Source organism: Lysinibacillus phoenicis, assembly GCF_047238325.1.
Taxonomy (GTDB): domain Bacteria; phylum Bacillota; class Bacilli; order Bacillales_A; family Planococcaceae; genus Lysinibacillus; species Lysinibacillus irui.
In genome coordinates this window covers 4413085-4470755 of record NZ_JBDFMP010000002.1, presented here as the reverse complement: position 1 = coordinate 4470755, position 57671 = coordinate 4413085, and the positions used below count along the sequence as shown (strand labels likewise).

Genomic DNA, 57671 nt, shown 5'->3' with positions numbered 1-57671 from the left:
TTTGTCCAAATAAAAAGAAGAGCTTTATTAGCAGCTCTTCCCCCTTAATTATTTAATTCATAATGTTTGCCTTTGACTAAGTAAAATAGATGTTCGGCAATATTTGTGGCATGGTCAGCCGAACGTTCTAAATAGCGGCAGATAAATGTGAGATGTGTAATTTGAGAAATATGTGCCGGATTTTCTACACCAGCGCGAAGTAAAAGTGTAACCGTTGCACCATATAAATCATCCACATAGTCATCTAATTCAGCAATTTCTTTAGCACGCACTGTATCTTCTTCTGTAAAGGCCTTCATGATACTCTCTAACATTTCTACTGTTTTATTACACATTGTTTGCAAATTAGTCATCGGAAATACTATAGGTTCTTTGCCAATTCGAATGGCTTCTTTAGCGATGTTGACTGCATAATCGCCCACTCTTTCCATATCGGATGCGGCTTTTACAAGGACCATTAAACGGCGTAAATCTGTTGCCACTGGTTGTTGCCTAGCAATCATTAAAATAACATGATCATTTATCGCTTCTTCAAGACGATTAATCACTAAATCATCTTCTAAAATTTTTAAGGCTTTTTCTAAATCCTGCTCTACTAAAGCTTCAAACGCTGTTTTTAATGCTAGAATACTACTGTTGGCAAGGGCCACAAATTGTCCCTGCACTTCTTTCAGCTCTTGTTCAAAACGCTCACGTACTACCATCTATTGCTCCTCCTTAGCCGAAACGTCCTGAAATATAGTCTTCCGTACGTTGATCTGCTGGTGTTTGGAAGATGATATCCGTTTTATCGTATTCTACTACTTCTCCGCTAAGGAAGAATGCTGTACGATCGGAAATACGTGCAGCTTGTTGCATGTTATGTGTCACGATAACAATTGAATAATCCTGCTTCAGCTCTTGCACAAGCTCTTCTACTTTTAATGTAGAGATTGGGTCTAATGCGGATGTTGGTTCATCCATTAAGATGACATCTGGTTCAATCGCTAAGCAACGAGCAATACAAATACGTTGTTGCTGACCACCTGATAAGCCATAAGCATTTTGATTTAAACGATCTTTTACTTCATCCCAAATTGCTGCGCCACGTAGCGACTTCTCAACAATTTCATCCAGAATTTTTTTATTCTTAATACCGTGGATTCTTGGTCCATACGCAATGTTATCATAAATAGATTTTGGAAACGGATTAGGTTTTTGGAACACCATTCCTACACGTGTTCTTAATTCCTCAACCGTATAATTTTTATCTAAAATATTACGTTCACGATATAAAATTTCACCAGATGTACGAACACTTGGTACAAGCTCGACCATTCTGTTTAACGTTTTCAGATACGTCGATTTACCACAGCCAGAAGGCCCAATAATCGCCGTTACTTCATTTTCATAGATGCTTAAATTAATATCCTTCAAGCCATGATGATCGCCATACCATAAATTTAAATCACGTGTATCATAGACAATATTTTTGGCCACTTCCGCAGCAGGCTTAGTTGTCGCTCGAATCGGTTTAACAATAGTTTTTTCATCTTTTAAATCTAGAACCATAAGGTCACCTCATTAATAACGTTTTTGGAATTTATTTCGAATAAAGATGGCAATTGAATTCATCAATAGCAGGACAGTCATGAGCACTAAAATACCTGCGGCTGCCACATACTGAAAGGCTTCTTGTGGTCTTTTTGCCCAATCATAGATTTGCATTGGTAAGGCTGTAAATTGACTCAATAAACCGTTCGGTAAAAACTGAAGGATAACTGGAATCCCGATAACAACAAGTGGTGCTGTTTCTCCAATGGCACGAGACATTGCTAAAATACTGCCTGTCAGAATACCTGGAATTGCAGCAGGTAGCACAACACGTAAAATCGTTTGCCATTTTGTTGCACCCATACCATATGAAGCTTCTCGTTGCTCATTCGGTACAGCACGAATGGCTTCCTGTGCAGCCACAATGATAACAGGTAAGATTAATAAACTCATTGTTAACCCAGCAGCTAAAATACTTTTACCTAGACCCATCATACGTACAAAAATTGTTAACCCTAGTAAACCAAAAACAATGGAAGGTACACCTGCTAAATTCGATATATTCATTCGAATAAAGTCGTTGATTCTATTTTTCTTTGCATACTCTTCTAAATAAATTGCAGTACCTACACCTAAAATAATCGATACAGGTGCAACAACTGCCATTAACCAAAGCGAACCTATTAAAGCTGCCTTGATCCCTGCCTTATCTGCAAACCTCGATGCAAAATTCGTTAAGAAATCAATATTTAAGTAATCAATTCCTTGTGTCACGATACGATATAACAAAATGGCTAATGTCACAAGCGCAAACGTAGTAGCTAAGAAAAATAATGCTTTCCAAACTTTATTGAATGTAATACGCTTTGACATTCGTTTCATGACGACTGTATCATCCATATAACGCATGCTAGTAAACCTCCCTGAAGCGTTTAGAAATATAGTGAGCAAGTAAATTCATTACTAGCGTAAAGATAAATAATGTAAATCCTACTGAATAAATAGAGTAGTAAATAGTTGTACCATAGCCTGCATCACCAGTTGAAACTTGTACAATATATGCAGTCATCGTTTGAATGGAATCCGTTACATTGAGATCAAATTTCGGTGTAGAACCACCCGCAAGAGATACGATCATCGTTTCTCCAATTGCCCGGGAAATAGCTAATACAACTGAAGCTACAATTCCAGATAGTGCTGCTGGTAATACGACTTTGATTGCTACCTCAAATTTTGTTGCTCCTAGGGCTAAAGCTCCCTCACGCATACTATTTGGTACAGAAGACATCGCATCCTCTGAAAGAGATGTAATCATTGGTAAAATCATGATCCCTACAACAATTCCTGGGCTTAAAGCATTAAATAATTTTAGTCCAGGTACAATTTCCTGTAATAGAGGTGTGACAAACGTTAAAGCAAAGAAACCATATACAATCGTTGGTACACCTGCTAATACTTCTAAAATAGGTTTCACAATTCTTCTCGTTTTCTCACTTGCATATTCACTTAAATAAATAGCTGAAGCAATTCCAAATGGTACGGCTACTACAACTGCAATAAGTGTCACTTTTAATGTTCCTGCGATTAACGGCAAAATCCCAAACAACGGTTCATTCCCTGAAAACGGTAACCATTTTGTACCAAAAAGGAAGTCCGTAATCGACACACGTTTAAAGAATTCAAACGTTTCAAAAATAAGGGTGAAAACAATGCCAAATGTCGTCAAAATAGAGATAATAGCTGCAGAAAATAATAGAGTTGGCATTGCTTTTTCCACTATTTTCTTTGTTTTTTGATTGCGCGAATTTGCAATTAATTGCTGAACAGATGATGTCTTATTTTCCTTTTGAGAAACCATTGGGAACTCCTTTCAAATAAGCGAGGGAAAGAGCATACATCTCTTCCCCTCTATGCATGTCTACTTATTTTAAGCCTTCTAAAGTTTTTAGGCCTTCAGTATATTTTTCTTCTGGTAAACGCACATAGCCTACTGCTTCAGCCATATCACCTGCGTTTTCAAGTGTAAATTTAATGAAGTCATATGCTGCTTCATTGTCTTTCATCGCACTATTTTTCACATATGTGAATAATGGGCGTGAAAGTGGTGTATATTCTCCACCTTCAATTGTTTCATTAGTTGGCTCTACGCCATTTACTTTGACAATGTTTAATTTATCTTTGTTTTCTAGATAGTAGGCATAGCCGAAGAAGCCAATTGCGTTTTTGTCACCAGCCACACCTTGCACTAGCATATTATCATCCTCTGATAATGTTGCTGAGCTTACTAGATCTGCTCCATCTAAAATGACTTCATCAAAGTAGTCGTATGTGCCTGAATCAGTTCCTGGTGAATAGTAAACGATTTTTTCATCTGGCCAAGATGGATCAATATCAGACCATTTTTTCTCTTTACCATCTTCAATCCAAATTTTTTGTAGTTGTTCTACCGTTAAATCCTTCGCCCAATCATTCTCTGGATTCACAACTACTGATAAACCGTCATATGCTAAAGCTAGCTCAGTAAAATCAATGCCCGCTTCTTCTAACTTAGCTTTCTCTTCATCTTTTATATTACGAGATGCATTTGAAAAGTCTGTTTCACCCGCGATGAATTTTTCAAAACCACCACCAGTACCAGAAACCCCCACTGATACTTTGACATCTGGTTGTGTACCTGCATACTCTTCAACAACTGCTTCAATAATTGGCGCAACTGTTGATGAGCCATCTCCAGCTACAGAGCCTTGTAGCTTTTCATCAGCAGCTTCTTGTCCTGAACTTGCTGGTGCGTTTGTTTCTGCATTGTTTCCATTTTGTGCAGAATCGCTACCACATGCACCTAGCATTAATGCAGAACCCATTACTGCTGTCATCGTTAAGTACTTCCACTTTTTCATCTCATTTGCCTCCGTCATGAACTGTTTTATAGTTATTTGTCTTACAATCTTTACTATAATGACTGATTGTTGAAGTCGTATAAACTGTTCGTAAAAGAGATGTAAAGGAATGTAATGCTTTGTAAACGATTGTAAAGATACATTTACAATTGAGGAAACTTGCTTCCTATAGGAAAGGTGTTATAATAGAAAATTGTGTCAAGAAGTATAATATATAGATTGAGGAAGACTCCTCTATAAGGGAGACTTTAGTGCAAGCATCTGAGGAATATCACAGAAAAATGATAATCATTATACAGAGCAGTATTGGATAAGGAGAGTTTGACCTTTGTCATGAAACATGCAAAAGTACAAAATGCCGATTATTTTAAAACATATTTGTCATTAATAATGGAACATCGGGAATTTACACTTCAAGAAGCCATTGAATTTATGATAGCTTCTTATTTCTATCACAATATAGAGCTTTATGGGAAAAAGCCTAAAGAGCAGTTTGAATTAGCTATTCAGCAATTATCTGCCTAACTTTTTCTTTCTATAATAGAAAAACCGCCAGGCACTTAAATGCCTAGCGGTTTATTTATTGTTGCTCATCTTCACCAATCTTTTCCTCTGTAATGGCAGGTAAAATTGGCTGTTTTACATTACTATCTGTCACTTTTTCTGCTTGATATTTGGCTTTTAATTCAAAGTATTTATCTAATGAACGTCTAGCAATTACGTTATTTTGATAGTAGTGTGGGGCTAAATTTGTATTAACCCATGGGATAACAACTGCATAGGCAATTTCAGGGTTTTCATATGGTGCAAAACCAACATGTGTTAAGTTGATCGTGTTTGTACCAAAGTATTCACGTAGTGGACCATAGTATACTACCTCTGCAGTACCAGTTTTCCCAGCAGCTGTATATGGAGTATCCGCAAATTGAGCTCTTGCTGTACCTTGATTACCAGTATACACACGACGTAACCCTTGTTTTACATAATCGATTTCCTCTTTTGGATTATCAATTTGATTCAAAATGGTTGGTCCTATTTCTGTTACTAACTGTCCAAATTGTTTACCATCTTGTGATGGATCACGAACCTCTTTCACAACATGTGGCTGAATACGATAGCCACCATTGGCAACTGTTGAAATATATTGTGCTAATTGCAGAGTTGTATAAGTGTCATACTGTCCGATGGCCAAGTCAAGTGTTTTACCCCCCATCGTTGGACCTGATGGACCACGAACCCCACTAAATTCATTTGGTAAGTCAATACCTGTTTTTACACCTAATCCAAATTGCGCATAGTTATTACGCATTTTTGGGAATGTATCATCCTTTAAACGTAAAGGCATGCCATAACTGTACGGTGTTCCATTAATTAACAGCGCAATCTTAAACATAAAAGAGTTGGAAGAACGTTCTAATGCTAACAAGTCATTCATCGGGATATATCCACCCCTGTTAAAAATAGAAGTTTTCGGGTCCGTGCCAGCTAATATAATCGGCTCATCTCCCATAGAAGTACCCATCGAAATAACGCCCTGATTATAGCCAGTAAGAACGGTCGCTGCTTTAACAGCTGAACCTGCCTCATAAGCTGTTGTAAATGATCCATATGCATAGTCAACAACTTCATTTTCCCCTGTCTCGGGATTCTTTTCTATTTTCTTACCAACCATAGATAAGATGTCCCCTGTATTCGGGTCCATCATAATTAAAAAGGCTCGATCTAATAAGTACGATCCAGGAAGTGCCTTTAAATTAAGCAGCTCTTCTTCTACAATCTTATCCGTGGCAGCTTGCAACTCACTATCTAATGATAGGATTAAATCTTTACCAGGCTCCCCTTCATAAGTGGTAACTGTATCGACTACCTGTCCTTTTTTATTGGTAATATTTTTGACGACTGTTTTTTGACCTTGTAGTAATTCTTCATATTGTGCTTCAATATAACTTTCTCCCACACGGTCATTACGTGAATAGTCACGTGCTAAATAATAATTGAGCTTCTCTTTCGGTATCCCTTTTGTTGGAACCGTTGTACGTCCAAGAATAGATAAAGATGATAACTTTACACGTTTCCAGTCTGTTGTTGTGTTAACACCTGGCAGTTCAGTTAAACGCTCAGATACACGTGCAAATTCTTCTGCTGATACATTTTCACTTTTAATAATTTGAGGAGATAAATTATAGCCAGACACCATTTCTCGATAAATAGCTAATACTTCTAAATCTTCCTCTGTTAATTGTAAAAGCTCTTCATTCGTAATACGTTCTCGTACCAGTTTATCAATCTCTGCATTGATTTGACTTGTTGTAATATTTTCTTTTGTTCGGATCTTTGTTTCTTCTGCCTTTGTGACCTTTTCATAGGCAGCATCGTGATTTTTGAGTATCCAGAAATCTTGTTTATCACGCAGTGTGACACGATTTGTTGGTTGTTCAATTAATTGTGCTAACTTTTTCGCGATATCGAGCATTTCCTCTGATGTTGTCGTTTGCATTTTCGTATACGTAATCGCATTTTCTGGGTGATTATCTACTAAAATACGTCCGTAACGATCATACATGCGACCTCTAGGCACACTTGTATTGACAGGAACTTCTTCTGTACGTTCTAAAATACGTACATAATCTTCCCCTTTGACGATTTGCATATAGCCAAGTCTAAATATTAACATTGAAAATACGATAAATATTGCAAAGAAAAGGATATTCATACGAAATGTTAAATTAGAGTGATGTTTTGCTTTAACACTCGCCGCGCGGTTTTTTCCTGGTGCTTTGCGCATATGTATTCCCCTCCTCATCTTCTAATCATTTCAATACACGATACTAAGTATACCATTCGAAGGTATGACAGAAAAGCACGCACTTACGAATTCTTGTGGAAAACATCATTTATTTGACGGTCTTTCTAAAGAAAGGTTGCCTTACTTTCTGCTACCTAACATTTCGATATCCTTTATTCGTCAGATTAACAATTCCAAGCTGCAAACTTGAACATTTTTTTCCAACAAAAAAGGCTATGCCTCAGTGATTGCTCACCGTTGGCATAGCCATTTACTTAACATTATTATTTTGCAGCTTGGAATTTAGCTTCTACTACATCCCAGTTTACTACGTTCCAGAATGCACCGATGTAATCTGGACGACGGTTTTGGTAGTTTAAGTAGTATGCGTGTTCCCAAACATCTAAGCCTAGAACTGGTGTTTTACCTTCCATTACTGGAGAGTCTTGGTTTGGAGTAGACGTAACAGCAACTGAGTCACCATCAACGATTAACCAAGCCCAACCTGAACCAAAGCGAGTTGTAGCAGCTTTAGCAAATTCTTCTTTGAAAGCATCGAAAGAACCGAATTTAGCATCGATTGCTTTTGCTACTTCGCCAACTGGTGTATTTGAGCCGCCTGGTGCGATTACTTCCCAGAATAATGTATGGTTAGCATGTCCGCCACCGTTGTTGCGTACAGCAGTTTGTTTGTCAGCTGGAAGAGCATCAAGATTTGCGATTAAGTCGTTAATATCCTTTTCAGCAAATTCAGTACCTTCTACTGCTGCGTTTAAGTTTGTTACATAAGTATTGTGGTGTTTAGAATGGTGAATTTCCATTGTTTTTGCATCGATATGTGGTTCTAATGCATCATAAGCGTAAGTTAATTGTGGTAATTCGTAAGCCATTGTTAAGTTCCTCCCTAAAATAAGAAATAATTAGTACATCCTTAGATTATCAAAATTGGTCAAACCATTCAACGAAAAATACTTCAATTTGAAGATTTCAGCCTTTTGACCGAAATACCGATACGTTTACTATCTTACCCTTACGTCACAATCATTAAACATCAAAAGTGAAGGCTAAATCGCGATAAAAAATACAATGATCATCACAATTTGAATGACAGCTTTGGCAACTGTAGATGTTAAAAAGCCAATTAAGGAGCCTACACCACTTTTCACTGCCTCACTAAATGTACGTTTTTCAACAATTAATTCTGCGATCACTGCACCTAAAAATGGGCCAATTAAAATCCCTGCCACTGGAATAACAAATGGACCAATTAATAAACCAATGGTACTCCCCCACATGCCAGCATTGGAGCCCCCAAACTTTTTTATACCAAACGCATTTGCCACAGTATCGGCTCCAAATAATAACACTACAAATAGTATTTCTATCACCCAGAACCACCAGTTTAAGTCTGCGAATGAGAAAAATACGCCATATAGCAAAAATCCACCAACCAAAAACAGAACACCCGGGATGATGGGATACACTAAACCAACAAATGAAATAATAAAGCAGGCAATCACTAAGATCCAGCCAACAACTTCCATACAGTTTCTCTCCTTTTATCGTGCGTTGCCTTTCATACGGATTAACAAAGCGAAAAGTTTCATGTCGCTAATGACGAATACCTAAAATAGAATCTGCAATGTTTACCGCATGGTCCCCAATGCGTTCCAAATTGCTGACAATATCCATATAGACAATCCCTGCAGCCCCACTACATTCATTAGTGTTCAATCGTGCAATATGTTTTTGACGGAGTTTATCCTCCATGTCATCAATCAAGCTTTCTAACTCTGTCACTTCTTGGGCTAAACTTAAGCTCGCCGTATCCAGTGCTTCTATGCTTTTCCTTACAGCCTCTATTGCTAAACTAAACATACCAATCAAATCTTGTCTTGCTGATTTACTTAAGCTCACTTCATGGTGATCCTTGTATTGTAAAAGTTCTATTATATTTTCAAAATGATCGCCAATCCGTTCAAAGTCTCGCACATTTGTTAATAGGGTATGGTGTCTTACTGAGTCTGCACGAGAAAGAGGCTGCTTAGACACCATGACTAAATAATCCGTAATCTCGTTATCTAAATGATTAAGTCCAACCTCTAATTGTAAAACCGTAGGAATATGTTCAGATTCACCGGTTTTCATATATAAAAATGTTTCTTCTAATCCACGTAAAGCATGCTCACCCATTCGTAAAACTTCTTCTTTCGCTTGGCCAAGTGCAATGGCTGGAGAGGAATCAATAAATGTTGGATCTAAATGCTTTGTTGTTACATTAATATTGCCATCATGTCCTGGTAGTAACTTTGTAACCAATGCCGCTAGTCCAGCTATAAATGGTAATTGAATCATCATATTAAAGACATTGAAAGAGCCGTGTGCTACAGCAATTTGCATGCGAGGCTCTAAATGAAATACCCCGCTCACCCACTGTACGTATTGCATAAATGGTGTGAAAAATATCATAAAAATAATCGTGCCAATGACATTAAAAAGTACATGTGCTGCAGCTGCACGTTTTGCATAGATAGAGGCACCAAGAGAAGCTAAAACCGCTGTAATGGTCGTGCCAATATTTTCACCAAATAATATCGGTAAAGCACCATCTAAGCCAATTAAATGTTCTGCATATAAACCTTGCAGCACACCAACTGTTGCAGTAGAGCTTTGCACTAGTAATGTAAAAATGGACCCTAAAAATACACCTAATATTGGTTGATTACTTAAATGAAGCGTTAAGGATGCGAAATCTGCTAGTTGATGTAATGACTGCATACTAGCACTCATCAATTCTAGTCCTAAAAATAAACCACCAAAGCCAAATAGTATTTGACCAATATGTTGATACGTTGCTTTTTTTAAGAAAAATAGACAACCCGCACCGATAGCTAGCAAAGGATAAAAATAGATACCAATATTAATCCCAATAATAAAAGCTGTAATGGTAGTACCAATATTTGCCCCCATAATTACGCCGATTGCTTGACGTAATGTTAAAAAACCAGCACTCACTAACCCCACAGTGATTACTGTTGTTGCCGAACTTGATTGAATGCAAATTGTTACAATTATGCCCACTAAGACGCCCATAATCGGGTTAGTGGTAAAGCGATTTAACCATTCACGTAAACGTTCATCCGCTGATTTCTGAAGCCCCTCTCCCATAAATTTAATGGAAAATAAAAATACCCCTAACCCACCTAAAAACTGAAAGAGTATGCTTTGCCAATCGATTGTCAATTATTTTCGCTCCAATTCTTACATCTCTACTCTATTTCTAATCATTAAATGATTACAAACAAAAAGTAAAGAAATCCTTTAACTTCTTTACATAATGTTAACATTTTATCATCTAAACTGACTTCATTTATACTTCTTTCATACCTTGTCCTCTACGAACATGTTAAACTATCACTTGGAGGAGATATAGCATGAAACACTCACAGCTTTTTATCGATAGTCTTATTCATCCTAAAAAACTAGCAGCCTATCGTTTATTACCTATTGGAAAGGTTATTCAATATACTTTTCTACTCATTACCATCGTATCCGTATTCTCTTTAGGTCGCTTTGCGGCTGGTATGTCAGTCGATACGTTTGATATGGATAATTTCAATGGTTTAACCGAATACATAGATGGCATTAAATGGCTCTTATATCCATTCACATTTCTGATGCTTTTTGTCTTTACAACGATGCTCATCTTTGCACAAATTGCTCTTTATGCTTTAGCTGGTTTATTTATCCTTAAAGTGATGAAACGCCGTGGAGAATATCGTCACATCTGGAGAACAACTACTTTTGCTATTACTTGGGCAACTTTACTATCGATGCTAGCAGACTATTTACCAATTAACAGTACCATTATCTCTGTACTCTCTTTATTATTAACTGTTACTCTATTAATTGTGGCCTTTACAAAATATCCGAAACAACCAAATATAAAATAATGTGCATGAATCCCCCCTCTTCTAAATATAGTGTAGAAAAGGAGGGGATTTTTTGCGCGCATTCATCTTAACAGCTATCATCATTGTCATCGCCTTTGTTGTCAAAGTAGATTTAACAGAAGGGTCCATACCGCTGGCTGCTTTAACCACGAAAAACTCAGAAAATGGACTTTGTGAGAAACAGCGTGAGCCCAATTATATTACAGTACAAACGATTGAAGGAGATACCATTCATAGCCTATTTGCCCTACACCCTGCAAAAGTTCCCATGACCTTTCCAGAACGCTTACAACTTTTTTATAACTTAAACCCACACTTACAATTACAAGCACTAATTCCTGGTGAAAATATCAAGCTTCCTCTCTCGTTTGAATTTGAAAACAAATGCCTAAAATGAAAAGTTAGCGTTTCTTCCTTGTCCTTATTTTCTTACACTGCTAAAATAAATGACAGTGACGGCTGAAAATAGTGGCCCGAAAAGGAGAGAAAGTTAATGAGTGAAATTTGTCACCGTTCAAATACACGTCCTGTACGTGTCGGTAACTTAACAATTGGTGGTAGTAATGAATTATTCATTCAAAGTATGTGTACAACCAAAACACATGATGTAGAAGCAACAGTTGCGGAAATTCTTCGTCTTGAGGAAGCAGGCTGTCAGATTGTTCGTGTTGCTGTACCAGATGAACGTGCAGCAGATGCGATTGCTGAAATTAAAAAACGTATCCATATTCCATTAGTAGCTGATATTCATTTTGACTATAGATTAGCATTAAAAGCCATTGAAAATGGTATTGATAAAGTACGTATTAACCCAGGCAATATTGGTCGTAAAGAAAAAGTAGAAGCGGTTGTCAATGCTGCCAAAGCAAAAGGTATACCAATCCGTATTGGTGTAAATGCTGGTTCATTAGAGCGTCATATTTTAGAAAAATACGGCTATCCTACAGCAGATGGTATGGTTGAGTCGGCTCTTCACCATATTAAAATTTTGGAAGACTTGGACTTCCACGATATTATCGTATCGATGAAGGCATCTGACGTAAATCTTGCTATTGAAGCCTATGAAAAAGCCTCTAAGGCCTTTAATTACCCGCTACATTTAGGTATTACTGAATCAGGTACGCTATTTGCTGGTACCGTAAAATCAGCAGCAGGACTTGGAGCCATTCTATCAAAAGGAATTGGGAACACATTGCGTATTTCACTATCTGCTGACCCAGTAGAAGAAGTAAAAGTAGCACGAGAACTATTAAAATCATTTGGTCTAGCTTCAAACATGGCTACCCTAATCTCTTGTCCAACATGTGGACGCATTGAGATTGATTTAATTTCCATTGCCAATGAAGTAGAAGAATATATTTCGAAATTAAATGTACCTTTAAAAGTAGCTGTATTAGGCTGTGCAGTAAACGGCCCTGGTGAAGCACGTGAAGCAGATATCGGTATTGCCGGTGCACGTGGCGAAGGCTTACTATTCATGAAAGGGAAAACGGTCCGTAAAGTCCCTGAAGAAACAATGGTGGAAGAGCTGAAAAAAGAAATTGATAAATTGGCGGCAGAAATGGAAGAAAAGCGCGCCGCAGAAGAAGCTCAAAAAGCGAATGCCTAAGGAGGTACTAGCATGAAAAAGCCCCGCTTTGGTATTGATATTGATGGGACTGTAACATGTCCAAGTACACTCATTCCACATATTAATAAACAATATAACGTAAATATTACGCTTGATGACGTTTGCGAATACGATTTTTTATCTGCCTTTCCACACCCTGTTGACCGAGGTGCCTTTAACACATGGTTTAAGGAAAATGAGCCGTACATGTATGAAGTCTCTGAAGTAGCAAAAGATGCAAAAAATATTCTAACTGCTTGGAAAAACAATTTCGAGCTGTATTATATTTCTGCACGAGGTGAAAATGTAGCAGATATCACTGTTAATTGGTTTAAAACGCAAGCTATCCCTTACGATCATATCGAACTTCTCGGTAGCCATGATAAATTGGCTGCTGCAAAAAAACATCATGTAGAAGCTTTTTTTGAGGATAAGCACGATAATGCGGTGATGCTTGCTGAAGAGCTAAAAATTCCTGTCGTATTATTTGATACACCGTATAACCGTCTGGCTGTCCCTGACAACGTTGTAAGGGTTTATAACTGGCATGAAGCAAATCAATTTATCACAAATTATTTCAAATAAGAACAGAGTCGTGTTCCAACATGGACACGACTCTTTTCATTCTACCGTTATATGTCATAATTTTGAATAAACATGCATTTTTCAAAAAAATTGAGCCCATGATGGCAAGTTCAATTCCTTTTCACTAAACCTCCAGAATTCCTCGTAACCAACGCTCCACAAAGTTTTCAAAGGTAATACCATAAGTATCATAAACAGCATGATAAACAAAATACGTCCCTAATCGATCAAGCATCTCATCATTAATTTTCATCACAAACCGCTCCCTTTCTCCTCAATATTTTACTAAATTTTCAGACTTTTATACTTCCAAAATGCCGAACAATCAAGTGGAGGTCGCATCGTTGCAAAACCGTCACAATCTGCCGCCTTCATGCCCTTTCTTCGTATTTTTCTTTTCGATAAGATAGTAATAACAACTTACTAGACTGGAGGGACTACTTGTGAAATGGATGACAAAAGTTGCTTGTATGTCATGCATCTGTGCACTACTGTCTGGCTGCGGTGATCGAATATCAGAAATAAAGGATGCTGCTTCGGGCATCAATTCAGCGGCCAACTCCGCAGCTAGTGCAGTTAGTCGAGATGTACATGCTATACGCGCTATAGACATTAACTATCAAGACACATCATTTACAGTTAATGACCTATTTAAAACTATTTTACGTGACATACGCTGGGATTATGACCCCGAAAAAAATGAGCTACATGTGAGAGGTACTTGGCAGCCCCCACTATTTTCTGACCAGTCATGGAATAAAGAGATGAAAGAAATGCTTGCTGAAGCTGGTGTTGTGACCGTTTCATGTAAAATAATCGATGACAAAATTGATAGCTCTCAAACAAAAGTAACTCTTACATATAACGGGGAAATTCTCTTAGAACAAAATGGTGAAGATGCACTCCATCACCTATATGATACCTATTTACTTCCATAAACATAGTAACGTTTCTGGCATTCAACTGTGTCAGAAACGTTATTTTTTCCATCGAAGAAATCTTACAATTTTGAAATATCGATACCAATCATTTGAATTAATAAAAACCATCACGTTATAATTAAAGCATCACGTGATGGTTTGGAGGTGTTTGCATTGGGACAGATAAATTAAAAATTGGCGAGCTTGCAGAAAAAACTGGCATAACGAAACGAACAATTGATTACTATACAAATATTGGTTTGTTGGATGCAGAGCGTTCTGCAACGAATTATCGCTACTATGACTCTACTATGATTGAACGGCTTCATTTTATTGAACGACGCAAACAACAGGGGCTTACACTTGTGGAAATCCAACATGAAATGAACATCACACCATATGAAGAAATTGACGTACAAATGCTTCGTTTAAAAATGCAAGACTTAGAGCATGATGTCACTTCTCTGCTAGAACAACTAGATAAGCAAGATCATAAAAAAATTGAACATATAAAGAAAAACGTTTCCCCTGAAAGTATTGCCTTAATGCAATCTTTACTATTACTCATTCATAATTAGGAGGTGACGTTCTGTTTCTACAGAACGACTATTTGGAGACCATAATAAACTTATCGATTTTTACCATTTTATTAGCATTAACAGGCTTTTTCGTGGCAACAGAATTTGCCATTGTAAAGGTACGTTCCTCAAGATTGGATCAGCTAATTGCAGAGGGCAATAAAAAAGCGATTGCTGCAAAACATGTTGTTAGTCATTTAGATGAATACTTATCTGCCTGCCAATTAGGTATTACAGTAACAGCCCTTGGTATCGGGATGGTTGGAGAAAAAACGTTTGAATTTATGCTTCATCCTCTATTTGAAGTGGTCGGCATTTCAGATAAGTATATGACGATCTTTACGATTGGTACGGCCTTTGCCATTGCCACATTTTTACATGTAGTAGTTGGTGAGTTAGCTCCAAAAACTGCAGCCATTCAAAAGGCAGAAACGATTACCCTTCTATTTGCAAAGCCCATTATGTTTTTCTATAAAATAATGTATCCGTTCATTTGGTTCTTAAATGGCTCTGCACGCGTTTTGGTTGGTTTATTTGGCATGAAGCCTGCTAGTGAACATGAGCTTTCACATACAGAGGAAGAATTGCGTTTATTGCTATCTGAAAGCTTTAAAAGTGGTGAAATTAATAAATCCGAGCTGAAATATGTGAATAATGTCTTTGAATTTGATGAACGTATTGCTCGTGAAATCATGGTTCCCAGAACAGAAATTGTCGGGATTGAACAAAATGAATCCTTTACAACGATCATTCATACTATTGCCGCTGAAAAATATACGCGCTACCCTATTTTTGATGGTGACCGCGATAATATTTTAGGCTTTATCAATGCAAAGGAACTTTTTACACACGGCTTACTCGAACAACTTACAGACGAGACATTAGTACTGGAAGATTTCATTAACCCAGTTATTCGAGTCATTGAAACAATTCCTATTCAGGAACTACTCGTACGCATGCAAAAAGAGCGCATCCATATGGCCATTTTAATGGATGAATATGGAGGTACATCTGGACTAGTGACTGTTGAAGACATCTTAGAAGAAATTGTTGGTGAAATCCGAGATGAATTTGATGATGATGAAATTGCAGATATTCGAAAAATTACAGATCATCACTATATATTAAATGCAAAAATGCTTATAGAGGATGTTGAAAATCTATTAAACATTACGCTAGATGCAGAGGAAGTAGAAACTTTAGGTGGTTGGTTCTTAACTGTCAATAATGGCATAAAAGCATCAAAAAACATTGAGCTCGACTCCTTTGTTTTTAGCATCTATGAGCAGCAAGGACATCAAATTCACTATATCGAGGTTCGACCTCTCAGAAAAACAGCCTCCGTCATAACAGAAGTACAAATGTAATGGTATAGCAAGGCTCCCAAAAAATTATTCCTTATTCCATTAATAGCCATCGCACTATATAATGAGTATAGCAATAGGATTCTAGTTTCAGGAGGCAATATTCATGACATTATTTAAGCTATATCATTCAGACGGTATTCATATTATTTCTGATGTAAAAAAACACAAAACAAATATTGAACTAAAAACAATTACAGGCGAAGTCCTATATATTATCGTAGTGACAGATGAAAACTACACAGTGTACGACGATCGTTTTGCGGGTGCTTCTAAGCAATTAAACTCAGTAGAAGCTTTCGATATTGATGGCAGTTTTCGCAGTCTAGATTTCGATAATATGCGTTCTTTATTTAAAGAAGCCTTTACAAAGCTTTTACAGGAGATTGCTGAATGTGTTCAAAATAAAGAGGAGCTAGTCGATATTGATACGCTTCGCCATAAAGTGAGCGCACAAATTAAAGGCATCCACTTCCGTGTCATCTCCGATACGAAAAAATATGAGATTTAACATTCAACAGACTGTTCTATAATGAACAGTCTGTTTCCTTTTACCTCGTTTCTCTTCCCAACCCACTATTGAAACAGAAACACGTCATCTTACTTTCATGTATAATGGAACATAACAATCTGAAAATAAGGGGTGTTTAGGATGAATCGTGAACAATTAATCACACTCATTTCAGAAAAACTGAAATTAATCCGCACAGAAAAAACTTTTACACAGGATCAAATGAGTGATTTACTAGGACTTTCCAAGAAAACACTAGTCCAAATTGAAAAAGGTCGTATTCTAGCAGGATGGACAACCACTGTTGCCGTTTGCACGCTATGTCGTGACAGCACCATTTTACAGCATGAGCTTGGTGGCGATCCTTTAGAGGTTGTAGATTTAATTGCGAATAATGGCACATTACAGCCAAAAGAAAAAACAATGGGTGGATACATATGGTGGAAAAATATAAGTGAGCATGATGGTTTTCGTTTACAGCAAAATGTCATTAGCCAGCATTTCCGCATTTTAGACAACAATAACTTTCGTCTTATTTCAACCTTTGATGAACAAATAGCTACGAAGGCATGGGAAAAATTGAAGCTTTAATCTTATAGCAAGCTACTTTTCTTTGCTCGAACAGTAGAAGCTTTACTAGTTGCTTCTACTGTTATGCGTGGTCTTCTCCCCTCTCTTCCCCTCATCCCACTAGACAAATGAATAAAGAAATAAAATCACCTATCATATGATAAAGTAAAAAATAGTAGTAAGAGAATTGTTTCTTTGAAAGTTCTATGAAATAAGTCCAAGAGAAGCTGGAACAGTCGAAATTTGTAGAATAATTCTCTATACTGAATAGTAGTGGTACTATTAGAAAGGATGCTCGTAAATGAATCGAATACTAGCAATTAGTGATATACATGGAGAACTAGGGCTGTTAGAAGAATTGCTTTTAAAAGCAAACTACGATCCACAAAGCGACCAGCTTTTTTTACTTGGTGATTACATCGACAGAGGTCCCTCTTCTAGTGGTGTATTAAATTTAGTTGGTGAACTACAAGCATTGGGTGCAAGGGTGTTGCTAGGAAACCACGAGGCCATCATGCTGAATGCCTGCCGTTCTGGCCTTGCTAAGCCATGGAACCATTGGGTGGGGCTATGTGGTGGAGAGGCCACACTGGCAAGCTATGGCTACCAATTAGAAGACTTTGAGGAAGCGATCCAAAGCAATACTTTGCCTAGCTTTATTAAAACATTGCCAAAACTTGAAGAACATTTACAATTAATCGAAACCTTTGACATCTATATTGAATTAGAGGATGCTATTTTTGTCCATGGTGGTGTTGTACCCGAAGTCGCTATAGCTGACACCGATCCTATGAGATTGCTTTGGATTCGTGAGGAATTCCATGCAGGCTATCATGGGGATAAAACGGTTATCTTTGGCCATACCCCTACTTATAATCTACATCAAAATCCAACCGATTATCGGGTGTATTTTGGGGAAAATAATATCATTGGCATTGATGGTGGCGCTGTTTTTGGCGGACAATTGCATGCATTTGAGTGGCCAAGTCGCCGAATTTTTTCAGTGGATAATAAAAAACCAACAAGTGAAGAGTAACTTGTTGGTTTTTTTGTTTTTGTAAGCTCAACATGCAGAGGCGTAATAGGGTTATTAATATAGTTTAAAGATAACCCCTACTAGGGAGTACACAATGACTGTTGAGAATAGTATTGTCATATGGAATAGTGAAAAGACAAACATTTTTGTAGCCCATTTCACTTGATCTGTATTACTGTGATAACCATAAATACTCATCGCGAGCCAAGCAATACTTAATATTAAAGCCACAAGCATAATGCCTACACTTAACGAGCCAAATAAAAAGCTTGATAAAATCAATAAGATTAAATAAAAATTAGTTTGATAATACGTACGGCGCATTCCTTTTACAACAGGTAGCATTGGCACACTAGCTGCTTCATAGTCTATACGTTTGCGAATCGCAATGGCATAAAAGTGAGGCATTTGCCAAATCACCATCACAAAAAATAAGCCTAGTATTGCAGGGTGCGTAACGTCTGAAGAGACAGCAGACCATCCAATTAATGGTGGTACTGCACCACTAATACTGCCAATTTCCGTATTATATATCGTACGACGTTTTGTCCACATTGTGTATGGGACAACATATAGGAATACACCTAATAACCCAAATGCAGCAGCTAATGGTGAAGCAAGTGCTAACACAGCTACTCCAATAATTAACATGACGACAGCTAATGATAAAGTCGATTTCGCTGACATTTCCCCTGTTACAGTTGGTCGATTTTGTGTACGGGGCATAATTGCATCAATATCACGGTCATAGACATTATTAAATGCCCCTGCTGCTCCAATTACAAGGGCGGAACCGATTGTTGAAAAAATGATTTCAGGTATATTGTCTATAAACGCCATTTTATTTTTGTACATGCCTAGCGTTAAACCAGCCCACATAGGAATTAAATTGGATTTAATAATCCCTGTTTTGACTGTTTGCGCTAAAATAGTAGAGCGTGATGAATTCCCACGTGAGGATTGCGGTTTATGCTCCGTTTTCAGATTTTGTTCCATTCATTTTAATTCCTTTTCTCCATAATTTCTAAACGCTTCCCTCGATACGAAGCGACAAAATTTGCATCTAGCACATCAAATTATTATTTTACCCCTTTTAGATGGGTTCTGTCTCTATGTTCACATAAAGTACATGTTTTCATCTAATAAAGCACGCTCATTCACAACATCTTCTATGATACCACCGACTGACATGAATTTGAACCTTCTTGACTCGATTCTTCCAATCACTATTGGAGAAAAATAATTTAATACAATGTTTCATGTTGAAGCAACTAAAAAAACCGAGACAATATTTTGCCTCGGATTTCTACTTATTGAATTTCTTCCTGTAGTTGCTGTGCTAAAAACGTCACAAGGTCACGCATATTTTCTGGCGTTACACCATGTCCATCTGGATATTGTTTAAATGTCACCGTAGCACCAAATTGTTCAAAGATCTCTTTGCTTTCCATGCCCCATTGAGAAGGTATTACATAATCATAATCTCCGTGTGAAATAAAAGCATGCAAATGGTCTACAGAGCGGATGGCATATTCCTCAGTAACAAATTTTGGTGTATAGCCACTTAATGCGATGATCCCAGTCACTAAATTCCCCATAACAAAGGCAAGTGATTGAGCTAATACTGCACCTTGGCTAAAGCCTAATACAAATACTTTATGAGGATCAATTTGATATTCATCAATGGCCTCTAATATAAATCGTTGTAATGCCACTAACACTTTATCGAAGATAGCACGATCTGGTTGCCCTACCTCTTGAATGGTGAAAAATGCATAGCCAGGATGTTGGGTAATTGGCCCTCGTAAACTAAAAATATGACATTGCTCTTTGAATTCCTGCACTAACTGTGGTAAATCATCCTCATGACTGCCCATACCATGCAGTAAAAAAATAGCTGGGTATTTTTTAGTAGGGTCCATATTTGTTGGTTGTGTATGTTTAAAAGTAAATGGTGTATTCATTCAATCAATTTCCTTTCACGTAAACCTTTGTAACAAAGTTAGCATAATTTCGTTTTATTAATCAATCCATCTGTATGGTAAGCAATATAACCATTAACAATACGGATAGTCTCTTGTGGATCTGCGTCAAAGAGAATTGTTGATTGCTCTGGCGTTGATACAAGAACAGTTAATAAATCCATGCGCATGGAATGACCAGCAGAGCTATACGCATAGTCATAAATAATCGCTTCTTCCGTCATGCCTTCCGTCTCATACTGCTTGTGGAATAAGTCCTTTGCTGCATCTAGTTGCTCTGCCACTTGTTGACGAATTCTCATCTGATGCATTAATAATTCCTCTTCCAAAGCTGCAGGCTCTAGCCACTTTTTCGCTTTAAGCATTTTTAAAAATTCTTGCTCCCACGCCTGTTCATTTTCAGTAAAATAAAGCATATTAACCATTAGCATATCCCAAAAGTCCGTTGACGTTTTAGCTGATTGTCGCTGCATGGCAATTGTTTCTTTAAAATGCTCTTCTACTTTTGTGATATTCATATTGCGAACTAAATGATTACAAACGTTTTCAATAAACTTATTTGCCACTTCTTGTGCCATAAAAATCCGTCCTTTATATCTACAAATCATTTTCTTTCTTATCATACCATGATTGTGAAATATGGCAACGAACCCAGCTCACTTGATTTCTAAGTAAAAAGGATGTCTCCGTAGCTATTGGAAACATCCGATTATCTTATGAGAAAACATAGCTATCCATATTGTTGATTGTATTTTGAATGGCATCTTTCAATGATTTTTGCTCTTCGCCACAAGAAGCCAGCGCATCCTCCAAAGTGAGTGCCGCATTCGCCATAAATGGAGCCATTTGCAGATCCTTGGCTAATTGAATAAGTACAAGAGCTCTATTCCATTTCCAACGAGGATTTGTGGGATCTAGCTGAATCGCTTGCTCCAAATAACCAAGCGCATCGAAAGGTATCCAGCCAAAGCGGTGCATCGTCTGCCCTGTGATCCCCCAATAGACAGCTTTATCTGGATTTTCCTTCACTGCTTGTTGGAAGCAGTGAACACTCTCATTGTAATGATGTGCAAATAAGAACAGCTCCCCTTGTGTAAAAAAGGATTGTGCTTTATCTGATGGTGTTCCTGTTTTCGCCACTTCCTCCAATTGCTGAATACGCTTTGCAAATGCCGCTTCATCTTTTATTGCACGTATTTCAGCTACTAGATCAGATTCTGGATAGCTTTCGTCAGCTCGTTCTATATGCTGAACTTCTAAATGAGCAGTTGGCTTTGGATAGTGATCCAATTCATACTGTTCTAATAAATTGATATATTTTTGTGCCAGTGCTTTTTCCTCTTCATTTGTTACCTTCTTCGCTAATTCATAGCATTTCATTAGCTCGCCATTATAAAAATATTCATCCATTGACATTGACATTTCCTCCAGTGTACAACTTTTCAGTATTTTTAGTATACACTACAAAAACAAAAAGAGATTGTATCAAAATTTGACACAATCTCGCTTTTCTCTATTTTTTTAACACTACAGTATTTAAGAATGTTCTTAAATCTTCTTCTTTAAGAGCTCCTACAAAGCGATTTACTTCTTTACCATCTTCGAAACGAATAAATGTTGGCGTTGCTTCAATATTATATTTCTCCCATAAATCTTCATATTCATAGACATTCAATTGTGCAATATCAACACCTAATTCATCAGCAATTGGCATTAACTCTGGTGTAAATGCTTGACAGTGTACACAAATTGGACTGAAGAAGTAAGCATTGACCGGTTCACCCGCTTTAATTTTAGCTTCTAGTTCATCTGGTAACATAATGTTTTGATAGTTTTCATCATCTAATTGATCAATTGTTTCTTGTTTTAGCTTTTTATCGCCATAGGGGTTGTTTGCACTTTCTAACTTACTTTTGTTTGAGACATTGGTAAGCACAATAATTGCTGCAAATAAGACAACAATAACGGAACCAATAATTAATAATTTTTTCACTAAAGTAGTGACCTCCTTTTTCACACTAAAAGCCTAGTTTTAGTGTATTCGCGATTGATTATAAAGTTTTTCAAAAACCTAGTAAACTAATTTGCCTTTAAATGAAGATATTTCACATTTATAACATAATTTTAAGTGAATTTGGGAACATACATAATGAGAGTTCATGCAAAATTTGAATGTGGGGTGATTAAATGAAAAACTCGTTTCAGCATGTGTTTCAAATTTATTCAAAGGATATTCGCAACATTGTTACAAACTGGGTTGTAGCTGTCATTATAGGAGGGCTCATCTTCCTTCCATCTCTTTATGCCTGGCTTAATATTTATGCCTCCATGGACCCATACGCCCACACATCTAATATGAAGATTGCTATTGTAAATGAAGATACTGGAACAAATGTCCGAGGGGATACAATCAATGTCGGAAAGGAAGTTATAGAAAATTTACGGACAAATAAAAGTTTTACTTGGGAGTTAGAAACGGAGAAAAAAGCGATTGATCATTTAAAAAATGGCGATTACTTTGCCGCCATAGTCATTCCCAAAGATTTTTCCGAAAAGCTAACGTCGATTCTTACAGATCAACCAACGAAAGCCCATATCGACTATTATGTAAACGAAAAAAAGAATCCTATTGCCCCTAAAATAACAAGTAAAGGAGCAAGTGTTCTTACTCAGCAGGTTTCGAATGAATTTGTATCGACTGTTAATGGCACTCTTTTTTCTATTTTTAATACAATTGGCGTTGAAATGGAACGTGATATTCCTGATTTCCGCAAATTTGAAAACTATGTCTTTACCATAGAACAGCATTTACCTGATATCAACTCATTTTTAACACAAGCATCTAAGCAAGGAAAAGATGCCAATCAATTATTGAATCAAGCTCTTACACAAATACCCCAAGTGGAACAATTGACAACGGACGGTTTAACGACCATTCAGAAGGGTTTACATTTAGTAAATGAAGCGGATGCTCTATTTAATGAGCTATCTCCAGTTATTAAAAAGGATGTCGCAACTGTCCAACAGATTGCACAACATTTTTCAGATATCATTACTAAATTAAATAATATTAACGTCGATCCAACTTCTATTGCAGAAAAGAAAGAGGCAATTAAAAATCAATTGACAAAGTCCAAAGATAACATAAGCAATAGCATTCAAACGCTGGAAGCATTGCAAAAATTAATTCAAGCAGATGCTACCACTCGTAAGCAATTGGTTGATTCCTTAACTGCTGTCATCACTTCTTTACAGGAAAGTAATGCCGAAGACAACCAACAACTCATTGAACAGCTTACAACGATTCGAGAAGCCTTACAGCGTAATCCAAGCTTTAATGATTCAACTACAGGCGCACTTAACGCATTACAACAATTGCACACTTTACATGATGATGTTCTAAATAAAATAGAACAAATAAAGCCTATTGATAAAGAAGTCATCAAACAAGATGTCGCTGCCATACAACAAATCGCACAAAACGCAACGGCCAATTTGCAAAAATTTCTATCGTACTATAACGATAGTTTAGAACCGCAACTTCGATCGACGTTATCTAGTGCTCAACAGACATTAACGAATGCTTCGACGATGCTGACCAATGTAAAACAATTCATTCCTCAGGCAAAAGATAAATTAACACAGGCCAAAAATACACTAGGAACAGCCAATAATGCCATTCAAAAAATACAAACGGAATTTCCAACTTTAAGTTCAAAAATTAAAGAATTAGCAAATAAACTACGTACACTTGAAGAGGAAGCAGACATTGCTGAGATTGTGCAATTATTAAAAAATGATGTCAATGCTGAACGTGACTTTTTTGAGGAACCCATTAAACTAAAGGAACATCGCGTATTCCCAATTGCAAACTATGGCACGGCCATGACACCGTTTTACACTGTACTATCTATTTGGGTTGGATGTTTATTATTAATTTCCTTATTATCTGTGAATCTTCATGGAGATACGTCTTACAGTATTCGAGAAATTTACTTTGGCCGACTATTAACATTTGCAACATTTTCTTTTATTCAAACACTTATTATTACCATCGGAGATATTTTCTTACTTGATGGGTCTATTCAAGCACCCGCCTATTTTGTATTATTTGGTCTTTTCATCAGTCTCGTATTTATAACCGTAGTCTACACACTCGTATCTGTCTTTGGGAATGTAGGTAAAGCATTAGCTATTGTGATGCTCGTTCTGCAAATTGCTGGCTCTGGTGGAACTTATCCGATCGAATTACTACCAAGGTTTTTCCAACTAATCAATCCTTTTTTACCTTTTACCTATGCCATTGAAATGATGCGTGAGGCAGTTGGAGGGATTATTTGGACATCTGTCTGGACAGATCTCATCTTCTTAATTGGTTTCTGGTTTATTTTTATCCTGTTTGGCTTTTTCTTAAAAAAGTTATTGAGCGAGAAAATGGAACATTTCATGAACAAAACACGTGGATTAGATATATTTCATTGATTTGCAACAAGGCTGCCTGTAAATGTTTAAGAGAACAATGTTATAATGGAAGTATTGTAAACATGTAGGAGGCGCTATATTTGAAGAAAACACTTTCTATTTTTGTTATATTGGCTTTACTGTTATTAAGTGCATGTGGGGAAGATAAAAAAGAGGCTGAAGCCAACCAAAAAACTCAGGAAGCTTCACATGAAGGTCACTCACATGCTACAGGTGATATTCAGGAGGAAACCGCTTCTGCAGACATCCTTCCATCCTTTTTAGAAGATAAACAAGAAAAGATTCGCTTAGTTTATCAAATCGCTGGTCAATCAACTGAGATCCTAGAATGGATGCCATGTTATTGCGGCTGTGGCGAATCAGCTGGCCACAAAAATAATTTAAATTGCTTTATTCAGGAAAAACGCGAGGATGGTTCCATCGTCTGGGATGATCATGGAACAAGGTGTTTAGTTTGCTTGGAGATTGCTGTCCAGTCAGCACAACTGCATAAAGAAGGAAAGAGCCTAAAAGAAATTCGTCAGTACATTGATGATACTTATAAAGAGGGCTATGCTAAACCAACACCAACTGAGATGCCTGCATAAAAAAGGATCACTTTTGTGTATTGTAGTGGAAGGTTTCTTGTCCATGAAATAATAGATATGAGTAAAATAAATATGAAATTGAAAGGCAGAAACGCTGAACAACGTTTCTGCCCTTTACTTTTTATTATATGAAAGTATATTTTGGAAAAGCCTCTATATTGTTTCAAGTGGTTTTTCTTCCCTATTCGAAGGATGATATATAAAAAACACTTTCGATAGAAATGTGCAACAATATTATGGTTTTATTCACATCCAATTGCTGGGATTGAATTGAAATATGGACAATTTGGTCATAGCAGTGGTTCTTAGTGAAGTTCATCGTAATATGAAAGTGAATAAAATGGGTAAAATATTATCTTAATTGCAAAATATATAGGGCCGATCGTTGTTATTACAATGATTGTATGATAAAGCCAATAGTTTATTTTTGATGAACTCTACTTTACAAGCTGTAAAATGGTTTTAAATTGTGGATGGTCAGCACGTTGTAAAAGCTCATATAAAATCATTTCAGTACTAGTTGAATGTATTCCGAGTGCATTCAGCTTGCTCAGTCCGATTTCTTTATTTGCCTTAGTACGAGAAGAAACGGCATCTACTACAACCTCTACTTCAAACCCCTGTTCCTTTAATTGTCTTGCTGTTTGGTACACACAAATATGTGTTTCAATGCCTGTTACAATAAATTGTGTACGTCCCGTTTCTTTCAATTCCTTTACAAATGACTCTTCTTGCCATGCGCTAAAGGCCATTTTAGCAATAGGTTGTCCTTGTAAATGCTGGGCTATATCTAGTGCTGTTCCTCCTAAACGACTAGGGTTTTGTTCTAGCCATAATGTAGGTACTTCAAGGGCTTGCATGGCTTGTACTAACTTTGCTACATTTTCAATCATCACTTCACTATCATCTACAATTGTCGCTAACTTTCCTTGTACGTCCACAACTACTAAACAAGCTTTCTCTACTGTAAACATTATGAACACCTCGTTTTCTATTCTCTAAATTATTATACAAAAAACTTGCATTACCTGTCGTAAAGAAAGGTAATTCTTTTATCAAACATCAAATTTCAGGGCATCTAGATCGAAGCATTTACCCAACTAGAAACACGAACATTAAAAACGAATATTTCAACAAAAATATTTTAAACACGAAAAATATCATTTCATTTCAAAAAATAACTTCGTTTCGTTCGTGTTTACTCCGAAAAACATGCTCAATTGTGTACATTTTGTTGCGAGCCTGTCGCTATTCTGCTCAAATATTAAGAATTTTATTTTTTCTCTTGAAAATTACGGTATAATCCAGTAAAGTTCTGTTATTAACCAAACAAGGAGTGTACCACTTTGACACAACGTGCATACAATTTCAACGCAGGTCCATCTGCACTTCCACAAGAAGTATTAGAAAGAGCTCAACAGCAATTAGTAAACTTCCGTGATTCAGGTATGTCCATAATGGAAATGAGTCACCGCAGTGCTATTTTTGACGACGTACATAACGAAGCTATTGCTTTATTAAAAAAACTATATGCCATTCCAGAAAACTATGAGGTACTATTCCTACAAGGTGGAGCAAGCCTTCAATTTACAATGGTTCCTATGAACTTTTTGACAGCTGATCAAAAAGCTAGCTATGTACTATCTGGTTCATGGTCTGAGAAAGCCTTCAAGGAAGCTAAATTGTTTGGTACACCTGTTGAAGCGGCCAGTACAAAAGACAATCAATACCGTAATATTCCTGCCTTAGAAGACATTCAATTCAATGATGATGATGCTTATGTTCACATTACATCCAACAATACAATTTACGGTACACAGTGGAGAAATTATCCGGATACAGGAAATGTGCCATTAGTTGCTGACATGTCTAGTGATATTTTGTCAAAGCCAGTGGATATTGAAAAGTTCGGAATCATCTATGCAGGAGCTCAAAAAAACCTTGGGCCTTCAGGTGTAACGGTTGTCATCATTCGCAAAGATTTACTAGAAAAAGCGAATAAAAATATTCCAACTATGCTGAAATACACAACACATGCCGATAGTAATTCGCTTTATAACACACCACCGACATTTGGAATCTACATGCTAGGAGAAGTATTGAAATGGGTAGAATCTAAAGGTGGCGTAGCTGAAATTGAAAAACACAATGAATTAAAGGCAAAAGTAATTTATGATGCCATTGATCATAGTAATGGCTTTTATAAAGGCCATGCTACAACTGATAGCCGTTCATTAATGAACATTACATTCCGTGTGACAGATGAGGAGCTTGAAAAACAATTCCTTGCTGAAGCAAAAGCTGCCGGCTTTGTTGGACTAAATGGGCATCGATCTGTAGGTGGCTGTCGTGCTTCTACTTACAATGCGGTACCTCTTGAGGCTTGTGAAGCTTTACGAGACTTTATGGTAGATTTCCAACAAAAACATCAATAATCATAGGGTAGACGACGAAGATTTACGTTTCTGTAATGACTCGTCGTTTTTTTGTGGGTGTAACCGCAAATCTATCCCGATATGAATATCTTGCTTTAGCATTTATAGCATTTTTTTTACTTAGGGCTTTCCTCACTACGCAAGATTTTGAGAAAAATATAGATTATTGAGTAGCCTATCGGACATATTGCCAACCTCTCTTTCCTCACCAAACATAGATTATTACTGTAAGGGTACCCTTACGAAACTAGAAGAAGGGAGGTATTACAATGGAAGATAGACGATATATGACTCATATGAACTGGCAAGGCTGTAAATGTCAGAAAAAAGAGGAAAAATGTCATTGTCGCAAAGAAAAAGAAGAAAAATGTTCTTGCGAAAAAGAAGAAAAATGTACACCAAAAATGAGCAGTAATTGTAGAGGTTGTATTTGCCAACAATTAAGAAAATTAGAGCTTGCAACTACACTAGATATATTCTTATCTGGCGGTATTAGCTTCTTAGGTGTGACTTTCATTTCCTTTGATCCACGAAATTGCTGTGCATACTTCTTTGAGCCAGGTGCAGCTGCATCTCCTTTAATTGTAGATTGTAATAAAATTGTTGCGATTCGTAGAACAGCAGCTTAATAAGTTGAGAGGGTAGCCCTATACAGGAACTACCCTCTTTTTACACAGAAAAAACTCTGTCAGTATTCATTTGACAGAGTTTCATGCTTACAATCCGGGCATTTGCCATAGATTTCAAACTTATGATTTTCAATCTCATAGTCAGGCAATTTTTCTCCCAGCATTTCCATCGGACAAAGATTAAGCTCTTTAACATTCCCACAATCCATGCAGATGAAATGATGGTGATGATGAGCAGATTCACAGTGCATTCGAAAATTTCGTTCACCAGAAAGCTCCGTTTCTTCTAATATTCCAAGCTTCACAAAAGTAGCAAGGTTGCGATAGATCGTATCAAAGCTCATCCCTGGAAAATCCTTTTTTAAAACATCCAATAAATCTCGGGCTGTTAGATATTTATCTGTTGCAGCAAACATATCTAATATTAATTCTCGTTTATCTGTTTTTTTATAGCCATTTTCTTTTAATATTTCCCACGCTCTTGAAATATTCATTACGCTACCTCCCCCTGCTTTGCAGCCATTTTAAATGCCACTTTCTTTCCTAGGATGACAAGTAACAAGATTAAAATCGATGTGACAACAATCGTACCTCCAGGCGCTAAATCCATATAAAATGCACTGATTAAACCAATTAATACAGCAGTTTCTCCAAAAATAATTGCATAGATGATGGTTTGCTTAAAGCCTTTTGCTAAGCGCATCGCAGCCGCGACAGGTAACGTCATCAGCGAGGATACTAATAAGATACCTACTATACGCATACTCGCCGCAATAACAAGCGCCGTCACAATCATAAATAAAAGATGAACCCATCTTGCAGGCAGTCCACTTGCCTTCGCATATTCCTCATCAAACGATAAAACAAACAGTTCCTTAAAAAATAAAAACAAAAAGAGAATGACAACAGCAGCAATTCCAATAACGACCCATAAATCTTGACGAGACACAGCAGATACCGAGCCAAATAAATAGCTCATTAAATCTGTGCTAAAGCCACTGGCAAGGGAGATAAAGATCGCACTAATCCCAATGCCTCCTGACATAATGATAGGAATGGCAAGCTCCTCATAATGCTTATACAAGCGTCTTAGTCGCTCAATTAAAATAGAGCCACTAACAGATGCTAGTATTCCTAGATAGATAGGATTGAGCAAGGCTAATGCTGTTACCGATTGACTGATATATAAGCTCCCGGCTATTCCAGCAAGTGTGACATGTGATAAAGCATCCGCAATCAAGGATAACCTACGTACAACAATAAACACACCTAAAAGTGGCGCTAGAATGCCTATTAATAACCCAGAGAAAAAGGCATTTTGTAAAAATTCATAATGTAAAATTGCTTCAATCATAGTGCCTTCCCCTTCTAATGAATCTTTCTTACAGAATGACCATACCAAGCGTCTAGTGCATCCTGTGAAATAGTATCAAATTCATTTTTATAGCCGTGAAAATGAATTGTTTGATTTAAGCATGCCACATGGCTAATGCGATTCGATACCGTATCGACATCGTGTGTGACAAGAATCATCGTAATTCCTTGTTCCCGATTTAATTTCGCCAGCATATCATAAAATGACTGCACATTCTCATGATCAATACCGACAGTTGGCTCATCTAAAATGAGCAATTTGGGATCACTAACTAAAGCTCTCGCAATAAAAACTCGTTGTTGTTGTCCACCTGATAGTTCACCAATATTCCGATGCATAAAAGCATCCATACCAACAGCCTTTAATGCTTCTTGGACCTTCCCTTTGGCATCTCGTCCTGGTCTTTTAAAAAGCCCTAATTTTTTCGTTAATCCACTTTTCACGACCTCTTGAACGGTTGCTGGGAATCCAGAATTAAAGGCATTTGATTTTTGCGAGACATACCCAATCCATTCGCGATGTTTAAAGGTTGCGCTTGGTTCGCCAAATAATTTGATCTCCCCTGATAGAGGCTTTAATAAACCTAAAATGATTTTTAATAATGTTGATTTGCCCGAACCATTCGGACCTAGAAGTGCTAAAAAATCACCCTCTTCTACACGAAAAGAAATGTTTTTTAAAACTTGCGTATAGTCATATTGAAATGACACATTTTCGATGTCAATAAGTGTTGTCTTCATGCATGATCGCTTCTTTCTAATTCAAAATCATTACGATTTACAAGTTGTAAGTATATAGGAAAGTGCAGTTTTTGTAAAGAAAAGAAGATGGATGTTTAACAAATGGCTAAATCGCAAGTGTGTACATGATTTCGTGAAAAATAACATGTGATAAAGGAGGATTGACTTTGAGTATTCAATTTTTACAGCAACTAGCACAAAGCTCTGATAAGGAAATTGTCGCGATTGCTCGTGAAGAAGGCTTCGACATTACGACTTCTGAGGTAAAAAAATTGCGCCCTTATTTGGAGCAATTCACATTCTCTTGGCTATTTTTAGGTATTCCTAAAGACATCCTTGTAGAAGTGGAGGCAGTATTAGGTAGAAAGCGCTCACGTCAACTTATTGCATTATTTACAAAATAACAAAATAGTGCCCGAAATCAGCATCATCGACTGATTTCGGGCACTTGTTCGTTACCCTTTTAACGCTTCAATTAGCTCAGGCTTAAATGTGCCGTTACGCAACATCTCAATTTCAACTTTATAAGGTGCTGCCTTCGATTTACTATCACTGTTTGAAGGCACAAATGGCGTTTCTAAAATTTTAGGAATATCCATTAATTGCGGATGATGCACTACATAGTTTAATGCGTCAAAACCGATATGGCCAAAGCCAATATTTTCATGGCGGTCTTTACGGGCGCCTCGCACATTTTTTGAATCATTAATGTGTAGAACTTTGATGCGATCTATGCCTATTATTTTATCAAATTCTTCTAGCACGCCATCAAAATCTTCAACAATATTATAGCCAGCATCATGTGTGTGACATGTATCAAAGCATACAGAAAGACGTTCATTATGTGTGACACCATCAATAATTTTAGCAAGCTCTTCAAAGGAACGACCACATTCGGTCCCCTTCCCCGCCATTGTTTCTAATGCAATTTGAACAGGGAAATCCTGCGATAATACCTCATTCAAGCCTTCAACAATTTTCGCAATTCCAGCTTCAGCACCCGCACCTACATGCGCACCAGGGTGCAAGACAATTTGCGTTGCCTCTAGTGCTGCTGTGCGTTCAATTTCTGATTGTAGAAAATCGACTCCAAGACGGAATGTTTCTGGTTTTTCCGTATTCGCAATATTGATAATGTAAGGAGCATGCACAACAATATTTGTCATACCATGCTCTTTCATATGAAGTAGACCATTCATAATGTTCAGATCGGCAATCGCTTTACGACGTGTGTTTTGCGGTGCTCCTGTATAAATCATGAATGTATTTGCTCCATATGACAGTGCTTCTTTACTTGAGCCAAGCAACATCTCTTTCCCACTCATTGAAACATGTGAGCCAAGTAGCATGTAAAAAACCCCCTATTTTTTACCTCGCGCTTTTAAACGACGTTCACGTTTTTTTATTTTTTCCATTTCCCATTTCATATTACGCTTATAGCCTGGTTTAACCTTTTTAGGCTTACGCACCAATGCCTTCGCTTTCACATCGATTTCATTCTCTTGTTTCACGCGATTTTTACGTGCATGACGCTCTTTTAACTCAGACCATTCTCCATTTTTAACGTCTTTTTGCACAAAAGGAATACCCATTTTCTCTACACGAACTACTGCATCTTCATCAGATGGCTCAAATAAAGTAATGGCAGTTCCTTTATTACCTGCACGGGCTGTACGTCCAACACGGTGAATAAAGAATTCTAGGTCCTCTGGAATTTCGTAATTGATAACATGGGAAATTCCTTGAATATCGATACCACGTGCTGCTAAATCAGTCGCAACAATGTATTGATATTCTAGATCGCGAATTTGTTTCATCATCTTTTTACGATCACGTGGACTTAAATCACCATGGATTTGTCCACAACGGATACCATGTTCATTTAAATAACCGGCAACTTGCTCAGCTGTTTTACGTGTATTAGTAAAAATAACAGCTAAAAACGGATTAATACCTTCAATTACTTCTAATAAACGTTTATTACGCGATTTAGAGCGTACTGGCACAAGCACAAAATCAATACCCTCTGCCACTGGTCGCTTATCGTTCATTTGAATATGCACTGGGGCATCCATATATTTTTTTAAGAAAGGCTGAAGTTTTTCAGGAATCGTTGCAGAGAATACAAACATTTCAAGCTTCTCTGGCATTTGAGAAGCAAATCCATCAATATCCTCGATAAAGCCCATATCAAAAGCTAAATCAGCTTCATCAACAACTAGGATTGGTGCCGTATGCACAAATAACGCTTGTGCTGAAACAAGATCACGAATACGTCCAGGTGTCCCAACAACTATTTGTGGTTGTGTTTTTAATTTATCAATGGAGCGTTGCTTGTCCGTACCCCCAATAAATAGCTTTGCTTGAATAGCTGTTCCTTCTATTAACTGATTTAACGCATCAAATATTTGTTGTGCTAGTTCGCGTGTAGGAGAAGTAATAACAGCCTGAACTTCCTGTCTCTCTACATCAATACGTTGAACTATCGGAATTAAAAAACTATGTGTTTTCCCCGTTCCTGTATGTGCCTGTCCAATAGCACTTTTCCCTTTTAATAAAAGTGGAATAATTTCTTTTTGAATTGGTGTCGGTTCTGTAAAGCCTAGTTTTGCAATGGCGTCCTGCAAAAATGGCTGAAAATTGTAATCAGTATATTTTGACATCATTCGTTCCTCCTAACATCTTTCTCATTGTACCATGATTCGAACTTTAAGGTATATTTACATCCTATATATTACAAGCATAAACATAATTTAAACGTTTTATGATTACCGTAACAAAAGCCCTTATCAAAGGTACTTGAAATAAGAAGAATATGCAATCAAAAATACGAATACCACAATGCCAGAAACCCTGGGTACTGTAATTTTTAGCATCATGAAAAACGCCGAGAAGTTGTCACTCGCCGTTTTTGTCGGTTAGAAACGACCATTTTCTTTAGACAGTGATCCTATGTCATCATTGTTTTCTGTTTCTATATCGAACCCTCCCACTAGCCTTTGCATATCATAGCTATAGTCAGGTATGTCATCAATGAAAAACAAGTAGAAAGGAGATCATTATGGTATTTCGACCACCTTATCAATATCCTATGTATCCCGGTGGCATGAGAATGCCCATGCAAACACCACCACAAATGTCACCGCAGTCCTTTTACCAGCCTGGAGGCTTTCCTGTTCAACCACGAATTCCAGGCGGCTTTCCGATGGCTAATGGAATAGGTACCTTCGGAGGGCAAATGCCAACGCCACCTGTGCAGGAACCTTCTAAAATCGGTTCGTTCTTACAACAAGCAAATAGCTTATTCAATACAGCTAAGACCTATACACCTTATATTCAACAAGCAATGCCGATGGTAAAAAATATACCCTCGCTATTAAAGTTATACAAAGGATTCCAAGGCCTTCCATCCGCTGGGTCAGCTAGCGCTGATACTGCAGGAAGTGATAAAAAAGCTTCAACTGGAAGTAGACGATCATCAAGGCAAAGTGCATCATATACGCCTCCTGAACCACTTCCATCTAAACCACGTATCTTCCAACCACCTATGTAAATGAACGTTTCTTTGTATTCGCCGTCCCTGTCCGTTATAATGTAGATAGGTAAGCTTGAAAGGAGTCACAACCATGCAAGTATTAAAAATTAATCCACGTGGCTATTGCTACGGTGTTGTTGATGCGATGGTCATCGCTCGGAATGCCGCACTTGATAAAACATTACCAAGACCTATCTACATTTTAGGGATGATTGTGCATAATAAACATGTCACAGATGCGTTTGAAAAGGACGGAATCATCACATTAGATGGTGAAAACCGCCTAGAAATTATTGAACAAGTTGAAACCGGTACTGTCATTTTCACAGCACATGGTGTTTCACCTGAAATTCGTGAGATTGCAAAGCGAAAAGGCTTAGTGTCCATTGATGCCACATGTCCTGATGTAACAGTTACCCACGATTTAATTCGTGAAAAATCGGCTGAAGGCTATGATATTATTTATATCGGAAAAAAAGGACATCCCGAACCAGAGGGGGCCATTGGGGTTGCGCCTGATCATGTCCACTTAGTACAGTCCTCAAACGATATTGATGCGTTAAATTTAACGAATGATAAATTACTGGTGACAAATCAAACAACAATGAGCCAATGGGATGTTGCCCATTTAATGGATAGTTTAAAAGAAAAATTCCCTCATATCGAGGTACACAAAGAGATTTGTTTAGCGACACAGGTTCGTCAAGAAGCTGTCGCTCAGCAAGCTGGAGAAGCGGATTTACTCATCGTTGTGGGAGATCCTAAATCCAATAACTCAAACCGCTTAACACAAGTTTCCGTTGAAATTGCAGGAACACCATCCTATCGAATTGCGGATGTTTCGGAGCTTAAAATCGAATGGTTAAAAGGCATTAATAAAGTGGCAGTTACAGCAGGTGCCTCAACGCCAACTCCAATTGTCAAAGAGGTTATTACTTTCCTTGAGCAATTCGATGAACATGATGCCGCTACACATATAATCAATCGTACGGTGACATTAGAGAAAATCTTACCAAAGATTAAAACACCGACACCAGTTGATAAAATTATGCCTTATTAATAAAAACAAAAAATCCTGATTGCTTTTTGGCCAATCAGGATTTTCTTTATTTACTAAAATAATAGTTTATAGGTCGCCCAATACCTCCATAATGGACATCCATTGTAATTTCTTCTTGTTTCTCTAAATAGTCTAAATATCTTCTTGCGGTGACACGAGCAATTCCTACACCACTTGCTACGTCTTCTGCAGATGCACCATCGACCGAATGTAAAAAGTGCACAACCTTTTCAAGCGTTGTACGATTAAAGCCTTTCGGAAGATTATTTTCCGACCCTAGCGGAGCTGATTGTTCCACGTTAGTTTGCCCATCACGATAATGAAATAATTGATCCAATTCCCGCTGTGTGAGTTCCTGATCTGATTGTGTTTGCTTCTTAAAACGTAAATAATTATCAAGCGTACCTTTGACCCGTTCAAATGAAAAGGGCTTCATAATATAATCAAAGACACCTAGATGCAGTACTTGTTTCACTGTCTCCATATCATTCGCAGCCGTGACGGTAATAACATCCACTGGTAGGTCTAGTTCACGTATTTTTCGTAAGCTCGTAATGCCATCTTGCTCTGGCATAAAAATATCCATAAAGATTAAATCAGGCTGATGGTGACGTATTTGCGTAATGCCTTCAAGACCGTTAGATGCTTGTCCAATCACTTGAAAATGTTCAACCTTTTCAATAAATTGACGATTAACCTCTCGTACCATCGGATCATCCTCAATTAATAATACTTTGATCTGCAACACTGTCCGTCCTCCCTGTTATGCATAATAAAAGGTTATTAAAAAACTCGTTCCTTTGTTAGGTTCACTGATGACTTCGATATCACCCTGTCCTTTTTCAATGATTTCCTTTATTAAAAATAACCCTATTCCTCGGTCTTTTTGCTCTTTTGTAGAATAACCATTATCAAATATGTGCTGCTTGATTTCCTCCGTCATGCCTATACCATTATCGGTTACTAAAATAGCTAAGACATCATCGTCTTCATCTACTGAAACATGAATCACTTTCTCTTCAACTTGTGCATCCTTTAAAGCATCAAAAGCATTTTCTATTAAATTACCAAATAGAATAACAAAATCATGATGATCCAAGTTAGGTGGGAATGACGTTAAGCGACTTTCACGATCAACTTCCAGACGAATTCCTTGTTCCTTTGCATAGGAAATTTTACTAAGCAAAAGCCCTGAAATATTTTCATTTTTTATACGTTCATTTAAAAAGTTGGTGATTTCATCGTGTTCTTCTTTTACTTGCGTTAAGTATGACAAAGCCTGTTCATGATGTCCAAGCTGTAAAAGACCAGCTATAGTATGCAGTTTATTTTTATGCTCATGTGTTTGCACACGAAGTGCTTGTACAAATGCCCTGACACCTGTTAATTCTTCAGCAAGCTTTTTCACTTCCGTACGATCTTTAAACATTGCCACTGCCCCGACGGTTTTTCCGTTGACTTGAATCGGAATACGATTACTCATAATACTATGATTATTAATATAGAGTTCACGGTTAAATAATGGTTGATCTAGCTCCAAAATTTCAGGAAGTCGAGTATCGGGAAGGACATGAAAAATTTTCTGACCAATTAGTGCAGATGGTTTTTCATGTACACCTAATATGTCACATGCTTTTTCATTAAAAATCGTTATCGTCAAATCATTGTCGATGGCAATGATTCCTTCATGCATGGCATTAAACGTTTCTGTCCGTTCTACATACATTTTGGCAATTTCATGAGGCTCTAATCCAAACATTTGTTTTTTCATATGAAGCCCTAATGTACGCGCACCCCACGCACTAAAGATTAATGATAAGATGACAGTAATGATAAGCTCTGTTTGCATTGATTGCAGCAATTCTACAACGGTAAGAACACTGTAACCAACTATCGTAACACCAATTTGTTGTCCCTTATTATTCATAATCGGTACAAATGCTCGAACCATATCACCATGTCCCCCATGAGCGATTGACGTATAATAATGCTCTGAAAAAGCAGCGTTTAAATCACCAGATTGGGATATTCGTCCAAGCTCCTCGCTATTTGGATGAGAGTATTTGCGTCTTTGCATATCTAAAACAACAATATACTTCGCCCCATTTATATCACGGATTTCTTCAACTATTGGGTTAATATGTTGTATCGCCTCATTAAAATTTTTATCGGTTATATAGGTTTTTATTTCGGGAAGCTGTGAGACGGTTTTTGCCACAAGTAATGCTTGATCACTAAGTTGGGTCTTTTGTTCATTCATCACAAACCCCAACAAAAAAGTGCCACCAATACTAAAGGAAAGCATCAGAATAAAAAAAGTCAGCGACATAATTTTTCTCTGCATAGATAACTTTTGAAATATCAAAATGATTGCCTCCCTCCTACTATATTTTAGCTTACTCCATATGTTAGAATAACAAAAACATCAGAAAATACGAATTAATTGGGTGTATTCAATGAAAAAATTTATTATTGGAACGATTGTAACCGTCTTTGTTTTAATCGTAGCAATCAGTGTTCAGCAAGGATTACTCTTTGCTAAACCGCTTCCCTATGATGATGAGCAAAAGGGCTTAGACTCACAAATTACTATTCATTTAAGTCATGTGGTAGCCGAAAATACCCCAAAAGGACAGGCAGCCAATAAATTTGCTGAGTTAGTAGAAGAGAAAACAAACGGGAAAGTCAAAGTCCATGTGTACTCAAATTCCTCTTTATTTAATGATGAAAATGAGTTTCAGGCCTTACAAAAGGGTGACGTGGAAATGATTATCCCCACTTTTTCGAAGATGACCGCATATGTGCCTAATTGGCAGGTGCTTGATTTACCGTATCTGTTTAATACAGATGAGGAAGTACAGGAAGTCCTGACAGGTTCTATTGGGGAACAATTAGTAAAAGAGCTAGAACCGTTTCATATTAAGGGACTGGGCTTTTGGTACAATGGCTTTAAGCATTTAACGTCTGTCGACCAACCCATTCATACATTTGAAGATTTACAGGGCTTACGTATACGAACAATGCCAAGTAAAATTTTAGAAAAACAATTCGAAGTAATGAAAGCAACACCAATTCCCCTTTCTTTTAGTGAGGTTTTTACAGATTTAGAAAAAAACGCAATTGATGCACAAGAAAATACAGCCTCTAATATTTACTCTAAAGGGTTTTACAAAGTACAAAAGCATATGACGATCACTCAGCATGGAATTTTAGGCTATGCTGTCTTAATGAACGAAACATTTTGGAACTCTCTACCTGTAAAAATCCAACATCAATTGATTTCTGCAATGAAAGAGACAACAGAATGGCAATTTGAACAGGCAATACTTATGAATGAAAAAGATATGGAAAAGCTCAAACAGCAAGCTGATTTTACTGTTTATACGATGAGCCCTTCAGAAAGACAGCGTTTTAAAGAGCAGCTAGCCCCTGTCTACGATTTTTATAAAACTCATATACAAAATGATCATGTTTTATCCAAGATAGAAAAGATTGTTACTCCCTAATACTTTTGGTCATTAATGATTAATCCTTACAAATAGTAAGGATTTTTTCTTTTGTATTATAATAGATTACCTATTTCCAAAACTACTATAAAACAGCTACAAACCATTGCTATTCTTACCTTTATCTCCCCGTCACTCAAAAATGAACAAAATGAACAATAGAAACTTTACGGTCATAAAAACTATTGTCGGAAAATTTCAGCTATGATAACCACATGAAAGCGTTCACACAATAGCCATAGTTGTTATAGGGGGAAAACTATATGCGTATAAATTTTAAAAACTTAACGGTGCAAGTATTGATTGCCATTGTACTAGGTATCCTAGTCGGAGCAATATTCCCAGAATTCGGTGCGAAGCTAAAAATACTTGCAGATATCTTTATCAAATTAATCAAAATGTTAATTGCACCTATTATCTTCCTAACTGTTGTAATAGGTATTGGTAGTATGGGTGATGTAAAAAAGGTTGGAAAAATTGGGGGAAAAGCGTTAATTTATTTTGAAATTGTTTCAACCTTCGCTCTTGCAATCGGCCTAATCGTCGTAAATATCGTTCAGCCAGGTAAAGGTTTTAATACAGAGGCTGCCAATGGGGCTGATGTCTCTCAATATACAGAGGCTGCCGCAGCAGAGCATGGCTTAGGGGCTTTTATTATGCAAATTATTCCTGAGAATGTCGTTGGGGCATTAGCGAATGGTGAATTATTACCTGTTTTATTCTCTGCCGTTTTATTTGGACTAGCTGCTGCAGCTATTGGGGAGCCTGCTAAGCCTGTCATTAAATTTTTTGAGCAAGTAGCAGATATCTTCTTTAAAATCGTTAACATGGTCATGAAAATTTCTCCTATTGGTGCATTCGGTGCCATGAGCTATACAATCGGTAACTTTGGGATTAAATCACTCGGAAACTTAGGATTTTTAATGCTATCTGTTTATATTACGATGTTTATTTTTATCGTTGTGATTATTGGCTTGATTACACATTACTTTGGCTTTAATATTTTTAAATTTATTAAATACATTAAAGAGGAAATTTTTATCGTTATTGGGACTTCTTCATCAGAATCGGCCTTACCTTCTATGATGCGTAAACTGGAAAATTACGGTTGTTCTAAGCAAGTAGTCGGACTTGTTGTACCAACAGGCTATTCATTTAACTTAGATGGAACTTCCATTTACTTATCAATGGCTGCCATCTTTATTGCACAAGCGTACGGTGTGGATTTAGATATTTGGCATCAGATTACGTTATTAGCCATCTTAATGCTCACTTCTAAAGGAGCAGCTGGTGTAACAGGCTCTGGCTTTATTACACTAGCCGCAACATTGGCAGCATTTCCGATGATCCCAGTAGAAGGGATTGCCCTATTGATCGGAGTAGATCGTTTTATGTCAGAGGCACGTGCTGTCACAAACCTAATTGGTAATGGCGTAGCTACGGTAGTTGTTTCAAAAATGGAAAAAGAATTTGATACAGAGCAAGAAAAGCGTGCTCTTTCTGGGCACACTCAAATGCCATAAATTTAAACAGGCTGCTGAAAGCGAAATAAAAATTCGCTATTTCAGCAGCCTGTTCATTTTAAGATAATTCAACTTTTCACGAGGTAAGCTGATAAAAGATAAAGTAATTTTATCTGTTCGGCTTCTAAAAGATAGCTCTTTTCATGAAACCTCCTCAACTGCTTACTCGTATAGATAATGACTGGAGGTTTCTTTATGGCAATATTTACACTTACGTATCCTAAAGCTTTGAAAAGCTTTACCCATATTCCAATCGTGAATGAACAAAATGAAACAATATGTGTGCTTCAAAAAGTAGAGCGTTCCTCTGCCGGCAAAGTACTGAATGCTGTTTTGCTAGTAGCACAGCAAACATTGCCTTATCGTTATGAAACGCGATCTACATTAGGTGCACCCCTTTTTCAAGTACAATCTACCCTATTAACAAAAGGAGTCAGCCAACAAATTGTGATGCCTGATGGTAGTTTGATACCGATTCAACGGAAAACAGTCCAATTATTGGAATCCTCTTATTCATTTACAATGGACGATTTAGACTTTCGGTTTGAAAAGGATTTTACTTCTACCGCTTATCTATATTGCAATAATGAAAAGATTGCTAGTGCTAGTCCTATTGAAACGGAGTTAGTACGAACAGGTATACAGTTTAAGCTTTTCCAGGCAGATGATATGCACTTTGTTGCACTCCTTGCAACTCTTTATCAAGCACTTTTTGCCATTACTACATAGTTTGCAGATGTAAATATGACAAAGGTATCGACGAATAGACTCTCGATGCCTTTGTCATAGATCCTCTTTTACATGATTAATTTATTTTTTGACGTTGCGCATTTAATATATTAATGACATAAGAATTATTTTGTGAAGCATTCGCTTGTACAATTTTTTTAATGGCTTCTTCTATCCCTATTGCTAACTGAATTCCTTCATGACTGGCGCCTTTTATCGTAGTTTGAATCGTAATAGTCGTTCGATTTTCAATGACTAAGTATTCGTATACATCAAAGTCTTCTAAACCTGCGATTAGCTCTTCCATCAACAGGTTGATATCATCCCCTATTTTCTTGTTGTCATCGCGCAACGAGGTAAACTCCCATCTTTCAAAAACGATGGGATAGTTTTTTAAAGGAGACGATTTAATTGCATTTTTGGCAATAGACTCCATATCTTTTTTGACCGTCTGCAAATAATCTTCTGTGCCGACTACTTGGATTACCAATTCCTTCTCTTCAGTCGTTTTAACATCAATCCCGACATACTTTTCAAGTAGCTTCTCCTTTAATCGAGAAAGGCTTAACTCTTCATTCGTAATAGGTGGTTGCTCCCCTTTATTTGCTACTGACTTATCATCTACTACTAATTTATCAAACAGGATTAGTATAGCTATTATCACCACTAACAACCCTATAACAAGCCCAAACCTTCTAACCATTGAATCCCTCCTGATAGGAAGGTATGACCCTTACTACTTCAATATTCACTTTTTTATAGGGATTCAGCAGATGCAGTGCGAGGTGTTGTAAAGAGAAATGTCTCCCTCAACGACTAGCTAGTCATTGTATTGCTTACTTTTCCTGATATATTCCGGGACGCGAAATAAATTCGCTTAATTTTGTCCATTTTATGTCAAGCTTTTCAAAAAGGAGTACACTAAAAAGGTAGTAATTCTAATATTTTGGAGGGTGTTTTATATGGACACAAAAGCAGCGGATATTAAAAATATACTGACATTAAATCTACTCGTACAAATTTTAGAGGAACGTGGCATTATGACAGATAAAGAATTAAAAGAACGCCTTACCAATACAGTTAAACTATCTTCTATGGAAAATGATTTAAAAGAAAAAGTTATTGAAGAAATTAAGCATTAATGTGTGTTATCACATCAAAAAACGACCGCTTCCATAATGATACCATCTTTGAAAGGGGTCGTTTTTTTCATAATAATACTTAAGATCGAATTGTTTTTAAAGCTGTTGACCAAGGAATGAGCTGATCTAACATTTGGTGAACAGAATCTGCTTGCACCTCTTTTGGTTTAAAGACAGAGCCATTTTCAAAATCAGTAAATAATGATAATGCCGGATGAACTCGAACATCTGCCACTAGTAGTTCTCCAAGAATGCCTCGTAAATGTTCAGCAGCACGTGCACCTCCAACAGAACCATAGGAGACAATACCAGCAGCTTTATTATTCCATTCTACTCGTAAATAATCTAATGCATTTTTTAATGCACCCGTAATGGAATGATTGTATTCCGCAACGATAAAGACAAAGCCGTCACATGCTGCTACTTTTTCTGACCATGCAGCTACACCTGAAGTATCTCCACCTGGTTCTCCTAAAAATGGTAATTTAAAATCTGCAATATCAATGATTTCATACTCTGCATCACGGCGTTTTTCTGCAACTTCCTTCACCCATGTGCCAACCTGTGGGCTTACACGCCCCTCTCGCGTACTTCCTAAAATAATACCAATTTTCAACATATAAATTCTCCCCACTTCATCCTTTATTGTGACTATTCTCGCTTCCTGTACGCGATTGCCACTCATAACCATTTTGGTCAAGAAAATAGTCCATTAATCATCACTACTCTAGGAATTGCAAGTATTATCTTCAATTCAAGATTAAATTAACATAATTCTTTATTTTCTGTCAATTATTTATATTAGAGGGTAGAGAGCCTTTATTTCAATTTTATCGGTTGCTCCAATGCTTCGAGTTCCTCCTCAATTGCAGCATATTGTCTTTCTACAACATATTTAGCATCAGATAGAGCTGCATTATAAATATGGGGAGCAATCTGCTCCTTAATAAAATCTAACACACGCTCTGCTTCAAATTCACTAATGTCCTCATCACGCTGATTATAGAAAAATCGTTGAATATCAGCAAGTATCATTTCTTGCTGGTCTTTTGATAAACGGATAAACACGACAACTTCCCCATTTCTTTTAATAAATTATAAATTTATACCAATCTTATCATTATCAATAGATTGTTTGCATAAAAAAGGCTGAAACACTAGTACTACTAGAGCTCAGCCGCAATATTATTATTGACACTCAAAGGAATAACTAGTGGATAAAAAGTTTTTTTCCTTTGAAACTATCGCTTGTCCACCATCATCCTCACATTGTTGGGTCATAGCATCTATTTTCTTATCATTGATGGTATTCGTCATGACCGTCATACCAATGCCAAAAACAACGATGAATACACCTATTATAATCCATAACTTACCGGCTTTATTGCCAGCTGGTCTTTCACTAGCCACAATGTTCCCCTCACTTATACAAATAAAAATGGTTCAGTATGAATGGTTGATTGTACAAATTCAACTTGATATTTTTTATCTTCGCATAGTGTAGCCATTTTTTGGGCAACACCTGCAATCATCACTTTTTCTACATGATGACCAGGATCGACAATTTGTAAGCCAATAGCCTGTGCGTCTTGTGCCGTATGGAAGTACATATCACCTGTTAAAAAGACATCTGCACCTGCACGCTTCGCCGCATAAATATACTTATTACCGTCTCCCCCTACAAGCGCCACTTTGCTGATCTTTGACTGTAAATTACCTACGACACGAACTGCTGGGACTTTTAGTTGCTGCTTTACGAACTCAGCAAATTGCTGTAGCGTCATTTCCTGTGATAAGTAACCTACACGCCCTAACCCCATAACATTTGTTTGTTGCTCGAGACGTATAACATCATAGGCAGGCTCCTCATAAGGATGACTTGTGAGCATTGCCTTTAACACTCTGTTTTTAATGGATTCAGGAAATACGACCTCCACTTTTACTTCTTCCTCTACATGTAACTCTCCAACAGAGCCAACAAACGGTGTTGCCCCTGCTAATGCACGAAATCGCCCTTCACCAGTCGTCGTATAGCTGCATGCTTCATAGTCCCCAATACGACCTGCACCAGCCTTTTCAAGCGCCTCACGTAAGGCTTCTGCATTGGCAGTTGGTATAAAGACGGCTAGCTTCAACAGATTTTCAGCATACGTTTCTTCTAATATAGAACGATTTTCTAGGTTTAGGGCATCTGCAAGTAAATCATTGACCCCACCTTCAGCCACATCTAAATTTGTGTGTGCCGCATATACAGCAATATCATGTTTAATAAGCTTTTCATATAAGCGCCCTGCCGGATTATCTGTGCGGATATTCGCTAAACGTCTAAAAATTGGAGGATGATGAGCGATGATCAGCTCACAACCTTTTTCAATTGCCTCGTCCGCCACCTCTTCATTGACATCTAACGTGACTAATACTTTATGAACAGGCTTGTTGAGCGTCCCAATGGCTAAACCAATTGGATCATTTTCCATGCAAGCTAGTTTCTTGGGCGACCATGATTCAAATACTTGAATGATTTCTTGACCATTTACCGCTTTCATCTTACAAAACTCCTTCCACTAAACGTATTAAAGCCATTAGCTCTGCACGTTTTTCTTCAATTTCAGGTGTCTGTTCTGCTCCTTCAATAGATTGAAGGACACGTTGCCAGTTGTCTTTTTCACGTTGCCATTTTTTTATAAATGCTGGTGATTTGCGTTGGCTTAGTTTAGGGCCAACTAAAATCTCTGCTGTTGATAGCTCCATTTGCCCTCTTTGTAATACAAGGATTTCATAGATTTTATCATCTTCTTCTAAAATCTCTTCATCAAGGATCGCCCATTCATGTGCTAGAGCCCACTCCCGAATGACCTTGGCATGTATATTGGGTTGTAAGATAAGACGTGTGACACCTTGAAGCTTTTCGGGATGCTTCTCTAGAATGGAGACAATTAAAGGTCCTCCCATTCCAGCTATTGTCACCGTATCTACATGGTCTGCCTCTTCAATCGCTGCTAATCCATCAGCAAGACGTACTGTAATTTTTTCTACTAAGTTTTCCTTCTGAACTTGTCCTACAGCTGATTCATAAGGTCCTTTGACAACTTCCCCTGCTATGGCACGAGAGGCTGTTCCTTGGTGAATCAAATAACATGGTAGATAAGCATGATCACTACCAATATCCGCCATGACAGCTCCTGTTGGAACAAATTTTGCTACTGTTTCTAATCGCTTTGAAAGTTTTTGTGCGTTCATTTTATACCGCCTATCTTCAATAGAGTCCATTAATAGTATGGATGATGTCGTGAAAAAAAACAAATGGAGTTGTCCATATTTCTATGTGGACAACCCCATTTTATTATGTACCTAAAAGTCCCAAGACGACCTCGGTGCATTCTTTTAAAGATAAAAGTAGCTGTACTTTAGCAGTACAGCTACTTGTCAGTCATACTATTCTAAAGTAGAAATGTATTCAGCGATTGCTTTTGCTTCCTCTTCAGTTTTCATGTTAGGTTGCATAGGAGTACCTTCGATACCCTTTGTTAAAACTTCTACGATATGTGCTTCATCTAAGCCATGTAGATTTGGACCCATACTACCAGTTAAATCACCACCGTGACAACCGATACAAGATTGTACTAGTGCTGAACCATCAGCATTCGCGTCTGTAGTTTCTGTAGTAGTTTCGCCACCACCCTCATGTTCAGCAGCAATTTCTTTCTTGTTATCTGCACCTTGTAAAGACATGAAGAAAATAAGACCAATACCAAATGCCAGAATTAAGATGTAAGGAACGACTGGATTGTTTTTCATAAGTTTCCCCTCCTCATTTTAAGTCTACTTCTATTATAATATAGAATCAGTCAACATCTAATATTGTACTTCATTAACAAAGAAACGAAAAGCCCTATTCGCTAAGTTTTCCTTTGTTTGTAACAAATTCGACATTTCTGTATCTATTGGATAAAATATGTCTTGCAAACACCAAAATTTGGTCAAAATGATCCCCCTATCCAACTCTTTTTCCTTATACTCTTGCTGTTATCATACCCTTTGCAGACATTCATATACCAAAAAATAAAAAAATCTGTATGCTATGTTTCAGCATACAGACTTTATTAATCCAAAAGATGAGAACTTTATTTACATGTTGATCAAATTGTAGATTCATTGTTGTAGAATAACATTTTTTAATGGTAAAGCTTATTTCGATGGAAATATTGTATGCGTACTGAGTTAAGATAAATTTATGATATAATACCCAATCAGTGCTAGTAATCCTAAAGCACCTGAGACTGTGAAATATAACAGTTTCATTTTAATACCCGACCAAAGCCATATTAGACAATTCGCTGCAATCAAGCAAAATAAAACCATATTATTTCCACTAAAATATGTAGTGCAAATGCGGATAGACATACTAAACAGCAGAATTGCCGCTAATACATGAAAAATAGGGGCTAGTAGTTGTTTTTTTCGTGCCATTTGCCATGCAACAATGAATAATATGCACGCGCCTATCCCCACAAGAACAGTTAAGATCAAAGTCAAAGATTTTATTGTAAAATAGATAGCCAATACAGCCATAATGGCGATACATAGACCTACAACTAACAGGATCATTTTTCTTTTTTCTGATGGTAAGATCGCTTGTTTAGGATGTTGCACTGGTTCTATTTCCTCTATATCTGCTCCTTCCGTATAAAGAGCTGCTAGAAAGTCGCAATAGTGCTCTGGCAAAAGTTTATTTTGCTTCCAAAACAAAATTTCATTCAGAATTATTTTTTTTCGAGGATTTGTCATAGTGTTAGCTCCAAACATTGCTTAATAATGGTTGTATTACAATTTTATCTCACACTATTTAAAAATACATCTGTACAAAGTAGCAAATCCATCATTCCCTTCATTCTAATTATCTATTATTGGAGATAACTAGATAGGTGAATAGAGGGGCACTTTTCATTTTCACTGTATAAAAAAGAGCTATCCAACTAGGTATTTTCACACTAATGGGATAGCTCCATCTATTTAAATTTACTCTAAGAAGTCTTTTAAACGTTTACTACGAGATGGGTGGCGTAATTTTCTTAATGCCTTTGCTTCAATTTGGCGAATACGCTCACGTGTTACGCCAAAGACTTTCCCTACCTCTTCTAAAGTTCGTGTGCGACCATCATCTAAACCAAAACGTAGACGAAGTACATTTTCTTCACGATCTGTTAAAGTATCTAATACATCTTCTAACTGCTCTTTTAACAATTCATAGGCTGCATGATCAGATGGAGATTGTGCTTCGGAGTCCTCAATAAAGTCTCCTAAATGTGAATCATCTTCTTCTCCAATTGGTGTTTCAAGAGATACTGGTTCTTGTGCAATTTTTAAAATTTCACGTACTTTTTCAGGTGTTAAATCCATTTCTTCACCAATTTCTTCTGGAGAAGGTTCACGGCCTAGATCCTGTAAAAGTTGACGTTGTACACGTATTAATTTATTAATGGTTTCGACCATATGAACAGGAATACGGATTGTACGAGCTTGGTCAGCGATTGCACGTGTAATAGCCTGACGAATCCACCATGTAGCATAAGTAGAGAATTTAAAGCCTTTACGGTAATCGAATTTTTCTACCGCTTTAATAAGACCCATATTTCCTTCTTGAATTAAATCAAGGAATAGCATGCCACGACCAACATAACGCTTCGCAATCGATACAACAAGACGTAAGTTAGCTTCTGCAAGACGTTTACGTGCTTCCTCGTCCCCTTGCTCAATACGCTCTGCAAGAGCAATTTCTTGTTCAGCTGACAGTAAATCTACTCGGCCGATTTCCTTTAAATACATACGTACAGGGTCATTAATTTTAACACCTGGTGGTACACTCAAATCATTTAAGTCGAAAGTTTCTTCATTCGCTTCTTCTTTCATGAGACTTTCTTCTTCAAATTCTTCTTTACCAATGATTTGAATATCTTTATGCTTTTCAAGATCCTCAGCAAAATGGAAAATTTCTTCGTTTTCCAATTCATAAGGCGTTAGTTTCTCTGAAATTTCTTTCATAGAAATTTCACCTTCTGTTTTTGCTTTTTCTTGTAGGAATTTTTTTGCATCATCTAATGTAATTTCTACTTCTATCTCTTTTGAACGTTCTGACTTGTCCGCCATAAACCTTCCTCCTTCTAAACAACCGAATCGGGTTAAATCGCCGATAACGATTTTCTTAAATGAATAATCTGTTGGGCGATTTCAAGTGCACGTGCATACTCATGCATCTTCTCCGCTTCCTTTGACTCATGCATCTTTTGATAAATTTCTTGCTCAATTCTATATTTTTGAAGCTGACGGATGGAGTCCATAACCTCTGCCTCTGCTTGATCAGGATCTCGCTCGACTAAAGCTGCTTCCATAACAATCTTCCGTAATTCAGCGTCATCTAAGATTTCCACAAAGCGTTGATAATCTGGATGACCATATTCCTCATAAAATCCTACTAAGCGAACAAAAACTGCCATATAAGCATCTCGTACAAATGGCTCTTTCTGGTCACTTCGTAATACCCTGTCTACTACATCTATATTATGAAGCATATGAGCCAGTAATAAACGTTCGGCACGTTCGGCTGCGTCCATAGGCTTTTGTTGCTGTGTGACTGGCATTGAAGGCATCTGTGTAGGTATTTCTGCTTTTGTAGAACGTACCTGATTAGCCTCCAGCTTTCGGAATTGGGCATAAATAGCTTCTTCCGAGATATTTGTTTCATTTGATAGCTGCCGTATATACAAATCTCGTTCCACTGGTGATGATCTACCTACCAGCTGTTCTAGGACTTCTTGAATATATTGAAGCGTATCATTTTCAAATTGAAAGTTCTTATTGCGTCTAGCATGCATCATCATAAAAGCAATATACGCATGAGGGTTTTCCAAAATTTGTTCCTTAAATGCTTGTCCACCTAAAGTGCGAATATATTCATCAGGATCTAATTTTTCTGGTAACACAGCAATATTAACTTTCATCCGCTCCGTATGCAGTAATTGCGCCGCTCGTTTTGCTGCATCAAATCCAGCATTATCACCATCATAGCAAATCGTAATCTGCTCTACTAAGCGCTTTAGCTTTGTGATATGCTGATTTGTTAGCGAGGTACCCATAGTCGCAACGGCATTCATTACACCTACAGAGTTAGCTGCTAGTACATCCATAAAACCTTCCATCAATACTACTTGACGATTTTTTCTGATAGAAGTTCGTGCTTTATCTAGGTTATATAGCACTTCACTTTTTTGAAATATTGGTGATTCTGGACTATTTAAATATTTCGCTTCCTCACCAGTTGATGAAATTATTCGACCAGAGAAGGCAATGATTTTACCATTTTCATCACGAATAGGAAACATGATTCGTCCTCTAAAACGATCAAAATAACGTTCTTCTCCCTCTCGCTTAATGATTAAGCCACTTTCCGCAATTTCTTGTAAGTTATAACCTTTTCTTTCAAGCAATATTGTTAATGCATCAAAGCTTGGGAGAGACCAACCAATGTTATTAGATTCGATAAGTTCCCTTGTAAATCCTCTTTCTAGTAAATAATTTAAAGGTTCTTCGCCATCCTCTGTATTTAATAGTAGATGGTGAAAAAAATCTGCCGCAAAAGCGTGTGCTTCCTTCATCCTTTCTTCTGCTTTAGATACTTTTTTCGTTCCCCCTGGAAAACTTGGCTCAACATCTAATTGTATGCCAACACGTTCTCCAAGTTTCACAACTGCATCAGGAAAAGAAATACCTTCCATATCCATTACAAAAGTAATAGCATTTCCCCCTGCACCACAACCAAAGCAATGAAAAATTTGCTTATCAGTTGATACAGAAAAAGATGGTGTTTGCTCTCCATGAAATGGACAGAGGCCAAACCAATTTCGCCCACGCTTGGTCAGCTGCATGTATTCACTAATTACATCAACGATATCCGATTGTGTACGAATCTGTTCAATTACTTCTTCTGGAATTTTCCCTGCCAAATCCATCACCATCTTTTATATTTGCGTTATAGAAACACAATTCGCTATTCGTTTTAAAATTCCTTTATTTCTCGACAAAAAATTAGGATTTTTCTCTTATAAATATTTTTACCACAATTTTATTATTATAAAACAAAAATTAGTTTTTATCTATACCATTTTCAAAATCCACTCAAAAAAACCGCCTCTACTAACCGAGGTGGTTTCAAATTACTTTCTTATTTACAGGTCAAAATATGTTCTATGATTGTATTTGCTGTCTCTTCTACCGCTTTGTTCGTCACATCTATAACTTTACAGCCTATTTTATCGACAATTTTTTCAAAATGTTGGATTTCTTCTAAAATTCGTTCATGCTGTGCGTATATGGCATCATCATTCAATCCAAGTGACATTAATCGTTCTTTTCTTATAGAGTTTAACTTTTCAGGTGAAATGATTAAGCCAAAGCATTTTTTTGGATCTAGCTGTAAAAGCTCTTCAGGTGGTTCTACCTCTGGAACTAAAGGAACATTTGCCACCTTATATTTTTTATGGGCTAAATATTGTGAAAGTGGCGTTTTGGACGTTCTTGATACACCCACAAGGACAATATCCGCCTGTAGTAACCCACGTGGATCTCTACCATCATCATATTTTACCGCAAATTCAATCGCTTCTATTTTTTTAAAATAATCATCATCAAGCATATGAACAATACCTGGTGTTTCTAAAGGATTCTCTTCCATAAAGGTCGCCATGGATTGTAAAGCTGGTCCTAAAATATCCACGGCATGAATTTTTTCTTGTTCACATAGATCATGTAATAATTTACGCATTTCTTGACGAACTAGTGTATAGACGATAAATGCTCGCTGTTGTGCTGCAAGAAAAACAATTTTACGAATAAGCTCCTCGGATTGAATATGTGGAAATCGACGAATAACAGTATTTTCAAGACCCGGTCGGAACTGGCTAATAACTGCTTTTGCAACTTGATCACCAGTTTCACCGACTGAATCAGATACAACAAATACGCGTAGTCTTTTCATGCAGTCTCCTTCTAACTTTAGACATTTTGTGCAAGAGATAAGAAAGCTCGTGTAATCGTTGTTTTTGTAAGACGACCTACTATGGTCAAACCACCCTCTTGGGGTTCAACCACTGGTAGCGAATCAACTTCTCGTTCAATAAGTTTGTTCGCCGCGACAACTAAAGAATCGGATCTTTCACAGTACGAAATATTTGGCATACGTGTCATAATAATATGTACTGGAATTTTATTTAAATCCTGCGTGCCAATACTAGTACGCAGTAAATCTTTGCGAGATAGTACGCCTGTCAAAAACTCATTCTTATCTACGACAAAGAGTGTACCAACATCTTCAGAAAACATAAAGCAAATTGCATCATAAACCGTCATAGTTTCTGGTACTACTACAGGACCCGAATGGAAATCCTTCACTTTTAAATTATGAATACTATCCATTAGGTTGACAGATGCCTTTTTACCTGAATAAAAATAACCAACTCTTGGTCTTGCATCTAAAAATCCTGCCATTGTTAGAATGGCTAAATCTGGTCTTAAAGTTGCTCTTGTCAGATTGAGACGTTCGGCAATATGTTCACCAGTAATAGGGCCGTTTTCTTTTACAATTTGTAATATGTCTTCCTGACGTTTATTGAGTTCGATTGGACTCACCGCCTCAAATCTAATAGTGTTATACTTATGCTCAATTATTATATACTATTTTAATAATTATTGCGAATTAAAGAACTACATGCTACAATATTGACACATACGCTTGCTCTATTTGTATTTTCGAGCAAAATTGCGTTATACAGGCGATGATGGGAAAAAAGTATCTGTTCCATTCAATAGCGAGTAGAAGATGGTGAAAGTCTACATAGCAACAGAGAAAAGGCACTCCCTGAGCTAACTTTTTAAAAAGAGGTTTTAAACATTTGTTTAAAACAATCAGGGTGGAACCGCGGGTATTAGCACTCGTCCCTGGGCATACATTGTGCCCGGAGACGGGTGCTATTTTCATTTAGTCCAACTAAATGAACAAACTTTAGCGATTTACCGCTAAAAGAATAATCTGTAAAACTAAGAAGGAGGCTATTTTATGGCTAACAAATCAATGGAAACCATCGTATCATTAGCAAAACACCGAGGTTTTGTCTTCCCAGGCTCAGAAATCTACGGTGGTCTAGCAAACACTTGGGATTATGGTCCACTAGGTGTTGAATTAAAAAACAATATTAAAAAAGCATGGTGGCAAAAATTCGTTCAAGAATCAGAATACAATGTAGGTATTGACGCGGCTATCTTAATGAATCCAAAAGCTTGGGTTGCTTCTGGTCACGTGGGTAATTTCAATGACCCAATGATTGACTGTAAATCTTGTAAAGCTCGCCATCGTGCAGATAAAATTATTGAAGATGCTGCGCTAGCAAAAGGTGATGAAATCATTGTCGATGGTATGACATTCGATCAAATGAAAGAAACAATGATTAAATATGACGTTGTATGTCCTGATTGCGGAAAAGCTGATTTCACAGATATTCGCCAATTCAACCTTATGTTTAAAACTTTCCAAGGTGTAACGGAATCGTCTACTAATGAAATTTACTTACGTCCTGAAACGGCACAAGGTATATTCGTAAACTTCAAAAACGTTCAACGCTCTATGCGTAAACGTACACCTTTTGGTATTGCACAAATCGGTAAGTCTTTCCGTAATGAAATCACACCAGGTAACTTCACATTCCGTACTCGTGAATTCGAACAAATGGAGCTAGAATTCTTCTGCAAACCAGGTGAAGACCTTGAATGGCATGCATATTGGAAAGAATTCTGTAAAAATTGGTTACTAAACTTAGGCATGAAGGAAGATTCTATGCGTCTTCGTGATCACGAGGATGATGAGCTATCTCACTACTCAAATGCGACAACAGATATCGAATTCAAATTCCCATTTGGTTGGGGAGAGCTTTGGGGCGTTGCTGATCGTACAGATTACGATTTAAAACAACATATGGAACATTCTGGTGAAGATTTCACTTATATCGATCCAGTTTCAAATGAACGCTATGTTCCTTATTGTATTGAACCATCTTTAGGAGCAGATCGTGTAACATTAGCATTCCTATGTGATGCTTATGATGAAGAGGAGCTAGAAGGCGACGATAAACGTACAGTGTTACGCTTCCATCCTGCTTTAGCACCATTCAAAGCTGCTGTTCTACCACTTTCTAAAAAATTATCTGATGAAGCGGCTAATGTTTGGGCTGAGCTTCGTAAAGCGTTCCCTGTTGATTTCGATGAATCACAATCTATTGGTAAACGTTACCGCCGACAAGATGAAATTGGTACACCATTCTGTATCACTTACGATTTTGACTCAAAAGAGGATGGCCAAGTAACAGTTCGACACCGCGACTCTATGTCACAAGTTCGTATGCCAATTGCAGAAGTAAAAGCATATATTGAAAAACATCTTCAATTCTAATGTTTAAATTACCAAAAGAGGGAGTAGCCGATAAGGCACTCCCTCTTTCTTATACTTGGGATGTTGAAAATAAGCGCTCTTGCATCTTTTCCTCAAAAGAAAACTTTTTCATACTCATCCCAATTAAACTAACAAGTACCTCTTCAATATCATCTAATGAGTAATATAGAAACGTTCCTTCTCGCATAGGACGTACTCGCTTATCAACAGTTCGCTCATCTTCAATAAAATAAGCGACATTCACATCGCAATGTCCCATTAATTGTGTAATTCGCTGATCATCACCAGGATTGATGAAAAATGGTACAATTTTATCAATATACAAAATACTTTGTACAAGCTTAATGAAAAAATTTTCTCGTAATGATGTTTCTACTACTAAAATGGCCGTTTTCTCATGCTGATAATCCATGTATAAAACATTTAATTGCTCTTCTAATAGTTTTTTTAAGATGCTTATAGCGTTTTTGTATTTCGTCATATCTGTTTGAATTTCTCTTGTTAACACACGTAAAATACGAAAGGCTGGTAAGAAAATTTTCAAAACAATTTCTTTAGGATGTAAATGGTCAATTAATTTATTAAAATGAATTCTCAGATTATTTTCATCACAGCGAATCAATTGCTCCACAAATAAGTTAAAAATCTCTTCAAAGCTATTGGAACGATAGTCAATCATCTTCGCAATTTTCACACTATAATTCAAAGGCAGGTTCATCGATTTCTGTTCATCTAGCAATCTCACCTTCGGTAATGTAGGAAATAAATCATACACTAACTCAACTTGTGCACTGCGATTATCTGACAACATTACAACCGAGTTGACTGGGTAAATTCCTAAACATTCTACAAACTTATGCATAAAATTCTCATTATATAAATGGCGATCTCTATATAAAACAGCTAAAGCATCTGTAGCACCGTAGCCCATATGATAGACTCTCTTTGATGTCATGGCTGAATAAACATCAATAATTTGTAATAATTGCACACCTTCACTCATATTATCTGCACAAAGTTGATTCGGATAGCCCTTCCCGGCAAAGCGTTCGTGGTGATCTCGCGCTAAATAGGCGATGTCCTCTTCATTTTGTTCTACTAGTAGCTCATAACCCCTTGTTGTGTGTGTTTTAACGATTTCAAATTCATCTTCTGAGAGCTTTCTCTTTAAATTTAGTATTTCTTGAGGGATAAACACCTTCCCAATATCATGGAACAAATAACCCCTTGCTAACGTTTCGATATCCATTAAACCTAGGTATCTAGCAAAGATGGTACCTAATACAAATACATCAAATGAATGGACAAAGGAATATTCATCCCATTCCTTTAAACGTATAAGCAGTTCATAACGATGTTTTTTTTCTAAAATTTTTTCGAAAATCTCTCGTACATAGGCTGTATCCTGCATACTTTTAAGTATTTGCCCATAGCGCAATTCATGTACGACATTCTCCAGGGTGGTCATAAAAAGCTGACTCACTTTTTCCTTATAATCATCAACTGGCTCGCTTTTTTCAATTAATGGGGCAAAGAGATCTTCATATTCTCTTGTTCGTTGCGCACTTAAATCATGGACAACTCGAACTGAATCAGATGGTAAATAGACAGACAATTCATCTACTTTACGAAGTTTAAGTAAGGCAATAATTCGTTCCGTTAAAACTAGATCCTTTTTAGCTAGTAAGCGATACTCTGAAAAAATATCTTCTGCTAAGATATCATTTGCTTCAACTTCATGAATACTTAAGGTTACTTTTCGTAGCATATTTTCTGCCACATACGCATGTACTAAGCACTATGTGACTCCCTCCTTCTTCCGTAAGACTGCGTTATTCTGATAAACGTATAAGCATACGTTTTTGCTGATAGAGGCTTTTCATAGGCAAATCTAAATTTATCTAACGTACATTTACGGGGATGAAACGACTAATTATACTCATAAAAATATAAATACGATTATCTACATCATTTACAATATCATAGGTTAAAATACCTTTTCAACTAGTATATGGGACTCCTATGAATAGTTTCTACTATTTATATATTGAAAACTAAATGAAAATACAAATCTATTTAACTATAAAATAATTAATCATTATAATTTCAATGTTATTAATGAATTCAATAGACATATAAATGATGATTTTAAAACAAGTATTTATTAAATAAGAATAAATTTTTAAGTTAATTTTATTTTGTAAAATTTTAAATTTTATCCATCCACTTTCCTTATTAAAGGAAAGGTTTCATACGTAAAGTTTCCATTTTTTCACCTTTATAGAAGGAGATAAGTACTAAAGCTTTTTAATACATGTGAAAAACGTTAATGGAAAGCTAAAAGCAACGCTAGAAGAAGTAAAAGAAGAGGATTGTACAGAAATCTACCCATTAAGTGAACGGATAGCAAATTACCATTCGTACCAACACAGGTAACGGATGAATTAACACTAGCCGCTTCTGAGCTCCTTTCGCCCTTGTTTATGTAGTTATCGATTTTTGCAGACACTGCCATTCTCTATTTAACGGGGAAAAAACGGGGAAAGAGCTAAGCTGATCTTTATATTGAAAGTATTGCTGGTAAACGGGCTATTTTATTCGTATTAGACGATGAAATTTAAAGAATGCAAAATGCCAGAAGAACATTATTGATCTTCTGGCATTTCCTCTTTAGACCGTATTTGCAATTCAGGTGTTCTCTCTAGCTGCTCAATAAATTTTCTCGTCTTAAAGCGAATACCCGTTTGCTCTTCATAAATCGTTGTAATAATTTTTTTGATAAAATATTTTGTTTCCTTTTTCAAATCTATTTTTCCAATTTGATCAATTGGAACTGTATAAAACATACGTATTAGCTTAAGCTGGGTTGGGGTTAAGCGGATGATGTAGGGATCATGCTGATAACAGCGATGACATAAAAAACCTCCTTGTGCAAAGGAAAAAGCAAACTCTCCATCTACAGCTCCACATGAGGCACAAGCATGTAATATGGGTTGCACACCTGTATAGGGCAGCATTTTCCATTCTACAAAAAGGGTAATGGCTTCAGGATCATAGCCTTCCTCTATTGCTTGTAAAGCATGGAGTAAAACATCAAATGCAAAGGGCTCCGGCTTTCCTTCTTCTACCACACGCTCCACTAATTCCATTATGTAGCTAGCATAAGCTGTAGCCATTATATCCTCACGAATATGGCGCATCGAATTCAAATGCTCCCCTTGTTGCAATGTACCCATGCCTGTATGGTGTTGTACCATAAACATACCATACGTAAAGGGTTGTGTGACAGATGCTAATCGACTAGAAGGCTTTTTAGCTCCTCGTGCCATAGTGGCAACCTTCCCTGCCTCACGCGTCAATAAGGTCACAATTTTATTGGATTCACCATAAGCACGCACCTTTAAAACAATTCCTTCCCATTTATGAAGCATAGTCCCCCTCCTTTCTAAAAGCTGTCCATGAAAATAGAGCTCTCCAAAATTTTTTGGACAGCTCAACGTAAAAACTATAAAAGCATCTTAATATTCATCATCATGGAAACCGAAATCACGTAAATGCGTTGATTTATTGCGCCAATCTTTTTGTACCTTTACCCATAGCTCTAAATAAACTTTAGAACCTAGCAGCATTTCGATATCCTTACGCGCCCGTGTCCCTACTTCTTTCAATAAGGCACCACGTTTACCAATGACAATGCCTTTTTGAGAATCGCGCTCCACAATGATTGTGGCTGCAACATGAATTTTATCTTCATTTTCTTCATCTCGACGAATTTTATCTATGACAACAGCTATAGAATGCGGAATTTCTTCACGTGTTAAATGTAACACTTTTTCACGAATAAGCTCTGAAATAATAAATCGCTCTGGATGATCTGTTACTTGATCCGCTGGGTAGTATTGTGGCCCTTCTGGTAAATATTTCGATAGTGTTGCTAATAAATTTTCTACGTTATTGCCTTGTAGAGCCGAAATCGGTACAATCTCTGCAAAGTTATAGCGTTCTTTATAACTGTCAATAATCCCTATTAGCTCATCAGGATGAATGGCATCGATTTTATTGATAACTAGGAAGACAGGGGTTGGGTTCCCAGCTAACATTTCTAGAATAA

The 57671-nt window shown here is 37.0% G+C and carries 61 protein-coding genes (1 of these 61 running past the window's edge); 23 read left to right on the top strand and 38 right to left on the bottom strand.

What is annotated here, in order from left to right:
* Window positions 1–44: 44 nt before the first annotated feature.
* The 5 genes from phoU to ABC382_RS23915 form a co-directional block, all read right to left on the bottom strand.
* Window positions 45–704: a phosphate signaling complex protein PhoU gene (gene phoU / locus ABC382_RS23935; RefSeq protein WP_412927225.1), complete on the bottom strand. Its 660-nt coding sequence runs from the start codon at window positions 702–704 to the stop codon at window positions 45–47.
* 13 nt (window positions 705–717) lie between these two features.
* Window positions 718–1551, bottom strand: coding sequence for a phosphate ABC transporter ATP-binding protein PstB (gene pstB / locus ABC382_RS23930; RefSeq protein ID WP_274793742.1), 834 nt, complete (start codon window positions 1549–1551; stop codon window positions 718–720).
* A 12-nt stretch (window positions 1552–1563) separates the two neighbouring features.
* Window positions 1564–2442, bottom strand: coding sequence for a phosphate ABC transporter permease PstA (gene pstA, locus ABC382_RS23925; RefSeq protein ID WP_274793743.1), 879 nt, complete (start codon window positions 2440–2442; stop codon window positions 1564–1566).
* A 1-nt stretch (window position 2443) separates the two neighbouring features.
* A complete protein-coding gene (gene pstC, locus ABC382_RS23920; protein ID WP_312506837.1) occupies window positions 2444–3391 on the bottom strand; it encodes a phosphate ABC transporter permease subunit PstC in 948 nt (315 codons plus the stop codon).
* Window positions 3392–3455: 64 nt separating this feature from the next.
* Window positions 3456–4430: a PstS family phosphate ABC transporter substrate-binding protein gene (locus ABC382_RS23915; protein ID WP_274793745.1), complete on the bottom strand. Its 975-nt coding sequence runs from the start codon at window positions 4428–4430 to the stop codon at window positions 3456–3458.
* Between the two features lie 333 nt (window positions 4431–4763).
* On the opposite strand from ABC382_RS23915, the gene ABC382_RS23910 reads away from it, so the two are divergent.
* On the top strand, window positions 4764–4955 hold the full coding sequence (locus ABC382_RS23910; protein ID WP_274793746.1) for a hypothetical protein: 192 nt from the start codon (window positions 4764–4766) through the stop codon (window positions 4953–4955).
* Window positions 4956–5010: 55 nt separating this feature from the next.
* Here ABC382_RS23910 and ABC382_RS23905 read toward each other — a convergent pair whose 3' ends face one another.
* From ABC382_RS23905 to ABC382_RS23890, 4 genes are all read right to left on the bottom strand, one after another.
* Window positions 5011–7215 carry a peptidoglycan D,D-transpeptidase FtsI family protein gene (locus ABC382_RS23905; protein WP_274793747.1) on the bottom strand — a complete coding sequence of 735 codons (2205 nt, stop codon included), beginning with the start codon at window positions 7213–7215 and terminating at the stop codon, window positions 5011–5013.
* Window positions 7216–7499: 284 nt separating this feature from the next.
* Window positions 7500–8105, bottom strand: coding sequence for a superoxide dismutase (locus ABC382_RS23900; RefSeq protein WP_016995356.1), 606 nt, complete (start codon window positions 8103–8105; stop codon window positions 7500–7502).
* A 174-nt stretch (window positions 8106–8279) separates the two neighbouring features.
* A complete protein-coding gene (locus tag ABC382_RS23895) occupies window positions 8280–8759 on the bottom strand; it encodes a DUF456 domain-containing protein (RefSeq protein ID WP_274793748.1) in 480 nt (159 codons plus the stop codon).
* Between the two features lie 67 nt (window positions 8760–8826).
* The gene (locus tag ABC382_RS23890) at window positions 8827–10458 is read right to left on the bottom strand and encodes a Na/Pi cotransporter family protein (RefSeq protein WP_274793749.1); all 1632 of its coding nucleotides are present in this window, start codon (window positions 10456–10458) and stop codon (window positions 8827–8829) included.
* Between the two features lie 191 nt (window positions 10459–10649).
* On the opposite strand from ABC382_RS23890, the gene ABC382_RS23885 reads away from it, so the two are divergent.
* From ABC382_RS23885 to ABC382_RS23870, 4 genes are all read left to right on the top strand, one after another.
* On the top strand, window positions 10650–11168 hold the full coding sequence (locus tag ABC382_RS23885) for a DUF1189 family protein (RefSeq protein ID WP_274793750.1): 519 nt from the start codon (window positions 10650–10652) through the stop codon (window positions 11166–11168).
* A 52-nt stretch (window positions 11169–11220) separates the two neighbouring features.
* Window positions 11221–11565, top strand: a complete 345-nt coding sequence (locus tag ABC382_RS23880) for a hypothetical protein (protein ID WP_274793751.1) — start codon at window positions 11221–11223, stop codon at window positions 11563–11565.
* Between the two features lie 96 nt (window positions 11566–11661).
* Window positions 11662–12777, top strand: coding sequence for a flavodoxin-dependent (E)-4-hydroxy-3-methylbut-2-enyl-diphosphate synthase (gene ispG, locus ABC382_RS23875; RefSeq protein ID WP_274793752.1), 1116 nt, complete (start codon window positions 11662–11664; stop codon window positions 12775–12777).
* A gap of 12 nt (window positions 12778–12789) precedes the next feature.
* Window positions 12790–13362 (top strand): 5' nucleotidase, NT5C type, encoded by a 573-nt coding sequence (locus ABC382_RS23870; protein ID WP_274793753.1) that lies wholly within the window; start codon window positions 12790–12792, stop codon window positions 13360–13362.
* Window positions 13363–13486: 124 nt separating this feature from the next.
* Here the strand turns inward: ABC382_RS23870 and ABC382_RS23865 are convergent, their stop codons facing one another.
* The gene (locus ABC382_RS23865; protein ID WP_274793754.1) at window positions 13487–13615 is read right to left on the bottom strand and encodes a hypothetical protein; all 129 of its coding nucleotides are present in this window, start codon (window positions 13613–13615) and stop codon (window positions 13487–13489) included.
* Between the two features lie 199 nt (window positions 13616–13814).
* Between ABC382_RS23865 and ABC382_RS23860 the strand changes: the two genes are divergently transcribed.
* The 6 genes from ABC382_RS23860 (at window position 13815) to ABC382_RS23835 (ending at window position 18341) form a co-directional block, all read left to right on the top strand.
* On the top strand, window positions 13815–14300 hold the full coding sequence (locus ABC382_RS23860) for a hypothetical protein (RefSeq protein ID WP_274797352.1): 486 nt from the start codon (window positions 13815–13817) through the stop codon (window positions 14298–14300).
* A 155-nt stretch (window positions 14301–14455) separates the two neighbouring features.
* Complete coding sequence (locus tag ABC382_RS23855; protein ID WP_312506842.1) at window positions 14456–14860, top strand: MerR family transcriptional regulator; 405 nt, start codon at window positions 14456–14458, stop codon at window positions 14858–14860.
* Window positions 14861–14892: 32 nt separating this feature from the next.
* The gene (locus tag ABC382_RS23850; RefSeq protein WP_274793755.1) at window positions 14893–16227 is read left to right on the top strand and encodes a hemolysin family protein; all 1335 of its coding nucleotides are present in this window, start codon (window positions 14893–14895) and stop codon (window positions 16225–16227) included.
* 103 nt (window positions 16228–16330) lie between these two features.
* On the top strand, window positions 16331–16735 hold the full coding sequence (locus tag ABC382_RS23845; RefSeq protein ID WP_274793756.1) for a hypothetical protein: 405 nt from the start codon (window positions 16331–16333) through the stop codon (window positions 16733–16735).
* A gap of 141 nt (window positions 16736–16876) precedes the next feature.
* A complete protein-coding gene (locus tag ABC382_RS23840) occupies window positions 16877–17326 on the top strand; it encodes a helix-turn-helix domain-containing protein (protein WP_274793757.1) in 450 nt (149 codons plus the stop codon).
* A 280-nt stretch (window positions 17327–17606) separates the two neighbouring features.
* Window positions 17607–18341 (top strand): metallophosphoesterase, encoded by a 735-nt coding sequence (locus ABC382_RS23835; RefSeq protein WP_274793758.1) that lies wholly within the window; start codon window positions 17607–17609, stop codon window positions 18339–18341.
* Between the two features lie 54 nt (window positions 18342–18395).
* On the opposite strand, the gene cyoE is transcribed toward ABC382_RS23835, so the two are convergent.
* The 5 genes from cyoE to ABC382_RS23810 all read right to left on the bottom strand — a co-directional run bounded on the left by cyoE (window position 18396) and on the right by ABC382_RS23810 (window position 22316).
* Window positions 18396–19337 carry a heme o synthase gene (cyoE, locus tag ABC382_RS23830; protein ID WP_274793759.1) on the bottom strand — a complete coding sequence of 314 codons (942 nt, stop codon included), beginning with the start codon at window positions 19335–19337 and terminating at the stop codon, window positions 18396–18398.
* 314 nt (window positions 19338–19651) lie between these two features.
* Window positions 19652–20305 carry an alpha/beta hydrolase gene (locus ABC382_RS23825; RefSeq protein ID WP_274793760.1) on the bottom strand — a complete coding sequence of 218 codons (654 nt, stop codon included), beginning with the start codon at window positions 20303–20305 and terminating at the stop codon, window positions 19652–19654.
* A gap of 38 nt (window positions 20306–20343) precedes the next feature.
* Window positions 20344–20901 carry a hypothetical protein gene (locus tag ABC382_RS23820; protein ID WP_274793761.1) on the bottom strand — a complete coding sequence of 186 codons (558 nt, stop codon included), beginning with the start codon at window positions 20899–20901 and terminating at the stop codon, window positions 20344–20346.
* A gap of 136 nt (window positions 20902–21037) precedes the next feature.
* On the bottom strand, window positions 21038–21739 hold the full coding sequence (locus tag ABC382_RS23815; RefSeq protein ID WP_274793762.1) for a tetratricopeptide repeat protein: 702 nt from the start codon (window positions 21737–21739) through the stop codon (window positions 21038–21040).
* Window positions 21740–21836: 97 nt separating this feature from the next.
* Window positions 21837–22316, bottom strand: a complete 480-nt coding sequence (locus ABC382_RS23810; RefSeq protein ID WP_274793763.1) for a thioredoxin family protein — start codon at window positions 22314–22316, stop codon at window positions 21837–21839.
* 194 nt (window positions 22317–22510) lie between these two features.
* Here ABC382_RS23810 and ABC382_RS23805 point away from each other — a divergent pair, with 194 nt between their 5' ends.
* Together ABC382_RS23805 and ABC382_RS23800 are read left to right on the top strand one after the other, a co-directional pair.
* Complete coding sequence (locus ABC382_RS23805; protein ID WP_274793764.1) at window positions 22511–24805, top strand: YhgE/Pip domain-containing protein; 2295 nt, start codon at window positions 22511–22513, stop codon at window positions 24803–24805.
* An 80-nt stretch (window positions 24806–24885) separates the two neighbouring features.
* On the top strand, window positions 24886–25392 hold the full coding sequence (locus ABC382_RS23800) for a PCYCGC motif-containing (lipo)protein (RefSeq protein WP_274793765.1): 507 nt from the start codon (window positions 24886–24888) through the stop codon (window positions 25390–25392).
* Window positions 25393–25829: 437 nt separating this feature from the next.
* Here the strand turns inward: ABC382_RS23800 and ABC382_RS23795 are convergent, their stop codons facing one another.
* Window positions 25830–26366 (bottom strand): hydrolase, encoded by a 537-nt coding sequence (locus ABC382_RS23795; RefSeq protein WP_274793766.1) that lies wholly within the window; start codon window positions 26364–26366, stop codon window positions 25830–25832.
* Window positions 26367–26738: 372 nt separating this feature from the next.
* On the opposite strand from ABC382_RS23795, the gene serC reads away from it, so the two are divergent.
* The gene (gene serC / locus ABC382_RS23790) at window positions 26739–27827 is read left to right on the top strand and encodes a 3-phosphoserine/phosphohydroxythreonine transaminase (protein ID WP_322611578.1); all 1089 of its coding nucleotides are present in this window, start codon (window positions 26739–26741) and stop codon (window positions 27825–27827) included.
* Window positions 27828–28096: 269 nt separating this feature from the next.
* A complete protein-coding gene (locus ABC382_RS23785) occupies window positions 28097–28456 on the top strand; it encodes a hypothetical protein (protein ID WP_274793768.1) in 360 nt (119 codons plus the stop codon).
* A 59-nt stretch (window positions 28457–28515) separates the two neighbouring features.
* Here the strand turns inward: ABC382_RS23785 and ABC382_RS23780 are convergent, their stop codons facing one another.
* From ABC382_RS23780 to ABC382_RS23770, 3 genes are read right to left on the bottom strand one after another with little or no spacing between them, the layout of a single operon-like run.
* Window positions 28516–28950, bottom strand: a complete 435-nt coding sequence (locus ABC382_RS23780) for a Fur family transcriptional regulator (RefSeq protein WP_274793769.1) — start codon at window positions 28948–28950, stop codon at window positions 28516–28518.
* A complete protein-coding gene (locus ABC382_RS23775) occupies window positions 28950–29810 on the bottom strand; it encodes a metal ABC transporter permease (protein ID WP_274793770.1) in 861 nt (286 codons plus the stop codon). Before ABC382_RS23775 ends, ABC382_RS23780 begins: the two co-directional genes overlap by 1 nt.
* A gap of 14 nt (window positions 29811–29824) precedes the next feature.
* On the bottom strand, window positions 29825–30571 hold the full coding sequence (locus ABC382_RS23770) for a metal ABC transporter ATP-binding protein (RefSeq protein WP_274793771.1): 747 nt from the start codon (window positions 30569–30571) through the stop codon (window positions 29825–29827).
* Between the two features lie 167 nt (window positions 30572–30738).
* On the opposite strand from ABC382_RS23770, the gene ABC382_RS23765 reads away from it, so the two are divergent.
* Window positions 30739–30975: a Nif11 family protein gene (locus tag ABC382_RS23765; RefSeq protein WP_274793772.1), complete on the top strand. Its 237-nt coding sequence runs from the start codon at window positions 30739–30741 to the stop codon at window positions 30973–30975.
* Between the two features lie 51 nt (window positions 30976–31026).
* Here ABC382_RS23765 and ABC382_RS23760 read toward each other — a convergent pair whose 3' ends face one another.
* Both ABC382_RS23760 and ABC382_RS23755 read right to left on the bottom strand, forming a co-directional pair.
* Window positions 31027–31920 carry a deoxyribonuclease IV gene (locus ABC382_RS23760; protein ID WP_322611579.1) on the bottom strand — a complete coding sequence of 298 codons (894 nt, stop codon included), beginning with the start codon at window positions 31918–31920 and terminating at the stop codon, window positions 31027–31029.
* Between the two features lie 12 nt (window positions 31921–31932).
* Window positions 31933–33234 carry a DEAD/DEAH box helicase gene (locus tag ABC382_RS23755; RefSeq protein ID WP_274797354.1) on the bottom strand — a complete coding sequence of 434 codons (1302 nt, stop codon included), beginning with the start codon at window positions 33232–33234 and terminating at the stop codon, window positions 31933–31935.
* 398 nt (window positions 33235–33632) lie between these two features.
* On the opposite strand from ABC382_RS23755, the gene vrrA reads away from it, so the two are divergent.
* Entirely contained in the window at window positions 33633–34124 is a 492-nt protein-coding gene (vrrA, locus tag ABC382_RS23750; RefSeq protein ID WP_274793774.1) for a VrrA/YqfQ family protein, read from the top strand.
* 73 nt (window positions 34125–34197) lie between these two features.
* Complete coding sequence (locus tag ABC382_RS23745) at window positions 34198–35166, top strand: 4-hydroxy-3-methylbut-2-enyl diphosphate reductase (protein WP_274793775.1); 969 nt, start codon at window positions 34198–34200, stop codon at window positions 35164–35166.
* Window positions 35167–35212: 46 nt separating this feature from the next.
* Here ABC382_RS23745 and ABC382_RS23740 read toward each other — a convergent pair whose 3' ends face one another.
* On the bottom strand, window positions 35213–35914 hold the full coding sequence (locus ABC382_RS23740; RefSeq protein ID WP_274793776.1) for a response regulator: 702 nt from the start codon (window positions 35912–35914) through the stop codon (window positions 35213–35215).
* Window positions 35915–35929: 15 nt separating this feature from the next.
* Window positions 35930–37510: an ATP-binding protein gene (locus tag ABC382_RS23735; RefSeq protein WP_431812197.1), complete on the bottom strand. Its 1581-nt coding sequence runs from the start codon at window positions 37508–37510 to the stop codon at window positions 35930–35932.
* Between the two features lie 112 nt (window positions 37511–37622).
* Here ABC382_RS23735 and ABC382_RS23730 point away from each other — a divergent pair, with 112 nt between their 5' ends.
* The 3 genes from ABC382_RS23730 to ABC382_RS23720 all read left to right on the top strand — a co-directional run bounded on the left by ABC382_RS23730 (window position 37623) and on the right by ABC382_RS23720 (window position 40924).
* A complete protein-coding gene (locus tag ABC382_RS23730; RefSeq protein ID WP_341386584.1) occupies window positions 37623–38672 on the top strand; it encodes a TRAP transporter substrate-binding protein in 1050 nt (349 codons plus the stop codon).
* Window positions 38673–38935: 263 nt separating this feature from the next.
* On the top strand, window positions 38936–40195 hold the full coding sequence (locus ABC382_RS23725) for a dicarboxylate/amino acid:cation symporter (RefSeq protein ID WP_412927216.1): 1260 nt from the start codon (window positions 38936–38938) through the stop codon (window positions 40193–40195).
* Between the two features lie 195 nt (window positions 40196–40390).
* Window positions 40391–40924 carry a tubby C-terminal domain-like protein gene (locus ABC382_RS23720; RefSeq protein ID WP_412927215.1) on the top strand — a complete coding sequence of 178 codons (534 nt, stop codon included), beginning with the start codon at window positions 40391–40393 and terminating at the stop codon, window positions 40922–40924.
* Window positions 40925–41000: 76 nt separating this feature from the next.
* Here ABC382_RS23720 and ABC382_RS23715 read toward each other — a convergent pair whose 3' ends face one another.
* Window positions 41001–41627, bottom strand: a complete 627-nt coding sequence (locus tag ABC382_RS23715) for a hypothetical protein (RefSeq protein WP_274793780.1) — start codon at window positions 41625–41627, stop codon at window positions 41001–41003.
* Between the two features lie 259 nt (window positions 41628–41886).
* Between ABC382_RS23715 and ABC382_RS23710 the strand changes: the two genes are divergently transcribed.
* Complete coding sequence (locus ABC382_RS23710) at window positions 41887–42066, top strand: hypothetical protein (RefSeq protein ID WP_274793781.1); 180 nt, start codon at window positions 41887–41889, stop codon at window positions 42064–42066.
* A gap of 79 nt (window positions 42067–42145) precedes the next feature.
* Here ABC382_RS23710 and ABC382_RS23705 read toward each other — a convergent pair whose 3' ends face one another.
* The 11 genes from ABC382_RS23705 to ccpN form a co-directional block, all read right to left on the bottom strand.
* Window positions 42146–42685 (bottom strand): NADPH-dependent FMN reductase, encoded by a 540-nt coding sequence (locus ABC382_RS23705; RefSeq protein ID WP_274793782.1) that lies wholly within the window; start codon window positions 42683–42685, stop codon window positions 42146–42148.
* Between the two features lie 200 nt (window positions 42686–42885).
* Window positions 42886–43134: a DUF2164 domain-containing protein gene (locus tag ABC382_RS23700; RefSeq protein ID WP_322605679.1), complete on the bottom strand. Its 249-nt coding sequence runs from the start codon at window positions 43132–43134 to the stop codon at window positions 42886–42888.
* Window positions 43135–43254: 120 nt separating this feature from the next.
* Window positions 43255–43476 carry a hypothetical protein gene (locus ABC382_RS23695; RefSeq protein WP_274793784.1) on the bottom strand — a complete coding sequence of 74 codons (222 nt, stop codon included), beginning with the start codon at window positions 43474–43476 and terminating at the stop codon, window positions 43255–43257.
* 14 nt (window positions 43477–43490) lie between these two features.
* Window positions 43491–44612: a Nif3-like dinuclear metal center hexameric protein gene (locus ABC382_RS23690; RefSeq protein ID WP_412927212.1), complete on the bottom strand. Its 1122-nt coding sequence runs from the start codon at window positions 44610–44612 to the stop codon at window positions 43491–43493.
* 1 nt (window position 44613) lies between these two features.
* Complete coding sequence (locus ABC382_RS23685; RefSeq protein ID WP_322605677.1) at window positions 44614–45306, bottom strand: tRNA (adenine(22)-N(1))-methyltransferase; 693 nt, start codon at window positions 45304–45306, stop codon at window positions 44614–44616.
* A gap of 195 nt (window positions 45307–45501) precedes the next feature.
* Window positions 45502–45864, bottom strand: coding sequence for a cytochrome c550 (gene cccA, locus ABC382_RS23680; RefSeq protein ID WP_274793787.1), 363 nt, complete (start codon window positions 45862–45864; stop codon window positions 45502–45504).
* A 423-nt stretch (window positions 45865–46287) separates the two neighbouring features.
* Window positions 46288–46854, bottom strand: a complete 567-nt coding sequence (locus ABC382_RS23675) for a hypothetical protein (RefSeq protein WP_274793788.1) — start codon at window positions 46852–46854, stop codon at window positions 46288–46290.
* A gap of 231 nt (window positions 46855–47085) precedes the next feature.
* Window positions 47086–48213 carry an RNA polymerase sigma factor RpoD gene (gene rpoD, locus ABC382_RS23670; protein ID WP_004227165.1) on the bottom strand — a complete coding sequence of 376 codons (1128 nt, stop codon included), beginning with the start codon at window positions 48211–48213 and terminating at the stop codon, window positions 47086–47088.
* A gap of 32 nt (window positions 48214–48245) precedes the next feature.
* Window positions 48246–50078 carry a DNA primase gene (gene dnaG / locus ABC382_RS23665; RefSeq protein ID WP_274793789.1) on the bottom strand — a complete coding sequence of 611 codons (1833 nt, stop codon included), beginning with the start codon at window positions 50076–50078 and terminating at the stop codon, window positions 48246–48248.
* 206 nt (window positions 50079–50284) lie between these two features.
* Window positions 50285–51097: a pyruvate, water dikinase regulatory protein gene (locus ABC382_RS23660; RefSeq protein WP_274793790.1), complete on the bottom strand. Its 813-nt coding sequence runs from the start codon at window positions 51095–51097 to the stop codon at window positions 50285–50287.
* A 17-nt stretch (window positions 51098–51114) separates the two neighbouring features.
* Window positions 51115–51747: a transcriptional regulator CcpN gene (gene ccpN / locus ABC382_RS23655; protein WP_274793791.1), complete on the bottom strand. Its 633-nt coding sequence runs from the start codon at window positions 51745–51747 to the stop codon at window positions 51115–51117.
* Between the two features lie 427 nt (window positions 51748–52174).
* Here ccpN and ABC382_RS23650 point away from each other — a divergent pair, with 427 nt between their 5' ends.
* Window positions 52175–53560: a glycine--tRNA ligase gene (locus ABC382_RS23650; RefSeq protein ID WP_274793792.1), complete on the top strand. Its 1386-nt coding sequence runs from the start codon at window positions 52175–52177 to the stop codon at window positions 53558–53560.
* Window positions 53561–53609: 49 nt separating this feature from the next.
* On the opposite strand, the gene ABC382_RS23645 is transcribed toward ABC382_RS23650, so the two are convergent.
* The 3 genes from ABC382_RS23645 to era all read right to left on the bottom strand — a co-directional run.
* Entirely contained in the window at window positions 53610–55328 is a 1719-nt protein-coding gene (locus ABC382_RS23645) for an HD-GYP domain-containing protein (RefSeq protein WP_412927208.1), read from the bottom strand.
* Window positions 55329–56205: 877 nt separating this feature from the next.
* Complete coding sequence (gene recO, locus ABC382_RS23640) at window positions 56206–56991, bottom strand: DNA repair protein RecO (RefSeq protein WP_274793794.1); 786 nt, start codon at window positions 56989–56991, stop codon at window positions 56206–56208.
* An 87-nt stretch (window positions 56992–57078) separates the two neighbouring features.
* On the bottom strand, window positions 57079–57671 hold the 3' portion of the coding sequence (gene era, locus ABC382_RS23635) for a GTPase Era (protein WP_412927207.1). Its footprint extends 325 nt past the window's final position; 593 of the gene's 918 nt are visible here — the last part of the coding sequence; its start codon lies beyond the right edge, outside the window; its stop codon occupies window positions 57079–57081.

Bases quoted from the DNA above. Each gene is read 5' to 3' on its own strand.
- phoU (WP_412927225.1), bottom strand. From the start codon at position 704: ATGGTAGTACGTGAGCGTTTTGAACAAGAGCTGAAAGAAGTGCAGGGA.
- pstB (WP_274793742.1), bottom strand. From the start codon at position 1,551: ATGGTTCTAGATTTAAAAGATGAAAAAACTATTGTTAAACCGATTCGA.
- pstA (WP_274793743.1), bottom strand. From the start codon at position 2,442: ATGCGTTATATGGATGATACAGTCGTCATGAAACGAATGTCAAAGCGT.
- pstC (WP_312506837.1), bottom strand. From the start codon at position 3,391: ATGGTTTCTCAAAAGGAAAATAAGACATCATCTGTTCAGCAATTAATT.
- ABC382_RS23915 (WP_274793745.1), bottom strand. From the start codon at position 4,430: ATGAAAAAGTGGAAGTACTTAACGATGACAGCAGTAATGGGTTCTGCA.
- ABC382_RS23910 (WP_274793746.1), top strand. From the start codon at position 4,764: ATGAAACATGCAAAAGTACAAAATGCCGATTATTTTAAAACATATTTG.
- ABC382_RS23905 (WP_274793747.1), bottom strand. From the start codon at position 7,215: ATGCGCAAAGCACCAGGAAAAAACCGCGCGGCGAGTGTTAAAGCAAAA.
- ABC382_RS23900 (WP_016995356.1), bottom strand. From the start codon at position 8,105: ATGGCTTACGAATTACCACAATTAACTTACGCTTATGATGCATTAGAA.
- ABC382_RS23895 (WP_274793748.1), bottom strand. From the start codon at position 8,759: ATGGAAGTTGTTGGCTGGATCTTAGTGATTGCCTGCTTTATTATTTCA.
- ABC382_RS23885 (WP_274793750.1), top strand. From the start codon at position 10,650: ATGAAACACTCACAGCTTTTTATCGATAGTCTTATTCATCCTAAAAAA.
- ispG (WP_274793752.1), top strand. From the start codon at position 11,662: ATGAGTGAAATTTGTCACCGTTCAAATACACGTCCTGTACGTGTCGGT.
- ABC382_RS23870 (WP_274793753.1), top strand. From the start codon at position 12,790: ATGAAAAAGCCCCGCTTTGGTATTGATATTGATGGGACTGTAACATGT.
- ABC382_RS23865 (WP_274793754.1), bottom strand. From the start codon at position 13,615: ATGAAAATTAATGATGAGATGCTTGATCGATTAGGGACGTATTTTGTT.
- ABC382_RS23860 (WP_274797352.1), top strand. From the start codon at position 13,815: ATGACAAAAGTTGCTTGTATGTCATGCATCTGTGCACTACTGTCTGGC.
- ABC382_RS23845 (WP_274793756.1), top strand. From the start codon at position 16,331: ATGACATTATTTAAGCTATATCATTCAGACGGTATTCATATTATTTCT.
- ABC382_RS23840 (WP_274793757.1), top strand. From the start codon at position 16,877: ATGAATCGTGAACAATTAATCACACTCATTTCAGAAAAACTGAAATTA.
- ABC382_RS23835 (WP_274793758.1), top strand. From the start codon at position 17,607: ATGAATCGAATACTAGCAATTAGTGATATACATGGAGAACTAGGGCTG.
- cyoE (WP_274793759.1), bottom strand. From the start codon at position 19,337: ATGGAACAAAATCTGAAAACGGAGCATAAACCGCAATCCTCACGTGGG.
- ABC382_RS23825 (WP_274793760.1), bottom strand. From the start codon at position 20,305: ATGAATACACCATTTACTTTTAAACATACACAACCAACAAATATGGAC.
- ABC382_RS23820 (WP_274793761.1), bottom strand. From the start codon at position 20,901: ATGGCACAAGAAGTGGCAAATAAGTTTATTGAAAACGTTTGTAATCAT.
- ABC382_RS23815 (WP_274793762.1), bottom strand. From the start codon at position 21,739: ATGTCAATGGATGAATATTTTTATAATGGCGAGCTAATGAAATGCTAT.
- ABC382_RS23805 (WP_274793764.1), top strand. From the start codon at position 22,511: ATGAAAAACTCGTTTCAGCATGTGTTTCAAATTTATTCAAAGGATATT.
- ABC382_RS23795 (WP_274793766.1), bottom strand. From the start codon at position 26,366: ATGTTTACAGTAGAGAAAGCTTGTTTAGTAGTTGTGGACGTACAAGGA.
- ABC382_RS23785 (WP_274793768.1), top strand. From the start codon at position 28,097: ATGGAAGATAGACGATATATGACTCATATGAACTGGCAAGGCTGTAAA.
- ABC382_RS23780 (WP_274793769.1), bottom strand. From the start codon at position 28,950: ATGAATATTTCAAGAGCGTGGGAAATATTAAAAGAAAATGGCTATAAA.
- ABC382_RS23775 (WP_274793770.1), bottom strand. From the start codon at position 29,810: ATGATTGAAGCAATTTTACATTATGAATTTTTACAAAATGCCTTTTTC.
- ABC382_RS23770 (WP_274793771.1), bottom strand. From the start codon at position 30,571: ATGAAGACAACACTTATTGACATCGAAAATGTGTCATTTCAATATGAC.
- ABC382_RS23760 (WP_322611579.1), bottom strand. From the start codon at position 31,920: ATGCTACTTGGCTCACATGTTTCAATGAGTGGGAAAGAGATGTTGCTT.
- ABC382_RS23755 (WP_274797354.1), bottom strand. From the start codon at position 33,234: ATGTCAAAATATACTGATTACAATTTTCAGCCATTTTTGCAGGACGCC.
- vrrA (WP_274793774.1), top strand. From the start codon at position 33,633: ATGGTATTTCGACCACCTTATCAATATCCTATGTATCCCGGTGGCATG.
- ABC382_RS23745 (WP_274793775.1), top strand. From the start codon at position 34,198: ATGCAAGTATTAAAAATTAATCCACGTGGCTATTGCTACGGTGTTGTT.
- ABC382_RS23735 (WP_431812197.1), bottom strand. From the start codon at position 37,510: ATGCAGAGAAAAATTATGTCGCTGACTTTTTTTATTCTGATGCTTTCC.
- ABC382_RS23730 (WP_341386584.1), top strand. From the start codon at position 37,623: ATGAAAAAATTTATTATTGGAACGATTGTAACCGTCTTTGTTTTAATC.
- ABC382_RS23725 (WP_412927216.1), top strand. From the start codon at position 38,936: ATGCGTATAAATTTTAAAAACTTAACGGTGCAAGTATTGATTGCCATT.
- ABC382_RS23720 (WP_412927215.1), top strand. From the start codon at position 40,391: ATGGCAATATTTACACTTACGTATCCTAAAGCTTTGAAAAGCTTTACC.
- ABC382_RS23715 (WP_274793780.1), bottom strand. From the start codon at position 41,627: ATGGTTAGAAGGTTTGGGCTTGTTATAGGGTTGTTAGTGGTGATAATA.
- ABC382_RS23710 (WP_274793781.1), top strand. From the start codon at position 41,887: ATGGACACAAAAGCAGCGGATATTAAAAATATACTGACATTAAATCTA.
- ABC382_RS23705 (WP_274793782.1), bottom strand. From the start codon at position 42,685: ATGTTGAAAATTGGTATTATTTTAGGAAGTACGCGAGAGGGGCGTGTA.
- ABC382_RS23690 (WP_412927212.1), bottom strand. From the start codon at position 44,612: ATGAAAGCGGTAAATGGTCAAGAAATCATTCAAGTATTTGAATCATGG.
- ABC382_RS23685 (WP_322605677.1), bottom strand. From the start codon at position 45,306: ATGAACGCACAAAAACTTTCAAAGCGATTAGAAACAGTAGCAAAATTT.
- cccA (WP_274793787.1), bottom strand. From the start codon at position 45,864: ATGAAAAACAATCCAGTCGTTCCTTACATCTTAATTCTGGCATTTGGT.
- ABC382_RS23675 (WP_274793788.1), bottom strand. From the start codon at position 46,854: ATGACAAATCCTCGAAAAAAAATAATTCTGAATGAAATTTTGTTTTGG.
- rpoD (WP_004227165.1), bottom strand. From the start codon at position 48,213: ATGGCGGACAAGTCAGAACGTTCAAAAGAGATAGAAGTAGAAATTACA.
- dnaG (WP_274793789.1), bottom strand. From the start codon at position 50,078: ATGGTGATGGATTTGGCAGGGAAAATTCCAGAAGAAGTAATTGAACAG.
- ABC382_RS23660 (WP_274793790.1), bottom strand. From the start codon at position 51,097: ATGAAAAGACTACGCGTATTTGTTGTATCTGATTCAGTCGGTGAAACT.
- ABC382_RS23650 (WP_274793792.1), top strand. From the start codon at position 52,175: ATGGCTAACAAATCAATGGAAACCATCGTATCATTAGCAAAACACCGA.
- ABC382_RS23645 (WP_412927208.1), bottom strand. From the start codon at position 55,328: ATGCTACGAAAAGTAACCTTAAGTATTCATGAAGTTGAAGCAAATGAT.
- recO (WP_274793794.1), bottom strand. From the start codon at position 56,991: ATGCTTCATAAATGGGAAGGAATTGTTTTAAAGGTGCGTGCTTATGGT.